The 57,671-nt window shown below is 71.7% G+C and carries 40 protein-coding genes (2 of these 40 only partly in view); 25 read left to right on the top strand and 15 right to left on the bottom strand.

The annotated features are described in order from the left end of the window. The 7 genes from ACIPTO_RS00455 to ACIPTO_RS00425 form a co-directional block, all read left to right on the top strand. Positions 1-5,142, top strand: partial view of an amino acid adenylation domain-containing protein gene (locus tag ACIPTO_RS00455; protein ID WP_401188096.1) — the 3' portion only. The gene continues 1,212 nt to the left of window position 1, outside the view; only the last 5,142 of its 6,354 coding nucleotides appear in the window; its start codon lies off the left edge, out of view; its stop codon occupies positions 5,140-5,142. Then, a complete protein-coding gene (locus ACIPTO_RS00450) occupies positions 5,139-11,579 on the top strand; it encodes an amino acid adenylation domain-containing protein (RefSeq protein ID WP_401188093.1) in 6,441 nt (2,146 codons plus the stop codon). Before ACIPTO_RS00455 ends, ACIPTO_RS00450 begins: the two co-directional genes overlap by 4 nt. Beyond that, positions 11,576-12,994 carry a condensation domain-containing protein gene (locus ACIPTO_RS00445; RefSeq protein ID WP_401188090.1) on the top strand — a complete coding sequence of 473 codons (1,419 nt, stop codon included), beginning with the start codon at positions 11,576-11,578 and terminating at the stop codon, positions 12,992-12,994. Before ACIPTO_RS00450 ends, ACIPTO_RS00445 begins: the two co-directional genes overlap by 4 nt. Positions 12,995-13,208: 214 nt before the next feature. Further along, positions 13,209-13,424, top strand: coding sequence for an MbtH family protein (locus tag ACIPTO_RS00440; protein ID WP_401188088.1), 216 nt, complete (start codon positions 13,209-13,211; stop codon positions 13,422-13,424). After that, positions 13,421-14,437 (top strand): guanitoxin biosynthesis L-enduracididine beta-hydroxylase GntD, encoded by a 1,017-nt coding sequence (gene gntD, locus ACIPTO_RS00435; protein WP_366324611.1) that lies wholly within the window; start codon positions 13,421-13,423, stop codon positions 14,435-14,437. Before ACIPTO_RS00440 ends, gntD begins: the two co-directional genes overlap by 4 nt. A gap of 98 nt (positions 14,438-14,535) precedes the next feature. Beyond that, on the top strand, positions 14,536-15,309 hold the full coding sequence (locus ACIPTO_RS00430; protein WP_366324613.1) for an SDR family oxidoreductase: 774 nt from the start codon (positions 14,536-14,538) through the stop codon (positions 15,307-15,309). 41 nt (positions 15,310-15,350) lie between these two features. Next, a complete protein-coding gene (locus ACIPTO_RS00425; protein WP_401188085.1) occupies positions 15,351-16,607 on the top strand; it encodes a cytochrome P450 in 1,257 nt (418 codons plus the stop codon). 69 nt (positions 16,608-16,676) lie between these two features. Here ACIPTO_RS00425 and ACIPTO_RS00420 read toward each other — a convergent pair whose 3' ends face one another. After that, positions 16,677-17,672: a LuxR C-terminal-related transcriptional regulator gene (locus tag ACIPTO_RS00420; RefSeq protein WP_401188083.1), complete on the bottom strand. Its 996-nt coding sequence runs from the start codon at positions 17,670-17,672 to the stop codon at positions 16,677-16,679. A 399-nt stretch (positions 17,673-18,071) separates the two neighbouring features. On the opposite strand from ACIPTO_RS00420, the gene ACIPTO_RS00415 reads away from it, so the two are divergent. The 4 genes from ACIPTO_RS00415 (at position 18,072) to ACIPTO_RS00400 (ending at position 21,124) form a co-directional block, all read left to right on the top strand. Next, positions 18,072-18,737, top strand: coding sequence for a 4'-phosphopantetheinyl transferase (locus tag ACIPTO_RS00415; RefSeq protein WP_401188080.1), 666 nt, complete (start codon positions 18,072-18,074; stop codon positions 18,735-18,737). Between the two features lie 221 nt (positions 18,738-18,958). Beyond that, positions 18,959-19,141 carry a hypothetical protein gene (locus ACIPTO_RS00410; RefSeq protein WP_366324621.1) on the top strand — a complete coding sequence of 61 codons (183 nt, stop codon included), beginning with the start codon at positions 18,959-18,961 and terminating at the stop codon, positions 19,139-19,141. A 108-nt stretch (positions 19,142-19,249) separates the two neighbouring features. After that, entirely contained in the window at positions 19,250-19,621 is a 372-nt protein-coding gene (gene panD / locus ACIPTO_RS00405; RefSeq protein WP_401188077.1) for an aspartate 1-decarboxylase, read from the top strand. 168 nt (positions 19,622-19,789) lie between these two features. Then, positions 19,790-21,124, top strand: coding sequence for a helix-turn-helix domain-containing protein (locus ACIPTO_RS00400; RefSeq protein ID WP_401188074.1), 1,335 nt, complete (start codon positions 19,790-19,792; stop codon positions 21,122-21,124). Positions 21,125-21,188: 64 nt separating this feature from the next. Here ACIPTO_RS00400 and ACIPTO_RS00395 read toward each other — a convergent pair whose 3' ends face one another. Beyond that, the gene (locus tag ACIPTO_RS00395) at positions 21,189-22,934 is read right to left on the bottom strand and encodes an acyl-CoA dehydrogenase family protein (RefSeq protein ID WP_401188072.1); all 1,746 of its coding nucleotides are present in this window, start codon (positions 22,932-22,934) and stop codon (positions 21,189-21,191) included. 179 nt (positions 22,935-23,113) lie between these two features. On the opposite strand from ACIPTO_RS00395, the gene ACIPTO_RS00390 reads away from it, so the two are divergent. The 3 genes from ACIPTO_RS00390 to ACIPTO_RS00380 all read left to right on the top strand — a co-directional run bounded on the left by ACIPTO_RS00390 (position 23,114) and on the right by ACIPTO_RS00380 (position 25,694). After that, positions 23,114-24,133, top strand: coding sequence for a ferritin-like domain-containing protein (locus ACIPTO_RS00390; protein ID WP_366324629.1), 1,020 nt, complete (start codon positions 23,114-23,116; stop codon positions 24,131-24,133). Positions 24,134-24,204: 71 nt separating this feature from the next. Next, positions 24,205-25,467, top strand: coding sequence for a beta-ketoacyl-[acyl-carrier-protein] synthase family protein (locus ACIPTO_RS00385; protein WP_401188069.1), 1,263 nt, complete (start codon positions 24,205-24,207; stop codon positions 25,465-25,467). Continuing rightward, on the top strand, positions 25,464-25,694 hold the full coding sequence (locus tag ACIPTO_RS00380; protein ID WP_401188066.1) for a hypothetical protein: 231 nt from the start codon (positions 25,464-25,466) through the stop codon (positions 25,692-25,694). Before ACIPTO_RS00385 ends, ACIPTO_RS00380 begins: the two co-directional genes overlap by 4 nt. A 7-nt stretch (positions 25,695-25,701) precedes the next feature. Here the strand turns inward: ACIPTO_RS00380 and ACIPTO_RS00375 are convergent, their stop codons facing one another. Together ACIPTO_RS00375 and ACIPTO_RS00370 are read right to left on the bottom strand one after the other, a co-directional pair. Further along, the gene (locus ACIPTO_RS00375) at positions 25,702-27,057 is read right to left on the bottom strand and encodes an aldehyde dehydrogenase family protein (RefSeq protein ID WP_401189643.1); all 1,356 of its coding nucleotides are present in this window, start codon (positions 27,055-27,057) and stop codon (positions 25,702-25,704) included. A gap of 106 nt (positions 27,058-27,163) precedes the next feature. Next, a complete protein-coding gene (locus ACIPTO_RS00370) occupies positions 27,164-27,724 on the bottom strand; it encodes a hypothetical protein (protein WP_401188063.1) in 561 nt (186 codons plus the stop codon). A 368-nt stretch (positions 27,725-28,092) separates the two neighbouring features. Between ACIPTO_RS00370 and ACIPTO_RS00365 the strand changes: the two genes are divergently transcribed. Continuing rightward, the gene (locus tag ACIPTO_RS00365) at positions 28,093-28,443 is read left to right on the top strand and encodes an acyl carrier protein (protein ID WP_366324637.1); all 351 of its coding nucleotides are present in this window, start codon (positions 28,093-28,095) and stop codon (positions 28,441-28,443) included. A 176-nt stretch (positions 28,444-28,619) separates the two neighbouring features. Here ACIPTO_RS00365 and ACIPTO_RS00360 read toward each other — a convergent pair whose 3' ends face one another. The 4 genes from ACIPTO_RS00360 to ACIPTO_RS00345 form a co-directional block, all read right to left on the bottom strand. Further along, positions 28,620-35,324, bottom strand: coding sequence for an amino acid adenylation domain-containing protein (locus tag ACIPTO_RS00360; protein WP_401188060.1), 6,705 nt, complete (start codon positions 35,322-35,324; stop codon positions 28,620-28,622). A gap of 72 nt (positions 35,325-35,396) precedes the next feature. After that, positions 35,397-36,329, bottom strand: a complete 933-nt coding sequence (locus ACIPTO_RS00355; RefSeq protein WP_401188057.1) for a TauD/TfdA family dioxygenase — start codon at positions 36,327-36,329, stop codon at positions 35,397-35,399. Positions 36,330-36,416: 87 nt separating this feature from the next. Beyond that, a complete protein-coding gene (locus ACIPTO_RS00350; protein ID WP_401188054.1) occupies positions 36,417-37,238 on the bottom strand; it encodes a thioesterase II family protein in 822 nt (273 codons plus the stop codon). Positions 37,239-37,434: 196 nt separating this feature from the next. Then, on the bottom strand, positions 37,435-38,235 hold the full coding sequence (locus tag ACIPTO_RS00345) for a thioesterase II family protein (protein WP_401188052.1): 801 nt from the start codon (positions 38,233-38,235) through the stop codon (positions 37,435-37,437). A 192-nt stretch (positions 38,236-38,427) separates the two neighbouring features. Here ACIPTO_RS00345 and ACIPTO_RS00340 point away from each other — a divergent pair, with 192 nt between their 5' ends. Next, positions 38,428-40,449: an MFS transporter gene (locus tag ACIPTO_RS00340; RefSeq protein WP_401188049.1), complete on the top strand. Its 2,022-nt coding sequence runs from the start codon at positions 38,428-38,430 to the stop codon at positions 40,447-40,449. Between the two features lie 71 nt (positions 40,450-40,520). Further along, complete coding sequence (locus ACIPTO_RS00335) at positions 40,521-41,846, top strand: amidase (protein WP_401188046.1); 1,326 nt, start codon at positions 40,521-40,523, stop codon at positions 41,844-41,846. Between the two features lie 1,006 nt (positions 41,847-42,852). Here ACIPTO_RS00335 and ACIPTO_RS00330 read toward each other — a convergent pair. Then, positions 42,853-43,074 carry a hypothetical protein gene (locus ACIPTO_RS00330; RefSeq protein WP_401188043.1) on the bottom strand — a complete coding sequence of 74 codons (222 nt, stop codon included), beginning with the start codon at positions 43,072-43,074 and terminating at the stop codon, positions 42,853-42,855. Between the two features lie 224 nt (positions 43,075-43,298). Further along, positions 43,299-44,066 (bottom strand): hypothetical protein, encoded by a 768-nt coding sequence (locus ACIPTO_RS00325; RefSeq protein WP_401188040.1) that lies wholly within the window; start codon positions 44,064-44,066, stop codon positions 43,299-43,301. A gap of 1,532 nt (positions 44,067-45,598) precedes the next feature. Between ACIPTO_RS00325 and ACIPTO_RS00320 the strand changes: the two genes are divergently transcribed. After that, positions 45,599-46,273, top strand: a complete 675-nt coding sequence (locus ACIPTO_RS00320; protein WP_401188037.1) for an NPCBM/NEW2 domain-containing protein — start codon at positions 45,599-45,601, stop codon at positions 46,271-46,273. 449 nt (positions 46,274-46,722) lie between these two features. Here ACIPTO_RS00320 and ACIPTO_RS00315 read toward each other — a convergent pair whose 3' ends face one another. Next, complete coding sequence (locus ACIPTO_RS00315) at positions 46,723-47,484, bottom strand: DeoR/GlpR family DNA-binding transcription regulator (RefSeq protein ID WP_401188035.1); 762 nt, start codon at positions 47,482-47,484, stop codon at positions 46,723-46,725. An 88-nt stretch (positions 47,485-47,572) separates the two neighbouring features. Between ACIPTO_RS00315 and ACIPTO_RS00310 the strand changes: the two genes are divergently transcribed. From ACIPTO_RS00310 to ACIPTO_RS00290, 5 genes are all read left to right on the top strand, one after another. Further along, a complete protein-coding gene (locus ACIPTO_RS00310; protein WP_401188032.1) occupies positions 47,573-48,835 on the top strand; it encodes an MFS transporter in 1,263 nt (420 codons plus the stop codon). A gap of 35 nt (positions 48,836-48,870) precedes the next feature. Next, a complete protein-coding gene (locus ACIPTO_RS00305; RefSeq protein ID WP_401188029.1) occupies positions 48,871-49,491 on the top strand; it encodes an HAD family hydrolase in 621 nt (206 codons plus the stop codon). A gap of 206 nt (positions 49,492-49,697) precedes the next feature. Then, positions 49,698-50,345, top strand: a complete 648-nt coding sequence (locus ACIPTO_RS00300; protein WP_401189641.1) for a hypothetical protein — start codon at positions 49,698-49,700, stop codon at positions 50,343-50,345. A 50-nt stretch (positions 50,346-50,395) separates the two neighbouring features. Continuing rightward, complete coding sequence (locus ACIPTO_RS00295; protein WP_401188027.1) at positions 50,396-50,833, top strand: DUF6153 family protein; 438 nt, start codon at positions 50,396-50,398, stop codon at positions 50,831-50,833. 69 nt (positions 50,834-50,902) lie between these two features. Then, entirely contained in the window at positions 50,903-51,508 is a 606-nt protein-coding gene (locus tag ACIPTO_RS00290; RefSeq protein ID WP_401188024.1) for a DUF305 domain-containing protein, read from the top strand. A gap of 42 nt (positions 51,509-51,550) precedes the next feature. Here the strand turns inward: ACIPTO_RS00290 and ACIPTO_RS00285 are convergent, their stop codons facing one another. Next, positions 51,551-52,678, bottom strand: coding sequence for a DUF5954 family protein (locus tag ACIPTO_RS00285; RefSeq protein ID WP_401188022.1), 1,128 nt, complete (start codon positions 52,676-52,678; stop codon positions 51,551-51,553). Between the two features lie 165 nt (positions 52,679-52,843). Here ACIPTO_RS00285 and ACIPTO_RS00280 point away from each other — a divergent pair, with 165 nt between their 5' ends. Both ACIPTO_RS00280 and ACIPTO_RS00275 read left to right on the top strand, forming a co-directional pair. Beyond that, positions 52,844-53,506, top strand: coding sequence for an NUDIX domain-containing protein (locus tag ACIPTO_RS00280; RefSeq protein WP_328827137.1), 663 nt, complete (start codon positions 52,844-52,846; stop codon positions 53,504-53,506). Between the two features lie 87 nt (positions 53,507-53,593). Continuing rightward, positions 53,594-54,592, top strand: coding sequence for an aldo/keto reductase (locus tag ACIPTO_RS00275; RefSeq protein ID WP_401188019.1), 999 nt, complete (start codon positions 53,594-53,596; stop codon positions 54,590-54,592). On the opposite strand, the gene ACIPTO_RS00270 is transcribed toward ACIPTO_RS00275, so the two are convergent. The 3 genes from ACIPTO_RS00270 to iolD form a co-directional block, all read right to left on the bottom strand. Then, positions 54,582-55,367, bottom strand: coding sequence for a GntR family transcriptional regulator (locus tag ACIPTO_RS00270; protein ID WP_366322608.1), 786 nt, complete (start codon positions 55,365-55,367; stop codon positions 54,582-54,584). The two genes, ACIPTO_RS00275 and ACIPTO_RS00270, sit on opposite strands and share 11 nt — an antisense overlap. A gap of 33 nt (positions 55,368-55,400) precedes the next feature. After that, positions 55,401-56,894: a CoA-acylating methylmalonate-semialdehyde dehydrogenase gene (locus ACIPTO_RS00265; RefSeq protein WP_401188015.1), complete on the bottom strand. Its 1,494-nt coding sequence runs from the start codon at positions 56,892-56,894 to the stop codon at positions 55,401-55,403. A gap of 74 nt (positions 56,895-56,968) precedes the next feature. Continuing rightward, positions 56,969-57,671, bottom strand: the 3' portion of a protein-coding gene (gene iolD, locus ACIPTO_RS00260) for a 3D-(3,5/4)-trihydroxycyclohexane-1,2-dione acylhydrolase (decyclizing) (RefSeq protein ID WP_401188013.1). It continues 1,184 nt past the right edge of the window; the window shows 703 of its 1,887 coding nt (coding positions 1,185-1,887); its start codon lies beyond the right edge, outside the window — the gene reads right to left on this strand; the stop codon is at positions 56,969-56,971.

Below are 57,671 nucleotides of genomic sequence, written 5' to 3'. Positions count from 1 at the left end.
CGCTTCGTCACCTATCTGCGGGCGCTCGCCGCGGCCGACGCCGACCAGCCGCTCGGCCGCGTCGCCCTGACGTCCGACGACGAGCGGGCGCGCCTGCTGCGCACCGACGGCGGCACCGGCCCGCAGCCGCGCACCGGCACGCTCTCCGCGCTCTTCGAGGAGCAGGTCCGCACCGCACCGGCCGCCCCCGCGGTCCACCGGGCAGGCGAACCGACGGCATCGGGCGCGGCATCCGGCACCACCCTCACCTACGCCGAGCTCAACGCGCGCGCCAACCGCCTCGCGCGGGTACTGGTCGCCCACGGCGCCGGGCCGGACCGCTTCGTCGCCGTGGCGATGCCGCGCTGCGTCGACGCCGTCGTCGCCTTCGTCGCCGTACTGAAGTCGGGTGCCGCCTATCTGCCGGTCGACATCACCTACCCGGCCGACCGGATCGCCCATGTACTGCGGGACGCGCGGCCCACGGTGGTGCTGACCGTCACCGGAACCGTGCTGCCGGACGGCGCCGGGGTGCAACCGCTCGCCGTGGACACCCCCGGACTGCTCGACGGAGCCGACGACGGCGACCTCACGGACGCCGAGCGCGTCCGGCCCTCGCGCCCCGAGGACGCCGCCTACGTCATCTACACCTCGGGCTCGACCGGGGTGCCCAAGGGCGTCGTCGTACCGCACCTCGGTGTGCCGAACCTGCTGGCGGCCCAGTCCGAACCGCTGGGCCTGCGCAAGCCCGAACGCGTCCTGCTCTTCGCCTCACCCGGCTTCGACGCCTCCGTGTGGGAGCTGTGCAGCGCGCTGCTGACCGGTTCCTGCGCCGTCGTGGCGGACCGGACGAGGCTGCTGCCCGGCCCCGCGCTGGCGGACCTGGTGGCCGAGACCGGCGTGAGTCTGCTGCTGCTCGCGCCGTCCGCGCTGGCGGTCATGCCCGAAGGCGGTCTGCCCCCGGGCGTCACCCTCGTGGTCGGGGCGGAGGCATGCGCCCCCGGTCTCGTCGAACGCTGGTCGGCGGGGCGCCGGATGGTCAACGCCTACGGGCCGACCGAGGCCACCGTGATCGCGACGATGAGCCGGCCGCTCACCGGCCGGACCGTGCCGCCGATGGGCCGCCCGGTCCTGGGCTCACGGATCCTGCTGCTCGACGACGCGCTGCGGCCGGTCCCGGAGGGCGTACCCGGTGAGCTGTACATCGCCGGACAGAGCCTGGCCCGGGGCTATGTGAACCGGCCGGACCTCACCGCGGAACGGTTCGTCGCCAACCCCTTCGGCCCCCCGGGAACGCGCATGTACCGGTCGGGGGATGTCGCCCGCTGGAGTGCCGAGGGCGAACTGGAGTACCTGGGACGCTCCGACCATCAGGTCAAACTGCGGGGATTCCGGATCGAGTTGGGCGAGGTCGAGGCGGCGCTCGCCGACCAGCCGTCCGTCGCGCAGGCCACGGTCCTGGTGCGCGAGGACCACCCCGGCGTCCGGCGGCTCGTCGGCTACGCGGTCGCCGCTCCGGGCCACGGCCTCGACCCGGCCGGACTGCGGCGGGCGCTCGCCGAGGTGCTGCCCGAGTACATGGTTCCCGCGGCCGTCGTCGAGCTGGCGGAACTGCCCCGGACCCCCAGCGGCAAGCTGGACCGGGCCGCGCTGCCCGCGCCGGTCGTCACCGGCGGCTCCGGCGGCCGGGCCCCGGCCACCGAGCGCGAGACGCTGCTGTGCGCCCTGGTCGCCGAGGTTCTCGGCGCCACCGAGGTCGGCCCCGACGACAACTTCTTCGACCTGGGCGGCGACTCGATCACCGCGATCCGCCTCGCCGCCCGGGCAGCCGAGGCGGGGCTCGTGCTCACCCCGCAGCAGATCTTCTCCGGCCGCACCGCCCAGGCCCTCGCCGAGGCCGCCCGGGAACCGGCACCGGCCGCACCCGCACCCGTGACGGCGGCGCTCGAACTCGGCCCCGACGAACGGGCACACCTCGAAACCCGCTGGCCCGCGAGCGACGTCGAGGCCGTCCTGCCGCTGACGCCCCTCCAGGAGGGCATGCTCTTCCACGCCCTGTTCGACAGGGACGGCGCGGACGCCTACACCGTCCAGAAGACCTTCGGCATCGCCGGCGAACTGGACCCGGCGCGCCTGCGCACCGCCTGCGAGGCGCTGCTGCGCCGGCACGGCGCCCTGCGCGCCGGATTCGACCAGACGATGTCGGGCCGGCCCGTGCAACTCGTGCTCGCGGACGTCGAAGTGCCGTTCACCGAAACCGACTTGAGCGGCTACGACGGGAAGGAGCGGCGGGCCAGGACGGCCCGGCTGCTCGCCGAGGACAAGCGGCGCCGGTTCGACATGGCCCGTCCGCCGCTGCTGCGCTTCACCCTGATCCGCACCGCGCCCGAGCAGCACGTCATGGTGCTGACGAGCCATCACATCCTGTTCGACGGCTGGTCGTTGCCGCTCGTGCTGCGGGACCTGTTCGCGCTGTACCGCTCCGCGGGGGACGACCTCGCGCTGCCCGAGGCGGTCCCGTTCGGGACCTATCTGGACTGGCTGGCCGGGCAGGACCGCGCCGCGGCCGAGGACGCCTGGCGCGAAGCGCTCGCCGACCTCGAACAGCCCACGCTGGTGGCGCCCGACGCACCGCCGCAGACCGGGACGACCCTCCCCGGCCTCGCCGTCGCCGAGCTGTCCGCGGAACTCACCGGGAAGCTGACGGAAGGGGCCCGCACCCACGGGCTCACCCTCAACACCGTGGTCCAGGGCGCCTGGGCGATGGTCCTCGGCGGACTCACCGGACGGCGCGACGTGCTGTTCGGGGCGACCGTCTCCGGCCGGCCCGCGCACCTGCCCGGTGTCTCGGACATCGTGGGCCTGCTGATGAACACCGTCCCCGTACGGGTTCGCACCCGGCCCGGCGAGCCGCTGGCGGCGCTGCTCGCCCGGCTCCAGGCACAGCAGGCCGAACTGGGCCCGCACCAGTACCTGGGCCTCGCCGACGTCCGGCGGATCGCGGGACACGGCGAACTCTTCGACACCACCACGGTGTTCGAGAACGCCCCCATCGACCGCGCGGGCATCCGGGACGCCGCGGGCGGCCTGCGGATCACCCAGACGGAGGCCGACCAGACCGGGGCGACGCACTATCCGCTGAGCCTCATCGTGGTGCCCGGCTCCCGGCTGCGCCTCGAACTCACCTACCGCACCGACGTGTTCGCCTCCGCCGACATCCGCTCGATCGTGGACCGGGTCAAGCGGGTCTTCGAGACGTTCGTGACGGCGCCGCAGACCGCCGTGGGACGCATCGAACTGCTCACCCCCGCCGAGCACCACGCGGCCGTCGAGCGGCCGAACGCCACCGCCCGCCCGTATCCCGCGACCACCCTGCCCCGGCTCTTCGCCGAGCAGGTGCGCAGAACCCCCGGCGCCCCGGCGGTCGTCCACGGCGAACGGACGCTCAGCTACGCCGAACTCGACCGCGCCGCGGGCACCTTGGCCGCCGTCCTCGCCACCAGGGGCGCCGGCCCCGGCCAGGTGGTCGCGGTCCGGCTGCCGCGCTCCGCCGAACTGCTGATCACCCTGCACGCGGTCCTCCGGGCCGGCGCGGCCTACCTGCCGGTCGACCCCGGCTACCCCGACGAGCGGGTCCGCAACATACTGGAGGACGCCGACCCCGTCCTCCTGATCGACGAGGACGCCTACCGCACCCTGACGGACACCGCGGCGGACACGGAGCCGCTCGCACCCGTGGACGGCCTCCACCCCCTGCACCCGGCCTACGTGATCCACACCTCCGGCTCCACCGGCCGGCCCAAGGGCATCGTGGTCGCGCACGAGGGCATCGCCAACTACCTGCGCTGGAAGCAGGACGCGTTCCCGCTCGGCCCCGGCGACCGGGTCCTCCAGCGCACGTCGATGAGCTTCGACCCGTCGGTGTGGGAGATCTTCTGGCCGCTCGCCGTCGGCGCCACCGTGGTGATCGCGGAGCCCGAGACCCAGCACGGGCCGGGCTACCTCGCCTCCGTCATCCGGCGGGAGCAGGTCACCGTCGCCCAGTTCGTGCCGTCCACACTGGAACTCTTCCTGCAGGAGCCCGGCGCACGCGACTGCCGGAGCCTGCGCAGGGTGTTCTGCGGCGGAGAGGCCCTCACGGCCGGACTCGCCGACCGCTTCCACGCCGCGCTCGACGCCGAACTGCACAACCTGTACGGCCCCACCGAGGTGTCCGTCTACACCACCAGCCGGCGGGCCCGCCCCGGCGGCACCGGCTCCGTCCCCGTCGGCCTGCCCGGCGCCAACCTGCGGGCGTACGTCCTCGACGACGGCCTGCTACCCGCGGCGGCCGGTGTGGAGGGCGAGCTGTACATCGCGGGCACCGGCGTCACCCGCGGCTACGTCAACCGCCCCGCGCTGACGGCCGAACGGTTCGTCCCCGATCCCTTCGGCCCGCCCGGCACCCGGATGTACCGCACCGGCGACCTGGCCGTGCGCCGGCCCGACGGCGAACTGGAGTACCGCGGACGCGTCGACCACCAGGTCAAGGTGGCGGGACACCGGATCGAGCCGGGGGAGATCGAGACGGTGCTCGGCAAGGACCCCGCCGTGCTCCGCGCCGCCGTGGTCGTCCGTGAGGACCGCCCCGGCACACCGACGCTCGTCGGCTACGTGGTCACCGCGCCCGGTGCGGTGTTCGACCCGGACGCGCTGCGGGGCCGACTGGCCGGAGCGCTGCCGGACTACATGGTCCCGGCCGCCCTCGTCGAGCTGGAGCGGATCCCCCTGTCGCCCAACGGGAAGCTGGACCGAAAGGCCCTGCCGGAGCCCGAGTTCACGGGCGCCGCGGACAGCCGGGAGCCGCGGGACGCGCGCGAGGAACTGCTGTGCGCGCTCTTCGCCGAGCTGCTCGGCCTCGACCGGGTCGGCATCGACGACAGCTTCTTCGACCTCGGCGGCGACTCGATCGCCTCCACCCGGCTGGCCGGCCGGGCCCGTACCGCCGGCCTGGCGCTGACACCGCGCGACGTGTTCACCCACCGCACGGTCGCGGCCCTCGTCGACGTGGCCCGGGACATCGCCCCGGGTCCCTCGCGACCGGTGGCGCCAAGAGGACCGCTGGTCCTCCTCGAACAGGACGAACTCGACGAGCTCGAAGCTCAATTGGGGGACGTGAAGTGAAGCAGCGATCACTGGAAGCCGTTCTGCCGCTGTCCCCGCTCCAGCAGGGCATGCTCTTCCACTCCCTCTACGACGGCGAGGGCGTCGACTTCTACAACATGCAGGCGCCCTTCGAACTCACCGGCGCCCTCGACACGGCGGCCCTGAAGGCGGCGTGCGCGGCCGTCCTGGAACGGCACCCCAGCCTGCGTGCCGGATTCCTGCAACGCCGCTCCGGTGAAGCCGTACAGGCCGTCGCGGCACGGGTGGAACTCGACTGGGCCGAGGCCGACCTCAGCGCCTTCGGCGCCACGGAACAGCGGGCCCGCCTCGGCCGGCTGCTCGCCGAGGACAGAGAGCGGCGCTTCGACATGCGGCGCCCCCCGCTGGTCCGGTTCACGCTGGTCCGACTCGGCGCCGAGCGGCACCTGCTGGTGCTGACGAACCATCACATCCTGCTGGACGGCTGGTCGTTGCCGATCGTGGTCCGCGACCTGTTCCGCGGGTACGCACAGGGCGGGGGCCTCTCGGGGCTGGAGCCGGTGGCCCCGTTCAGCGACTACCTGGGCTGGCTCCAGGCCCAGGACCGCGAGGAGGCGGAACGCGCCTGGCGGGACACCCTCGCGGGGCTCGCACAGCCCACGCTGGTCGCACCCGGTGCCGGTTCCGACAGCGGGGCCGGGCGCCAGCAGCGCGCGAGCGCGGACCTGGACGAGGCGGAGACCTCGGACGTCACCGACGCCGCGCGACGCCGGGGGCTCACCGTCAACACCCTGGTGCAGGGCGCGTGGGCGCTGCTCCTGGCCCTGCTGACCGGCAGCGACGACGTGGTCTTCGGGGCGACCGTGGCCGGCCGGCCACCGGAGGTCGAGGGCGTCGAGGGCATGGTCGGCCTGCTCATCAACACCGTGCCCGTACGGGTCCTCCTCGACCCGGCCACACCGGTCGGCACCATCCTGGAACGGGTGCAGGAGCAGCAGTCGGCACTGAGCGGCTACCAGTACCTCGGGCTCGCCGACATCCACCGCGCCACCGGCATGCCCCAACTCTTCGACACCACCGTCGCGTTCGAGAACTACCCCCTCGACCCGGCACTCGCTCGGGGCGGCCTGCCCGGCCTCGGGATCTCGCTGGCGCAGGAGAGCGTCGACGACACGCCCGAGGGCACCCACTATCCGCTGAGTCTCGCCGTCTACCCCGGCGAGCGCACACGCCTCGAACTCAACTACCGCCAGGACCTGTTCACCCGGACCGGGGCCGAGGAGGTCCTCGGCCGGTTCCGGCATCTGCTGCGCACGGTCGTCGCCGGGATGGACACCCCGGTGGGCCGGATCGGGCTGCTCACCCCGGCCGAGCGGGAGCGGATCCTGACGGAGTGGAACGACACCGCCCGCGGCCACCCGGTCACCACACTGCCCGCGCTCTTCGAGGAGCGGGCCCGCCGCGACCCCGCCGCGACCGCCGTCGTCTGCGGCACCACCCGGCTCACCTTCGCCGAGGTCAACGCGCGGGCCAACCGCATCGCCCGCCGGCTGGCCGCGCGCGGGGCGGGCCCCGACGACCTGGTGGCGCTGGCGCTGCCCCGTACCGCGGACAGCGTGGTGGCCATCCTCGGCATCCTCAAGTCCGGGGCGGCGTACGTCCCGGTCGACCTGGAGTATCCGGCCGACCGCATCAGCACCCTCTTCGAGGAGGCACGGCCCCGGCTCGTCCTGACCGACGCGGCCTCCGCGCGAAACCTGCCGGACGGCGGTCCCGCGCGGCTCCTCGTCGACGAGGAGGTCGGGGACGGCACCCGTGAGGCCGACCTGACCGACACCGAACGGGTGCGCCCGCTGCTGCCGTCGCATCTCGCCTACGTGATCTACACCTCCGGTTCGACCGGACGGCCCAAGGGCGTGGCCGTCGAGCACCGCGCGCTGGCCAACATGTTCCACAGCCATCACGCGAACTTCTTCACTCCGGAGACCGAGGCCGCCGGCGGCGGCCGGCTACGGGTGGCCCTCACCAACGCGCTGGTCTTCGACGCGTCCTGGAGCCAGCTGCTGTGGATGGTCGCCGGACACGAACTGCACCTCGTGGACGAGGACACCCGCAAGGACCCGCAGGACCTCGTCGCCTACGTGACGCGCCACCGCGTCGACGTCCTCGACACCACACCCGGGTTCTTCCTGCAGCTGCGCTCCGCCGGACTCCTGGACGGCCGGGGACACCGGCCGCGGACGCTCGCGCTCGGCGGCGAGGCCGTCGGCGACACCCTCTGGGCCGAACTGCGGGCCGCACCCGGCCTGTCCGTGTACAACCTCTACGGCCCGGCCGAGTGCACCGTCGACGCCATGCTGTGCCGGCTCGGCGACGCGACGGCGCCGGCCATCGGACGGCCCGCCGACAACATCCGCCTCTATCTGCTCGACGAGCGGATGCGGCCCGTCCCGGTCGGCGTCGAGGGCGAGCTGTACCTGGCCGGCGCCGGGCTCGCCCGCGGCTACCTCGGACGAGCAGGCCTGACGGCCGAACGGTTCGTCGCCGACCCCTTCGGCACCCCGGGCACCCGGATGTACCGCACCGGCGACCTCGGCCGCCGGCTGCCCGACGGGACGGTGGCGTTCGCCGGCCGCTCCGACGACCAGGTCAAGGTGCGCGGCTTCCGGATCGAACCCGGCGAGATCGAGTCCGTGCTGACCGCCGACGCCACCGTGGACCAGGCGTCCGTCATCGTCCGCGAGGACCGGCCCGGCGTACGGCGGCTGGTCGCCTACGTCGTACCGGTGGCCGGGGAGAGCGTGGACGCCGCGGCGCTGCGGGCGCTGACCGCGGCGGCCCTGCCGGACTACATGGTGCCGGCCGCGGTGGTCGCCCTGCCCGCGCTGCCGCTGACGCACAACGGCAAGCTGGACCGGGCGGCGCTGCCCGCGCCCGAGTTCGCCGCCGCCACCGCGAGCCGCCCGCCGCGCACCGAGCGCGAGCGCGCCCTGTGCGACCTGTACGCCCACGCGCTCGGCGCGGAGCACGTCGGCATCGACGACAGCTTCTTCGACCTCGGCGGCGACTCGATCACCTCCATGCAACTGGCCGCCGGAGCACGCCAGTCCGGACTCCTGATCACCCCGAAGGACGTGTTCACGCACCGGACCGTCGCCGCGCTCGCCGAGGCCGCCCGGGAGCTGCCGTCCGACGCCGCCGCCCCGGCCCCGTCCTACGACGGCCCGCTGTTCACCCCCGACCGGGACGAGCGCGCCGAACTCGACCGGCTCTACCCCGGTCTCGCCGACGTACTGCCGCTGACCCCGCTGCAGGAGGGCATGCACTTCCACGCGGTGCTCGCCGAGGGCGGCATCGACGTCTACACCACCCAGCGCCCCCTGGAACTCACCGGCGAGCTGGCCCCGGCCGTGCTGCGTGCCGCGTGCACGGCGCTGCTGGACCGCCACCCCAACCTCCGTGCCGGATTCGTCCGGCTCCGGTCAGGACGCATGGTGCAGGCCGTGTCCGAGAGCGTCACCCTGCCCTGGCAGGAGATCGACCTCAGCGACCTCCCCGCCGCCGAGCAGCGGGCGCGGGTCACCGCGCTGATGGCCGAGGACCGGGTACGCCCCTTCGACCCGACCCGTCCGCCCCTGGTGCGCGTGACGCTCGTACGACTGGCCGCGGACCGCCACCTGATGGTGCTGACGCACCATCACATCGTGCTGGACGGCTGGTCGTTGCCCCTCTTCTTCCGCGACCTGTTCGCGATGTACGCGCGCGGCGGCGACGGCTCGGCCCTGCCGCCGGCCGCTCCCTACCGCGACTACCTGGGCTGGCTCGGCGATCAGGACCGCGAGGCCACCGAGCGGGCCTGGCGGGAGGCCATGGCCGGGCTGGACGAGCCGACGCTCGTCGCCCCCGGCGCGGACGCCGCCGCCGCCCGCATCCCCGAACTGGTCTCCCACCGTCTCGACGAGGCGGCCGGCGCGGCCCTGACCGCCCGCGCCCGCTCGCTCGGTCTCACCCTCAACACCGTGATCCAGGGCGCCTGGGCCGTGGTCCTGGGCCGGCACACCTCACGCCACGACGTGGTGTTCGGCGCCACCGTCGCGGGCCGCCCGGCAGAACTCCCCGGGTCCGCGGACATCGTCGGCATGCTGATGAACACCAACGCGGTCCGGGTACGGCTGAACCCCGCGCGCCCGCTGGACGCCGAACTCCAGCACCTCCAGCGAAGCCGGTCGGCGCTCAGCGGCCATCAGCACGTCCCGCTCGCCGACGTCCAGCGCTGGTGCGGACTCGGCGAACTCTTCGACACCGTCGTCGGGTTCGAGAACACCCCGGTGGACCGCGACAGCGTCCGCGAACAGGTGCCCGGCCTGCGCATCACGCTCGACGAGGAGGCCGCGCCGGGGGCCACGCACTACCCGCTGAGCCTCGTGGTGGTGCCCGGCGAGCGGCCGAGCCTGGAACTCAACTACCGCGGCGACCTGTTCGACCGTGACACCGCCCAGGCGCTGCTCGACCGGCTGCGCCGCGTGCTGGACGTGTTCGTCACCGCCCCGTCGACCCCGGTCGGCAGGATCGACCTGCTCGGCCCCGGCGAACGCGCCCGCATCCTCACCGAATGGAACGACACCGGCCGCGAGCTGCCCGCGGCGACCCTTCCCGACCTGTTCGCGGAACAGGTCCGCCGCGCCCCCGGAGCCCTCGCGGTCGAGTCCGGCGAACGTACCCTGACCTACGCCCAACTCGACGACCACGCCAATCGGTTGGCGCGCGTCCTGGTCTCGCACGGCGTGGGGCCCGAGGCGCGCGTGGCGATCGCCGTGCCGCGCTCGGCCGAGTCGGTGGTGGCGACCCTCGCCGTCCTCAAGGCGGGTGCGGCCTATCTGCCGGTCGACACCTCCTACCCGCCCGACCGGGTGGCGTACATGCTGGACGACTCCCGGCCCGTCCTCGTGCTGGCGACCCGGGAGACCGCACCCGGTCTGCCCGTGGCACCGGACAGGCTGCTGCTGGTGGACACGCCGGACCTGTGGACCGCCGCTCCGGGCGGCGACCTCACCGACGCCGACCGGACCGGGCCGCTGCGTCCGGCCTCGGCCGCCTACGTCATCTACACCTCCGGCTCCACCGGCCGGCCCAAGGGCGTCGTCGTCACGCACGCCGGGGTGGCGAGCATGGTGGCGACCCAGGCGGACCGGATCGGCGCCGGCCCCGGCGGACGCGTGCTGCTGTTCGCGTCACCCAGCTTCGACGCCTCGGTGTGGGAACTGTGCACCGCCCTGCTTACCGGTTCCTGCGCGGTCACCGTGCCCGCCGACCGGCTGCTGCCCGGTCCGGAACTGGCCCGGACGGTCGCCGAGCACGAGGTCAGCTGTCTGCTGCTGCCGCCCTCGTCGCTGGCCGCCATGCCCGAGGACGGGCTGCCGCCGGGAGTGACGCTCGTCGTCGGCGGTGAGGCGTGCGCGCCGGACCTCGTCGCCCGCTGGTCCACGGGGCGCGTCATGGTCAACGCGTACGGCCCGACCGAGGCCACCGTCATGGCCACGATGAGCGACCCGCTCCACGGACACCGGTCGCCGCCGATGGGCGCCCCGGTCGTCAACTCCCGCGTGTACCTCCTGGACGACGGACTCCAGCCGGTTCCCGTCGGCGTCCCCGGTGAACTCTGCGTGGCGGGCGCCGGACTCGCCCGCGGCTACCTCGGCCGGCCCGCCCTGACGGCCGAGCGGTTCGTCGCCGACCCGTTCGGCGCCCCGGGCACCCGGATGTACCGCACGGGCGACGTGGCACGGTGGCGGGCCGACGGCTCGCTGGAGTACCTCGGGCGCGTCGACCACCAGGTCAAGGTGCGCGGATTCCGCATCGAACTGGGCGAGATCGAGTCCGTGCTCGCCGCCGACGACACGGTCGGCCAGGTCGTCGTGCACGTCCGCGAGGACGGGCACACCGTGAAGCGGATCGTGGCCTACCTCGTCGCGGCGACGGGCGCCGTGCCCGACCTCGCGCGGCTGCGCGAGCGCGCGGCGGCGGCCCTGCCCGACTACATGGTCCCCGCCGCCTTCGTCGTTCTCGACGCCCTGCCGGTCACCCCCGGCGGCAAGCTCGACCGGGCCGCGCTGCCCGAGCCGGAGTTCACCTCGCGCGCCGAGAGCCGGGCGCCGCGCAGCGCGCTGGAGAAGTCGCTGTGCGACCTGTTCGCCGAGGTGCTCCCGGTGGAGAGCGTCGGCATCGACGACAGCTTCTTCGACCTCGGCGGCGACTCGATCATCTCCGTCCAACTGGTCACCCGGGCACGGAAGATCGGCCTCGGCCTCAGCCCCCGGCATGTCTTCACGCACAAGACGGTCGCCGAACTGGCCGCGATCGTCACCGACCTGCCCGACGCTGAGCCACCCGCGGCCGTGACGTCCGAGGACCCGCTGCTCGTGCTGGACCAGGACGAACTGGACGAGTTCGCGGCCGACTGGGGGGACTCCGCATGACCACGACGAACCTGCCGGTCCCCCCGGTGGTCGACTGGCTGCGCGCGCACGGCGGTCCGGTCGGGACGCTCAGTCAGTCGCGGCTGCTGAAGGTCCCCGCGGGCCTCCGCGCCGACACCCTCACGGTCGCGCTCCAGGCACTGGTGGACCACCATGACGCACTGCGCCTGGTGGCGCGGCGGACGGACGGCCGATGGTCGCTCGTCGTACGGGATCCGGGTGCGGTGAAGGCGGCGGACCTCCTCGACGCTGCCGAGGCGCGCGGCCTGGACGGGCCGGCGCTGCGCGCCGCCGTCCGTGTCCGGTACGCCCAATCGGTGGCCGAACTCGACCCGGAAGCGGGGGTGTTGGCGCGAGCGGTGTGGTTCGACGCCGGTCCCGACCACCCTGGACGACTGCTGCTGACGATCCATCAACTGGCGGTGGACGACGCGTCCTGGCGGATTCTGCTGGCCGACCTGGCCGCCGCGTGGCGTGCCGCGGCCGACGGCGTCACCCCCGTACTCGCACCCGTGCCCACGCCGCTGGGGACCTGGCCCGGGCACGGGCGACCGCCGGTCGCCGAACCGGCACGGACGGCCGAACCGCCGTCGCCCGAGGGAAGGCCGACGGTCGATCCGCCGCTGAGCGACGCCCCCCTGCATCCGGCCCGGGACACCCGGGCCACCTCGGCCTCCCTCGTCCGGCGGTTGCCGGCCCGCCTCAGCGCGGACCTGGCGACCGCCGTCCCGGACACGTTCCGGGCGGACACGGAGGAGGTGCTGCTGACCGCGCTGGCGCTGGCCGTCACCCAGTGGCGGCGCGAGCAGCAACTCGGCGCGGACACCGCCGTACTGGTGGATGTGCCCGACCGCTGTCGACGGGACGGCGCGGGCGGCCCGGACGTCTCGCGCACGGTCGGCTGGCTCACCGCACCGCGGCCCGTCCGCATCGCCCCCGCTCCCGGCGACCGGAGCGGCCCACGACGGCCGGCCCGGCACACCGCCGTGGCACCGGACCGGTTCCCGCGGCCGCAGATCGGGTTCACCCATCTCGGCCGCGCATCCGTCCCGGGCGACGGGGAGTCCACGGCCGGGGACGACGGCCTGTGGCGGCCCGCCGTCGAGCAGGACGCCGTCACCGACGGCACCGGGGAGAGCACGCCGTTGTGGCACACCCTTGAGGTGACCACCGTCCTGGAGGACCACGCGGACGGACCCCGTCTGTCGGCGACCTGGACCTGGGCCGCGCAACTGATGTCCGAGGAGGACGTCCGGGACATCGTCGAGGCATGGGTGGCCGCGCTCTCCGCCCTGGCCGCACCCGTCGGCCGCTCCGGCGCGGACGACCCCCGCCCGGCGCCGCGCCCGCCGGACCCGCCCACGGCCGACCGCCGGATGCGCCCGGCGGCCGCGACCGCCTCCCTCACCACCTGACGCCGACGGCCGCGCGCCGAACCGGCGGCGGACGGACCAAGAACTCCGGGTCCGTGAGGTGCCCGTCACCCCACGGACCCGGAAGCGGCGGACCACACGGCCGAGACCCTGCTCGGCCGGCCCGCACGCGAGCAGTGACCGCGGCCCGACCCGGGCCGCACAGGACCAACCGCCCGACACGACCGGAACCGGTCACCACCATGAGGAGCAAGCAGTGGCAAACCCTTTCGACGATCCCGACGCGACGTACCTGGTAGTGGCCAACGACGAGGGCCAGCACTCGCTGTGGCCGTCGTTCGTCGAGGTGCCGGCGGGCTGGGACGTCGTTCACGCCGAGGCCTCGCGGCAGGAGTGCGTCGACCACATCGAGCGGAACTGGACGGACATGCGGCCCAAGAGCCTCATCGCCGCGACCGAGGCCGCCCGATGACCGTCACCGACACACCCGCCGAGTACACCCTCGGCTCCGGCGAGGTGGCAGCTCTGGAACAGCTGCTCCACTCGCTGCGGGACACCTCCGGCGACCCTTCGGAGCCGGCGTTCTACGAAGAGGCGTGGCGGGCCCCGGAGCAGTTGCCGCCGGGACTGCGCCGCTTCCTCCAGGAGTTCGCCCGGGACGAGCGGTCGGCCGCCTGTCTGGTGCACGGGTTCCCGGTCCAGGACATCGGACCGACCCCGGACCACTGGAACTCGGCGATCGGCGGGAAGAGCACGCGCGACCAGGAACTCTCCCTGGCCCTGTGCGGCATGGTGCTGGGCGAGCCGTTCGGCTGGGCGACGCTCCAGCGGGGCCGGCTGGTGCAGAACATCCTGCCGGTGGCGGGCGACGAGCAACGCCAGAGCGGGTACGGGAGTTCGGCCCTGCTGGAGTTCCACACCGAGGACGGTTTCCATCCGCAGCGCTGCGACTACCTGCTCCTGCTGGGGCTGCGCAACCAGGACCGGATACCGACCATCGTCGCCTCCGTACGCGATGTCCGGCTCGACGAGGCGGACCGGCGGATCCTGTCGGAGAAGCGCTTCCACATCTTCCCCGACGACGAGCACATCCTTCAGCTGGAGGCGCGTGACCCGCACCATCCGGCGCTCGCCAAGGCCCGTCGCATGGTGAGCCACCCGGAGCCGGTGGCGGTGCTCTTCGGCGACGCGGTCAGCCCGTATCTGCGCCTGGACCGTCCGTTCATGCGCTGCCTGGGGGACGACCCGGCGGCCGAGGCGGCCCTCGACCGGCTGATGGCGGAGCTGGAGGCGGCCCAGCAGGACGTCGTGGTGGATCCCGGCACCCTGCTGGTCGTCGACAACTACCGCGCGGTGCACGGCCGCAGGCCGTTCCGGGCCCGCTACGACGGGACCGACCGCTGGCTGAAGAAGCTCACGGTCAGCCGCGATCTGCGGCGCAGCCTGAGCGACTTCACCGAGGGCAGCCACCGCGTCCTCGTCTGATCCGCACACGGCCGGCGGCCCCGCCGTGCCGTGACACCACCCAGGGGGCGCCGGCCGGGGCCGGCGCCCCGCCCTCCTTCCGGAAAGGTTCTCCCGCGATGCGCGTGATTGTGGTCTCCGGTGCGTCCAGCGGCATCGGACAGGCGGTCGCCGAACGGTTCGCCGCCGACGGGGACCGGGTCGTCAACTTCGACGTCGCTCCGCCCGCCGGCCCGGACCCGGCGGCGCCCGACGCCGCCGTGATCCCCTGGGTGAAGGTGGACGTCGCCGACTGGCCGGCCGTACGGGCCGCGCTCGACGAGGTCCACCGCACCCACGGCGGCCTGGACGTGGTCGTCGCCAACGCCGGCATCAGCAACCGGCGCGGGGTCCTCGACCTCACCGAGGAGGACGTGCGCCGCACCGTCGACGTCAACTTCATGGGCGTCCTCGCGATGTGGCGCCACGCCGCCCCGCACATGGTCCGCCAGGGGCACGGCGTCCTGCTCGCGACGGCCTCCGTGAACGGACTGCGCGGCTATCCGCTGTACGCCGACTACAACGCCACCAAGGCGGCGGTCGCCTCGCTGTGCCGGACGTTCGCGCTGGAACTGAGCCCGGTGGTCCGCACCGCCTGCGTCACCCCCGGCGCCGTGCTCACACCCATGCAGCGCGCCGAGTACACCGACGCGATGCTCGCCGAGGTGAACGAGCGCATCCCGTCCCGGCGGCACGCCTCGCCCCGCGAGATCGCCGCCGCGTTCCACTATCTCGCCTCGCCCGAGGCGTCCTTCGTCACGGGGCAGGAACTCGTCGTCGACGGCGGCGAGACCGCCGGCCCCACCACGGCCTTCTTCCCCGGGCACGCCCTGACCAACGGGGTCCAGGGCTGAGGCACGGCGCCCCGGGCCCCCTCCAGTTAAGGAAGTCGACGATGTTCGATCGCCCCCGGCTCGCTCCGGGCGACCTGCCGCGCACGGACCTCGCGGATCCCCGCGTCCATGCCGAGTACGACCTGTCCGACGTCTGGCGGCACCTCAGGTCCGAGGAGCCGGTGTACTGGCAGCCGGAGACCGCGGGCCGTCCGGGCTTCTGGGTCGTGACCCGCTACGACGACGTCGCCGCGGTGTACAAGAACAAGGACGCGTTCACCTCCGAGCGGGGCAATGTGCTCGACACCCTGCTGGCGGGCGGCGACTCGGCCGCGGGCAAGATGCTCGCCGTCACCGACGGACCCGACCACTCGGCGCTGCGCACGGTCCTCAACAAGCCGTTCGGGCCGCGCGCGCTGGAGATCGTGGTCGAGAGCGTGCGCCGCTCCACCTGGCGCCTGCTGGCGGAGGCGGTGGAGCGCGGCACGTGCGACTTCGCGGGCGAGGTGGCCGCGCACATCCCGCTCGCGGCCATCTGCGACCTGCTCGGCGTCCCGGCCACGGACCGCGGACACATCATCGAACTCACCTCGTCGGCGCTGTCCTCGACGGACGGGGTGCCGACCACGGAGACCAGCTGGACCTCTCGCAACGGGCTCCTGCTGTACTTCGCCGAACTCGCGGAGTCACGCCGGAGCAAGCCGTACGACGACATCGTCAGCCTGCTGGTGTCCCAGGAGGTCGCCGGCCGGCCACTGAGCCACGAGGAGATCATCTTCAACTGCTACAGCATCATCATGGGCGGCCACGAGACGACCCGGCTGGCCATGATCGGCGGCCTGGAGGCGCTGATCGCCCACCCCCGCCAGTGGGAGCTGCTCAAGAGCGGGGCGGTGGGCACCGCCACGGCGGTGGACGAGGTGCTGCGGTGGACCACGCCGGCCCTGCACGGCGGGCGCACCGCCACCCAGGACAGCTTCCTCGGGGACGCCTTCATCGAGGAGGGGGACGTGGTCACCGTGTGGAACGTCTCCGCCAACCACGACGAGCGCGTCTTCGACCACCCCGAGCGCTTCGATCAGGCCAGGACGCCCAACAAGCACCTGGCCTTCGCGCACGGAGCGCACTTCTGCATCGGGGCCCACCTGGCCCGGCAGGAGATCTCGGCGGTCCTAGAGGCGCTGCGGGCCCTGGTCCGTACGCCGGTCGCGACGGCGCCCCCGCAGCGGGTCTTCTCCAGCTTCCTCAGCGGTCTGGCCACCCTGCCGGTAGCCCTGGAACCCGAGCGCCGGCCGGTCCCGGGACCGGCCGCGGGCTGAGCGACGACGGGCCGTCCGAGGGACGCGCAGCGGGACCGGACCGCCCGGGCCCGCTGCGCGTCGGCATGCTCAGATCCAGCCCTGGAGGGCGGAGTGCCGGCCCGCCTGGAAGCGGCTGCGCGCACCGAGCCGGCTCATGAGGTCGGAGGTGACCCGGCCCACCGTCCGCTGGGAGATGCCGAGCTTGTTCGCGACGACGGCGTCCGTGTGGCCCTCGGCGAGGAGGCTGAGTATCTCCCGCTCCTGCCGGGACAGTTCGTTCTCGTCGGAGGTGTCCAGCTCCGACGTGAGCGGCACGGCGGACGCCCAGGTGTTCTCGAAGAGGGCGACCAGTGCGGCGATGACTCCGGGGGCCGTGATCTGAATCGCGCCACGGCGGGTGTTCTCCGGGTCGACGGGCAGCAGTGCCGTCTCCCGGTCGATGACGATCATGCGCAGCGGAAGTGTGGGAGTGGTGCGCACTTGACCGCCCAATTCGGTCAACCAGTGTGCGTATCGGGCGGTCGGAGTATGAGTGCGTGCACTGTCCAAATACACTGTCCTCATCAGTACGCCTCTGCTGATAACTTCCTTGTCGAGCGGCATGCTGGCGGCGAGTGCGCTTTCGGATTGTGCACCGCCGGGATTGAACGTCATGCAATCGCGCGTTGCGGACCCGGCCAGATCGGTGAGGCGTTCACGAATGGCATCGACACCCACAAGGCTTTCGAGGTGCTTCTGTTCCACGCCGGGATAGAGATCGGTGAAGTCGTCGAGCAGTTTGGCCACCGCGGTGCGACTCGTCTCGAACTGCTCGTGTTTGAAGCGTAGTTCGGCCGCATTGCGGAGCAGTAGGGACCGCAGGGCGATCTGCGGGTCCTCCGGTACCACGGTGTCCTGGTGGCTGTCCGGCCGTTGGACAAGGTTCAGGGCGGCGAGCCGTTCTATGGTCCTGTGTACTCGGTCGACGGGAAGGGAGAGGTGGTCGGCGATTTCGTCGATGCGCCAGCGTCTTCTCCCGAGAATGGCCCGGTAGACGGTGTCTGCGGACTCGTCGAGTCCTAGATCGTGTAAGGAATATCCCATATGTAATTTCCCCCTGTGCGGTGCCTGTGCTCGTAGAGCGTCGCCCAGGCCCACTTCGATTCTCCCGTGCTCGGGTGCGGACCGAACCGGCGGTGACTGCACAGGTGGTCGCCCGGCGAAAGGCGGGCCACCCGCAGCGCAGCCGACTCAGGGCAGCCTACTCAAGAGGCCCCGGGATGGCTTGGGTATAGCCGTCCGCATTCCGTAATGCCCGGTGTTAAGTCTGCTTTACATCGCGCCATAGTGGATTAAATCGAACCGTGACGTTTCTTGCTACTGGCCGGTAATAAAATGCGGCGCCCGCCTCGGCGAGCCGGTTTCGCACGATCTTCGGACGGGTGTATGGCTGACATTCGGGGACGGTCGGACCGTGGACGGGCGGACTCGTCCCGGAATGTGATGGAGGGGCTGGTTCCGCACGGTGTGGCCGCCGTTGAGGACTTCGGCGACACCGGCCCGGCCGCACGGATCGTGCTCCACCCCGCGGAGGCCCGGCTCGTCGACGGTGTGGTGGCCGAGCGCCGCCGTGAGTTCACCACCGTGCGCGGCTGTGCCCGGCTGGCGATGGCCGAACTGGGACGCCCGCCCGCCCCCTTGCTGCCCGGCCGTCGGGGCGCTCCGCTCTGGCCCGCGGGCTGCGTCGGCAGCATGACGCACTGTCCGGGCTACCGTGCCGCCGCAGTGGGCCCCTCGTCCGGCTTCGCGGCGATCGGCATCGACGCCGAGGTCGACCTCCCGCTCCCGGTGGCCGTCGCCGCCCGCGCGCTCTCGGCCGACGAGCGCGCCCGGCTGGAAGAGCTGCCGGTCGGCCAGGGTGCGCCCGTCGCCTGGGACCGGCTCGTCTTCAGCGTCAAGGAGGCCGTCTACAAGGTCTGGTCACCGCTGACCGGCCGCTGGCTCGACTACGGTGACGCGGATGTGCGGCTGTCGCCCGACGGCACGTTCACGGTCCGGCTCTCGGTGCCGATCCCCCCGGCCGGCGGGGCCCGGCTGGACGAGATGACGGGCCGCTGGGCCGCGTCCCGCGGCCTGCTCCTGGCCGCCGTCTCCGTGCCCGCCGGATGATCGCGGTCATATCGCGATAGAGCGGACGCCGAGGACCGTGCTCCGCGGCGATTTTGCTTTTCCCTTACTCGGTGTCGCACTTCTGACAGCCGTGATTTCCTGCCACTTTAATCGCTTCCGATTCGAGTACCCATTCGAGCAGGATTCATGTGGGGGGATTGCTCGACAAGCCTCACGGCTTCCCCTCGCATATCACTGGTATTCAAACGGGGAGAAACGTCGTGTCCAGAAGCGTTCGAGTCATTGCCGCCACCGCTGGTGCCCTCTTCCTTTCGCTGGGTGTCCTGGGCGGCACCGCCCAGGCCGACTCGCCCGGCGGTGAGGTCCCCACCACCCAGAACTCCTCGGACTCCCTCGGGTGGGACCTCCTGCCCCACTTCCCGGTGGAAGACATCCTCGGCTGACCCGAACCTCTCGGCCGGAATCGCGGGGCGGGCCCGGGCCCGGACACCGCCCCGCTCTGCATCAGTTCCTGAACCTGGTAGCCCAACTCAAGAGGAGCCACGCGGATCATGCAGCGCACCATGCTCAAGTCGAAGATCCACAGAGCGACGGTCACCGAGGCCGACCTCCACTACGTCGGTTCGCTCACGCTCGACCCGGTCCTCATGGAGGAAGCCGACCTGCTGCCCGGCGAGCAGGTCCACATCGTGGATGTGAACAACGGCGCCCGCCTGGAGACGTACGTCATCGAGGGCCGGCGGAACACCGGTGTGGTCTGCATCAACGGTGCCGCCGCCCGGCTCGTGCAGCCCGGAGACACCGTCATCATCATCGCCTACGCCGCGGTGGACGACGCCGAAGCGGCCAAGTACGAGCCGCGGGTGGTCTTCGTGAACGGTGGCAACGAGATCGTGAAGGTGGGCAACGACCCCACCGCGTAACCCGTGACCGATCGCGTCGGACGGGGTGTCACGGGTACCGGCGCGGCCGAGGGGGACGGGAGAGGGCTCCCGTGCCCCTCGGCGCGGTCGGTCAGGGGAAGAGAAGTGTCGAACGGGTATGGGGGAGGCATTTCGATGCTGCACGCTGATGACTTGGGAACGGTCGGAATGATGGATGTCCGTCAGATCTGCGCGTTCCTCTTCGGCCGGCGCAGAGCCGTCGGCTGGACACAGGAAGAACTGGCCGAACGCTCCGGCGTGAGCGTACGCACCATCCGCAATCTGGAGACGGGCGCCAACACGAACCCGCGCAGGACCTCGATCGACCTGCTGCTGAAGGCGTTCGGCACCTCCCTGTCCGCACTGGCGGAGAGCGAGCCGAACGCCGGCGGCGGTGCCGTCCGGCTCTGGATCCCCGCGCAGCGTGGCCGGTCCGAGGAGCGGACGGGCTCGGTCGACCCCGCCCGCTGGCGGGGTGTCCGCGCGCCGCTCGACGAGTTCGTGGGCCGGGGGGCCGACCTCCGGTACGTGGTGGACACGGTCCGGCGCAGTCGGCTGCTGGTGCTGACGGGGCCCGGCGGGGTGGGCAAGACACGGCTGGCGCTCGCCGCCGCCACGGCCCTCCAGCCGCTCTTCGCCGACGGCGTCGCGGTCGTCGACCTGTCCCACTGCCCCGCGGAACGGCACGGCACCGCCCAGGCCGCGGAGGCGGTGCGGGCCGCCGTCCTGCGGGCCGTCGGGCCGGGAGTCCCGGGCGCCGGGGAGACGGAGGGCCGCCGGCTCGTCGTACTGGACACGGCGGAGCATGTCGTGACGACGGTGTCCCGGCTCACCCACGAGCTGATGGGGGCCTTCCCGGCGGCGCACTTCGTCGTCACGTCACGGCGCCCGCTGACGGTCCCGTCCGCCGACACCTGGGAGGTCGAGCCCCTGGCCGTGCACGCACTGGACGACGACGTGCCGGCCGCCGTGGAGTTGTTCCTGCGCCGGGTCGGATCGGGCGTGCCCACCCTGGACCTCAGCGGACAGCTGCCCCTGGTGGCGGCGCTGTGCGAACGGCTCGACGGACTGCCCCTGTCGATCGAACTCGCCGCCCGCCGGGTCCGGTCGGTCCCGGTCGAGATGCTGGTGAACACCGAGTCGTCCCTGGAGATGCTGGACGGCATCGACACGAGCGGGCTGTCCCCGCACCGGACACTGACCGACAGCGTGCGCTGGAGCGTCGAACTGCTCTCCGCGGAACAGCAGACGCTGCTCCGCCGACTGGCGCTGCGGCAGAAGGTCTACACCGCCGAGGACGTGCTGCTCGGAGACAGCGGCGGGGACGACACGGAGCGGGGCCGCATCGTCGGACTGCTCGGCGAACTCACCGACGCCTCCCTGGTACGCATCAGACGAGGCATCCGCTACGAGTACGAGTCCTACTCCGTCGTACGCGAATACCTCGGCGCGCCGGAGGGGCCGGCCTGTCTGCGGGCCGACGAACTGCTCTCCCCGGCCTGAGAGCCGGACGCGACGGTCACGGCGGCATGCGGACGAGCCGCCGCGCGTGACCGTCGGCGCGTCCTCAGCCCGCCTGCGGCGCCGCTTCCCTGAGGTGGCGCACGGAGAAGCGGTACGGGGTGGCCAGGCTGTCCTCCATCGCCCGTTCGATGCCGGGGACGTACGCGGTGCTGAGTTCCGTCGTCGGTTCCAGCCGCTGCAGCAGGCGCTGGAGCACCAGGACGAGCCAGCCGGTGGTGGCCGGCACACCGCGCTCGTCGCGGAAGGTGTGCAGCCAGGTGTACAGACAGGACGCGGCCGCGTGGTGCACGCAGTGCTCGGCGGCGGCGTCCTGGCCGGCCACGGACATCGCCTCGACGGGCTCGGCCGTCAGCCCCGCGTAGAAGGCCGCACGCCGCACGTCGAACGCGCGGAGGATCCCGGTCAGATCGGCCGCCTCCGCCGGGTCGAGGTGCTTCGCCGCGGTGGCCGAGGCCTCGGCCACCGCCTCGCCCCAGCCGCGCGTGATCTCGTCCTCGCAGGCGTTCGTCAGCTGCAGGACGTGCTCGGTGGGCCGCCAGGCCGGTGCCTCCTCGCTCCAGTCGAAGAGGTCCGCGAGGATCTCCGCACCCCCGGGCGACGAAGTCCCGGCCACCGGGGCCAGGTTGGGCAGTTGCGCCGCGATGTTGTGCAGGTTCACATGGGTGGTGCCCTCGAAGATGCTCGCGATGGCGTGATCGCGCTGGAGCTTCTGGAAGGCCCCGTCGGCGACTCCTTCGCGCAGATACCCGCGGGCGCCCAGCACCCGCCCGATGTCCTGGATCACGCCCTCGGCGACGACCGGTACCAGGTACTTCACGACGGACGACCACATGCTCAGCCGGGAGGGCGCGACGGACAGCGACCGGGCCACCGGGATGGCCGTGCACTCGGCGATCAGCAGATCGAGGTGCGCATGCAGCAGATGCCGGCGGATCACCGGGATCCGCCGGATCTCGGCGCCGTAGAGAGACCGCTCGTACGCGTACCGCAGGCCGATGCGCAGCACCGAGTCCATCGTTCCGATGGAGAGCGCGCCGATGGCCGTACGGGTGATCTGGAGCGCCTTGAGGACCTCGATCAGGCCCGCGCCGCCGCGGCCCAGCACCGCGTCGCTCGGGATCCGCGCGTCGTGGAAGGCGATGCCGCTCAGATCGTGACCGCGCAGCCCGACCGTCCGGACGAACGGATGGTTGCTCCAACTCCCGGGAGCCAGCTGCTCCTTGTCGACGAGCAGCAGCGACTGGCGGCGGTTCTCCGTGGTGGCGAACACGGTCACGAAGCGGCCGCGGGTCGCGTTGCCGACCGGCCACTTCTCGCCGTTGAGCACGAACTCGCCGCCCTCCGTCCGGGCCGTTGTCTCGTTGCCCTGGAGGTCGCTCCCGTGATCGGGCTCCGACACGGCGAAGCAGGCGAGGTCGCCGTCGAGCAGCCCTTCCGCCACCCGCCGGCGCTGCTCCTCGTTCCCCCAGACCCAGACGGGGTTGACCCCCAGCAGCGCGGACCCGAACATCACCGCGATCGTCAGGTTCCGGCGCGCGAGGGAGCGCGTCAGCATGAAGATCTCTTCGAGGTTGTTCAGCCGTCCGCCGCACTCACGCGGCACCAGGAACTGGGGGAATCCCCAGCTGCGGGCCAACTCGACCGCGCCGGGCGGAAGTTCGTTCCGCTCCTCGTGGGCGACGATCGCCGCGTAGCTGAACGGGCCGTCGCCCGCCTCGGGATCGCCGAGCGTGCGTTCCAGATCCGTGACGAGATCGAGGGTCGGCCGGCTGCGCGTGGTCTGCGCCATGGGGGCATCTCCAGTGAATTCCGGGACGAGTTCGCCGACATCCGTCATGGTGTGGCTCACCGGTCATGCTGGTCGGCGCGGCGACGGCGCATCCAGGTAGGGCACCGGCAATCGGGACTGCCGCTCAGTTGCCCGGTGTGTACCTGGCTGCGCGGCGGCCGTAATCCCAGAGTTGACCCATGGCTGACATACTCCGTAGTGAGTCCGACTCGACTCTCTTCACTCTTGACCAGGCCAGGTCGGGCCTCATGGAGGTGGACGCGTCGATCCGTGCCTGCCTCAACTGGGACTACGGCGAACGCGACAATCGCATCTGGCGCCTTTACCAGAAGAACAAGAACTCCCAGTGGAACTCGGACACCGATATCGACTGGGACTACGACGTCCGTTTCGGGGCGCCGCTCGCCGACGAGTTCAGTGCCGGCATGGCCACATTCGTCGTGGACCACGAGAGCCCCGTACCGAAAGAACGGCTGAACGAGTTCCGCTGGCAGTACCAGGCATGGATGGTGAGCCAGTTCCTCCACGGCGAACAGGGCGCGCTGGTCACCACCGCCCGGCTCGTCGAGACCGTCCCCGACATGGAGTCCAAGGTCTACGCCGCCTCGCAGGTGGCCGACGAGGCCCGGCACGTCGAGGCGTACGCGCGCTACATCGACGAGAAGCTGGGCGAGTCCTATCCCATCAACCCCGGCCTCAAGGCGCTGCTGCGGGATCTCCTCGCCGAGTCGGAATGGGACATCGTCTATCTCGGCATGCAGGTCGTCGTCGAAGGACTGGCACTGGCGGCGACCCGCCTCGCGGGCAGCGGATTCGGCGACCCCATCATCACCTCGATCACCAAGATGATCGCCCGGGACGAAGCCCGCCACGTCGGATTCGGCTCCGTCGCCCTCGCCGGCCTCTACGACGGAATGACATCCGCGGAACTCGACCAGCGCGAGAAGTTCCTGCTGGAGGCAATCCATCTGATGTCCCGGCGCTTTCTTCTGAAAGAAGTCTGGGAACGCATGGACCTCGACGTGGAGAAAGGCATCAGGTTCGCCCGCACGGACCCGATGATGTTCGGCTACCGGCAGCTTCTGTTCCAGCAGGTCATTCATCTGCTGCGGCAGCTGGGACTGCTCACTCCGAAACTCAGGGACCTGTTCCTGAGCGAGAACCTCGCGCGACCGGAGGCGTTCCGCAACGCAGCCTGACGCCGTCGGTGCTGCCGGAGTGCCGGATCACCGCGCCGGATCACCGCGCCGAATCACTGGGGAGACCTCAGATGTCCGTGCACGCAAGGGACCATGTCGTCATCACCGGAGTGGGTGTCACGACACCGCTCGGGGGAGACGTCAAGTCCACCTGGGCCACGCTGCTCGACGGCCGCCCGGCGTCGACCCGGCTCGGCGCCGGCTGGCCCGCCGACCTGCCCGTCCGCATCGCGGCGCCGGCCGCCGTGGACCCGGGCCTCGTACTGGACCGTGTGGAGGCGCGGAAGCTCGACCGGGCGACCCAGTTCGCGCTCATCGCCGTGCGCGAGGCGTGGGCCGACGCCGGTTTCCTGGGCCGGGCCGGTGAGCCCGGCCACCCGGAGCCGGAACGGGTCGGCGCGGTCCTCGGCAGCGGCATCGGCGGGCTGAGCACCCTCGTCGAGGGACACGAACAGGTCCGCACCCAGGGCGCACGACGGCTCTCACCGCACACGATGCCGAAGATGATGATCAACGGCTCGGCCGGACACATCGGACTGGAGATCAACGCCCAGGCGGGGGTGCACAGTCCGACCTCCGCGTGCGCCGCGGGCGCCGAGGCGATCGCGGCGGGTCTGGACATGATCAGGCTCGGCCGCGCCGACGTGGTGGCCGTCGGCGGCACGGAGGCGATCATCCAGCCGCTGGCCGTCGCGGCGTTCGCGAGCATGCGGGCGATGTCGCGCCGCAACGACGATCCCGAACACGCCTCCCGCCCCTACGACACCCAGCGCGACGGATTCGTCATGGGCGAGGGTGCCGCCGTCCTCGTCCTGGAGTCGGCACAGCACGCACGCGCCCGAGGGGCCCGCGTCCACGCCGAACTCGCGGGCGCCGGCATCAGTGCCGACGGCCACCACATCGTGGCGCCGGAGCCCGGCGGGCGCGGCGCGGCGGCGGCACTGCGCAAGGCCCTGGCCGACGCCGGCCTGAGCCCGCGTGACATCGCGCATGTCAACGCGCACGCCACGTCGACCCCGCAGGGCGACCTCGCCGAGAGCCTGGCGATCCGCAGGGTGCTGGGCGACGGCGGCTACGCGGTCTCCGCGATCAAGTCGACCAGCGGACATCTGATGGGTGCCTCGGGGGCGCTGGCCGCCGTCACCAGCGTGCTGGCGCTCCGGGAGCGGACGGCGCCGCCGACGATGAACATCGAGCTGCTGGACCCCAGGATCGGACTCGACGTCGTCCGGGACAGCCCGCGTGCCCTGCCCGCGGACATGGTCGCCTGCGTGAGCAACTCCGCGGGCTTCGGCGGGCACAACGTGACCCTCGCCTTCCGGACGCACGCATGACCCCGCAGGGCGGCACGGCCTCCGGTGGACCGGTCTCCGACCTGGACATCGGGGCCATCGCCTCGGGCTGGGAGCTGACCTCGGCCATCCTCCACCGGGCCGGACAGCGCCTGCGCTCCGCCCCGGTCCGGCGGTCGCCCGCCGGAGAGCCGGGACCGCCACAGGAGCCGGGGAGCGGGGCCGGCCCCCGCGCCGTGGACGCGGCCCGCTCCGACCCCCGGGACTGAACCTCCGTCACATCTGCAGGGACTTCGTCTGAAGGAACTCGGTCAGTCCGTGGACGCCGAGTTCACGGCCGATCCCGGACTGCTTGTGACCGCCAAAGGGCGCCAGCGGGTTGAAGCGCCCGCCGTTGATGTCGACCTGGCCCGTGTCGAGGCGCCGTGCGAACGCCAGCGCCTCGGGCACCTCGGCCGCCCACACGGCACCGGCCAGGCCGTACACCGTTCCGTTGGCGATGCGCACCGCGTCGTCCTCGTCCGTGTACCGCATGATCGACAGCACCGGACCGAAGATCTCGTCCTGGGCGAGGGACATGTCCTCGGTGACGTCGGCGAAGACGGTGGGGCGTACGTAGTACCCCTTAGGCAGGCCCTCCGGCGCCTCGGGGCTGCCCGTGACCAGCCGCGCCCCCTCCTCGACGCCCCGCACGACGCACGCGCGTACCCGGTCGCGCTGACCCGCGTCGACCAGCGGGCCCATCAGGGTCGCGGGATCCAGCGGATCACCGGGCGCGTAGCCGGCCGCGGCCTCGGCGGCCAGCGCGACGGCCTCCTCGTACCGGCTCTCGTGAACCAGCATCCGGCTCCAAGTGCTGCATGTCTGACCGGAGTTGGTGAAGACGTTGGAGACGCCCGCACGGACCGCCCGGTCCAGCCGCGCGCTCGGCAGGATCACGTTCGCGGACTTGCCGCCGAGTTCGAGGGCGACTCGCTTGACGGCGCCGGCCGCGACAGCGGCGACCTGCCGTCCGACCCGGGTGGAACCGGTGAACGACACCAGGTCGACCCCGGGGTGCGCGACCAGGGCGCGGCCCGCCGTCTCGCCGCCGGTGACCAGGTTGAAGACGCCGGCCGGCAGACCTGCCGCGGCCACGCACTCGGTCAGCAGCCGGGTGGTCAGCGGTGTCAGGTCGGACGGCTTGACCACGATCGTGCAGCCGGCCGCGAGGGCCGGGGCCACCTTGGAGATCACCTGGTGCAGCGGGTAGTTCCACGGCGTGATCGCGCCCACCACACCCACGGGCTCGTGCAGGACCAGGGAGTTGCCGATCCGCTCCTCGAAGGGGTGGCGGGCGGTCAGTTCCGCGTACGAGGCGAGCACGGTCAGCGGTGTCCGTACGTGGACCATCCGGCTGAGCGCCAGCGGGGCGCCCAGCTCCGCCGTGATCGTCGCGGCCAGCTCCCGTACCCGGGCACGCAGACCGCTCTCCAACGAGGCCAGGTGGGCGGCCCGTTCGGCGGGAGGCGTCGCGGCCCACCCGGGCAGCGCCGTCCGCGCGGCCGTGACCGCGGCGTCCACGTCCTGCTCGGTGGCCGCCGTCACCACGGCGATGACCTGTTCATCGGCCGGGTTCGTCACCCGGATCATCGGCGCGTCGTCCGTCACGGGCCGCCACACTCCGCCGACGTACACCCCCGGCTCCGCGGTCGACGGGCGCTCGGTCAGCGTCTGCGCGTTCAATCGGGGGCACCTTTCAGCGACTTGTTGCTTCTGCCTCGGTCTGCGGCGCCCTCAGCGGTGCCTCGTCCCTGCGGCGCATCATGATCACGTGCTGTACGGCCAGCGTCACGCCCATGCCGAGCCAGAGCGCGTTGGCGTTGAAGGCCTCGCCGAACGCGACCGCGCCGATCGTCCCGAACACCAGCCGGACGGCGACGGTCGCGAGCCACAGCAGGAGGATGCGGCGGTCGCCCTTGCGCAGCACCCGTCCGTCGCTCTCCTTCCACATGGGGAAGGCCGCGCCCCGCCAGTAGCCGAAGGCGACCGACGCGAGCAGCGAGAGGACGAGCAGGACGATGCTCCCCGGCTTCAACTCGGCCGGGCCCGGAGGGATGCAGCCGCGGACGATGAGCACACCCACCCAGAAGTACATGCGCTGGGTGACCGCCCGGACCGTGAACTGACGGACGATGACGACGGTCACGATGACGACGATCAGAATGGTGTTGAAGTAGAGGACGAAGTTGCTGCCGTCGCCCTTGTCCGCGGCCAGCAGGCTCGCCGTCGTCAGCCCCGTGTGCAGGGTGTCGGTCACTGTCCATCCTCCCCGTCGGGCACGTCGTGCCCGCAGTACGTCCCGCCCGGTGTCATGGGTCCGGCGCAGGTGGGGCGCGCCGGCCATGCCGTGCCAGTAAGCCAGGCCGTCCTTCGCGGACGCAACACGGCCTGGACACCTTGCGCCATCGGGATTCTGGGTCCAAGTCGGGTCCGTGCACAGGCATTTCAACCGGCAATTTCACGGCAGACCGGTCCGCGTCCGCGTGGCGCGAACGAAGCGGCGCTTGCCGGTCCGACTGCCTGGTGGGACGCCGTGGCGGCGCGACACGATGGCGCAGACCGAGCCGTGATGTGCACGCTCGCGTCCCGTCACAGCCCGCACATCCTCAAAAGGAGCGCTCGCACATGTCCGAAACCGATGTCATGGTGAGTCCGGCGGAGATCCCCGGTCTGGTCTGCACGCTGGTCCGTCTGGTCGCTCCGCAGAAGACCGGCGCGGTCGGTCCGCACCACCGGCTGGTGCAGGATCTCGGCTTCCACTCACTGGCGCTGGCCGAACTCGGCTTCACCATCGAGGACTTGTTCCGGCTGGAGGCACTGACCCCCGAGGTGGCGATGTCCCTGGAGCGGGTCTCGGACGTCATCCGGCTGATCGGCGGTCACGTGGACGACGGGTCCATCACGCTGCCCAGCCACTTCGAGGTGAACTCCATCTGCGCCCGCTACGGCACGACCTGGTCGCCCGAGAGCCAGTAACGTCCGGCCGTAGCACCGGACGAACAGCAGACGCCATGGGTGGCGGCCGGAGAACCGGCCGCCACCCGTGGCGTCTGTCCGTGCTGGCGTCTGCTGGTGTCGGGGGCGTCTGCTGGTGTCCGGTGGTGCCGGACCCGCCGCGGCGACGAGTGGCCCGTCGCCGCGGCTCCCCGGGCTCAGGGGGTGAGCGCGTGGCTGAGGGCCCGTGCCGTGCGGCAGCGGAAGACGGTCCCGACGTCGACCGCGCGGTCCAGCACCGCCTCGATACGGCCGGTCAGCCGCAGGGCCGTCAGCGAATCGCAGCCCAGGTCGAAGACGTCGTCGTCCGCGGCCACGTCGTCCTGGCCGAGCACCTCGGCGATCAGGCCGCACAGCCGGTGGGTGAGGCTGTGCGACGGCGCCAGGTCCGAGGTGAGGAAGCGCCCCACCGGCTCGGTCGTCGCGCCGGGCAACTCGACGAGCAGGTCCCGCAGGTGTGCGGCGACCTGCCCGGCGAGTCCGGCGTCGACCAGATCGGGCCGGTGGCTGATCTCCAGCCGAAGCTGCGGGCCCGGGTCGGCCATCAGCTTCAGCGGGTAGTGGTAGCCGTCGTACCCCGTCACCTTCGTCAGCCGCAGGCCGCTGTCGGGTTGGGCACGCCCGGCTTCGGCGAGCGGGAAGTTCTCGAAGACCACACAGCTGTCGAACAGCGTGCCCAGGCCCGCCGCCCGCTGGATGTCGGTCAGGGGCAGGTGGTGGTACGGCAGGAGCTCCGCGTGCTCCTCCTGCAACCGGGTCAGCAGCGCGGCCAGCGGTTCCGCCGGATCGAGCCGCACCCGCACCGGGACGGTGTTGATGAACAGCCCCACCATGGCCTCCACGTCCGGAAGTTCGGCCGGCCGGCCCGAGACGGTGGCGCCGAACACGAGGTCGCGTCGGCCGGTGCACCGGTGCAGGCACAGCGCCCACGCGGCGCGCACCAGGGTGTTGACGGTGACCCCCGTACGGCGGGCGGCCTCTCGGAGCGCATCCGTCTGCTCCCCGGACAGCGAGACCACCAGGCTCTCCGGCAGGGCCCGCACCCGTGCGGTGTCCCTGCCGTCGCCGACCAGCGTGGGCTCCTTGAGGTCGGCCAGCGCGTCGTGCCAGGCGCGCCTCGCCTCGGTCCTGTCCTGCACGGCCAGCCAGGCCAGATAGCCGCCGTAGTCGGCCGGTTCGGACAGGGCGTGGTGTTCGCCCCGGCCGTACAGCGCGAGCAGGTCCCGCAGCAGCAGTGCGGTGGTCCAGCCGTCCACCAGGAGATGGTGCATGGTCAGGACCACCTGCTGGTGGTCCGGGGCGAGCGCGATCCAGGTGCCGCGCATCAGCGGGGGAGCGGCCGGGTCGAAGCGCCGGCGGCGGTCGGCGTCGAGGAGGCCGGCGAGCCGCTCGTCCCGTTCCCGCTCGCCGAGGTCCGTGAGGTCGTACGACTCCCACGGCATCGGGACCTCCTCGGGCACCACCTGCACCGGTTCGCCCGACCGCAGGTGCAGGAAGCCCGCCCGCAGCATCGGATGGCGCCGCAGCAGCGCGGCACAGGCGTCCCGCAGCCGCTCCCGGTCGAGCCGCCCGTGGACGTCCAGCGCGATCTGGACGTTGTAGACGTCCAGGCCCCGGCTGTCGTAGCGGGCGTGGAAGAGCAGCCCTTCCTGCAGGGGTGTCATCGGCAGCACCCGGGCGACGGGCAGGCCCGTGCGCCGGCGGAGCAGCGCCAGTTCCGTGGCGTCCACCTCGCCTTCCGGTACCGGGGGCACCGCCAGGGTCGCCGCGTGGGTCACCAGGGCGCGCAGCGCGTCGAACCACAGCCTGCCCAGTTCCGCCGTGTCGGCGTCCGTGAGGTGCAGCCGGGCCCAGAGCCAGTGCGCCACCAGGCGCGGCCCGGCCGGGTCGTCGTCGACCGACGCGTTCACCTCGACGACGTGCGGCATCGGCATGCGAGGGTCCGCCCCGATCGGCAGCGCGTCCGACTCGGGCGCCACGCTCCAGTCGCCGTCACCCGCGGTGCTCTGCCGGCCCAGGTAGTTGAACCCGATCCGTGGCGGGGCGAAGGCCGAGAGCTCACCGCCCGTCACCTGGTTGAGATGGCGCAGGAGGCCGAATCCCAGTCCGTTGCCCGGGACTTCGGCGAGCTGGGCGGTGACGTCGCGCACGGCCCGTGCCAGCCGCGGGCCGGCCGGTCCGGCGTCCTCCGTCCAGTCGCCGGCGCCGGCATCGACGCGGACCGGGTAGAGCGAGGTGAGCCAGCCGACGGTGCCGGACAGATCGAGGTCGTCGTCGATCTCCTCGCGGCCGTGCCCTTCTACGCCGACCAGGACGCCGGTGGTGCCGTCCGCCTTCGCGGGCGGCCAGGCGGCCACCGCAAGCGCCAGCCCGGCGAGCAGCACGTCGCTGGTGCGGCAGCCGAACGCGGCCGGGACCGTGCTGAGGAGCGGGCCGGTCAGTTCCGTCGGAAGGGTGAGGGTCCGCTCGCCCGCCGTCGCGTAGATGTCGTGGACGGGGGAGAGCGGGGCGGCGCCGATCCGGATGCTGTCCTGGCTCAACACGCTTTTCCAGTAAGGGAGTTCGCGCAACACCGCGGCGCTGTGCGCGGCGCCGCGCAGCCGGTCGCTCCACTCGCGCAACGTCACCGGCACCGGTTCGGGCCGAGGCGCGGCACCCGCGCGCGCACTCTCCAGCGCGGCGTGCAGATCGGTCAGCAGGATGCGCCAGGACACCGCGTCGACGGCCAGGTGATGAATGGTGACCAGCAGCCTGCCCTGCCGGTCCGGTCCCGCGTCGAACCAGGTGACCCGCACCAGCTCTCCGGAGCCCGGCGCGAGCGCCCCGGCGTCCTGCCGGGCGCACGCGGTGATGGCGGCACGTCCGGCCTCCTCGGTCAGCTCCGAGACGTCCAGTCGGCGGACCGCCTCGTGCGGCGCGGTCGACGACATGGGCTCCGGCACCAGGCCGCCGTCGCCGTCCAGCCGGCCGCGCAGCGACTCATGACGTTCCATCACCGTGCCCACGGCCGTCACCAGGTGTTCGAGGCCGAGCGCGGGCGGGACGCGCAGCAGGGTCGACTGGTGGAACGCGTCGACGGTGCCGCCGCGTTCGTGCAGCCAGTGCATGATCGGCGTCAGGAGGGCGGCGGGAGCCGTCTCCTGGACCGTCGGAGCCGGGGGATCCGGCGTGGGTGCGGGGGTGTCGGTCTGGCGGAGGAAGGCGGCCAGGGCACTGGCGGTGCGGTGGGTGAAGATGTGTTTCGGGGTGAGGCGGAGGCCGGCTTTGCGGGCGCGGGCGACGAGTTGGATGGCGGTGATGGAGTCGCCGCCGAGGCTGAAGAAGTCGCCGTCGGCCGCGGCGCCGTCCAGGTTCAGCACCTGCCCGATCAGACCGGCCAGGGTGGCGGCGACTTCGGCGGCGTCCGCGAGATCCTGGACGGTCGAGTCCTTCGCCGGCTTCTGCGTGGCTGCGGGGGCGGGGGTGTCGGTCTGGCGGAGGAAGGCGGCCAGGGCGCTGGCGGTGCGGTGGGTGAAGATGTGTTTCGGGGTGAGGCGGAGGCCGGCTTTGCGGGCGCGGGCGACGAGTTGGATGGCGGTGATGGAGTCGCCGCCGAGGCTGAAGAAGTCGCCGTCGGCCCCGGCACCGTCCAGGTTCAGCACCTGAAGGAAGAGCTGGGACAGGGTGTCGGACAGGCTCTCCTCCGACTCCTCCGACTCCTCGGACTCCCGCGGTTCCTCCGGCTTCCGCGGTTCTTCCGGCCTCCCTGGCGTCTCGGTTCTCCCCGGTTCCTCCGGCTCCGGGACCGCCGCGTGCTCGGTGGACTCCGGGGCCGCCGCGCGCTCCTCCGGCTCGACGGCCGCCGTGCGGCCGGCGGCCTCCTGCTGAGGCACCGAGTCGCTTGAGGGGAGGGCGAGTTCGGGTGCGGGGAGCGCGGTCCGGTCCACCTTGCCGTTGCGGGTCACCGGCAGCTCGGACAGCGGGACGATCGACGACGGGACCATGTGGGCGGGCAGCCGCGCCCCGAGCCGTTCGGCGAGCGCGACAGGCTCCGCCCTCCGGCCCGTGGCAGCCACGACGTACGCCGCCAGCTGCGGCGCCCCGCGCCTGTCCTTCCGTACCGCCACGACCGCCTGTGCCACGGCGGGGTCGGCCAGCAGAGCGCTCTCGACCTCCCCCAGCTCGATCCGGAAACCGCGGACCTTGACCTGGTCGTCGGTCCGGCCGCCGTAGACGAGGACGCCGTCGGAGCGCCACCGGGCGATGTCGCCCGTGCGGTACATGCGCGTCCCGTCACCCGCGAAGGGATCGGCGACGAAGCGTGCCGCGGACAGGCCGGGCCGGTTGAGGTAACCGCGGGCGAGCACCTCGCCGCCGATGTACAGCTCGCCGGAGACGCCTGCCGGCACCGGTCGCAGGAAGCCGTCGAGGACGTAGATGCGCGCGTCGGGCACCGGCACACCGATCGGCACCGGGCCCGGCGGCAGCGGATCCCCGGGCTCCAGCCGGTACTCCATGCAGCCCACGGTCGCCTCGGTCGGACCGTACTCGTTCACGACCGTCGCCCCGGGGTTGCGCGCGCGCCATCCGGCGAGCGCCTCGCCGGTCAACTGCTCGCCGCCGAGCACCAGTTCACCGGAGGGCGACAGCCACTCCTCGGACGCCGTCAGGATCGGCAGATGGCTCGGGGTGGCCTTCACGAAGGCGGGCCGGCGTCCGACGCCCGCCGGGATCTCGTCGTCCCACGAGTCCTCCAGGTCGACGACGTGGACGACGCCTCCCATGGTGAGCGGGCCGAACAGGCCGGTGACGGTCAGGTCGAAGGACGGTGGCGAGTGCACCAGGGCCTGGTGGCCGAGACCGGGATAGGCGGAGCGGGCGAAGGCCAGATAGCCGTCGAGCGTGCGGTGTTCGACGGCGACACCCTTGGGCCGCCCGGTCGACCCCGAGGTGTAGATGACGTACGCGAGATCCTGGGGCCGTACCGGACCGCCTCGCTCGTCGTCGGTCAGCGGACGACCCGGCAGCAGTGCCAGTTCGTCCGTCACGGCGGGGGAGTCGAGCGGCAGCGTGGGGGCGTGTCCGCCGAGCGCCGGAGCGGCATCGCCGGTGCACACGACGAGCCGGGGATCCGAGTCGTCGATCTGGAAGGCGATGCGCTCCGCCGGGTAGGCGAGGTCGACCGGCACGTAACAGGCGCCCGCCTTCAGCACGGCGAGGATCGCGACGATCTGGTCCGTGCCGCGCGGCAGCGCCACGACCACCCGGTCACCCGGCCGGACCCCGCGGCGCGACATCAGCCGGGCGAGCCGGTTCGCGGCCTCGTCCAGCTCCCGGTAGCCGAGCGAGCCGCGCCTGTCGGCCACCGCCGTCGCCTCCGGACACCGTCGTACCTGGCCCTCGAACAGCTCGACGACCGTGGAGCCGGTGCGTTCCGTCGCCCGTTCTGCTCCGGGCCGGCGGCTCCACACATCGATCACCCGGTCCCGCTCCTCCTCGGTCAGCAGCGGGACCGCCGCGACGAAGGTGCCGGGAGCACGGGTGAAGGTGTCCAGCAGCAGACGCAGCCGGGAGGCGACCAGCTCGATGCGCTCGGGGTCGAACAGGTCGGCGCGGTAGTTGAGTTCGAGCCGCAGCTCCGGCCCCGGCACGGCGACGACGCTCAGCGGGTAGTGGGTGGAGCCGCTGATCTCCTGGCCGCCCGCGTCGGCCGTGTGCGCCAGCGGGCCCAGCCGCAGACCCGGGGCGATCTCCTGGACGGTCGACCAGTCGAAGGGCGCGTTGCCGATGCCCGTCGAGGTGTCGAACAACGCTCCGCCGAACCCGGCCAGGCGCTGCACCTCGTCGAGCCCCTGGTGCTGGTGCGGGGCGAGCGCCGACTGCTCGTCCTGCACGCGGGCGAACAACTCGGCCATCGACTCGCCCGGAGAGAGGGTCGCGCGCACCGGCACCGCGTTCATCAGCAGACCGACGATGGAGTCGGCGCCGGGCAGCTCGGCCGGCCGGCCGTGCACGGTCTGGCCGAAGACCACGTCGTCGCGTCCGGTCAGCAGCGACAGCAGCAGCGCCCACACGCCCTGCACCACCGTGTTGAGCGTCAGACCGTGCGCCCGCGCCGTGGCGGTGAGCGCCCGCGTCGCCTCCGTGCCGAGGGTGACGGGCAGCATTCCGGGCATCGCGTCGAGACCCGCCGAGGCCGCGCCGGGAGCCACCAGCGTGGGCTCCTCCAGCCCGTCGAGAGCCGTCTGCCACGCCTGCCGCGCGGCGGCCGGGTCCTGCCGCCCGAGCCAGCGCAGGAAGTCGGTGAAGTCCGCGGCCGAACCGGCACCCCCGGCACCGGAGGCCGCGCCGGCGGCACCGCCGTCGCCCGGCTCCGTACGCGCGTAGAGCTCGCACAGATCGCGCAGGACCAGCGGCAGGGACCAGCCGTCCAGCAGGATGTGGTGGTACGTCAGCACCAGCGCGTGCCGGGCCGGTCCCAGCCGCAGCAGCGCGAACCGCATCAGCGGAGGCGCCGCCATGTCGAAGCGGCGCAGCCGGTCCTCCTCCAGGAAGGCCAGCAGGCGCACCCGGCGCCCGGCCTCCGGTTCCCCCGAGAGGTCCAGCTCCGTCCAGGGCGTCGTCACCGTACGGCGCACCAACTGCACCGGGCTGCCGTTGGTGCGCAGCCGGAACCCGGCCCGCAGCACCGGATGGCGTGCCAGGACGGCCGCGCAGGCGGCGCGCAGCCGCCCGGCGTCCACCTCACCGCGCAGCTCGAACGCGGCCTGGATGGTGTACACGTCCACGGACTCGGTGTCGTAGAGCGCGTGGAAGAGCATCCCCTGCTGCAACGGGGTGAGGGGCAGCGCGGCCTCGATGGGTGACTCGGTCACTTCGTTCACTGGTAGGTCCTCCCCGTGGGCAGACAGGGCTCGGCCGCGCCGGAACGCGGGAGCGGCAGACGGCGGTCGATGTCAGGTGCGGGTGATCAGGTCCGTCATGGAGACCAGGACACGGCGTTCCCCGGTGAACGCCTCCCGACCGTGCGACCAGCGCATGTTGTCGATCACCAGCAGGTCGTGCAGGGCCCAGTCGAAGCGCTGCTGACGGCGCTCGAACGCCGACCGGACCGTGGCCACCAGTTCGTCCGGGATCGGCGAACCGTCCCCGAAGAGCACGTCGTTGGGCAGTCCCTCCTCGCCCAGGACGGCCACCAGGTCCTCGCGCACCCCGGACGGGAGCGACGACTGGTGGAACAGGACCAGGTGGTTGAACCACAGCCGCCGTCCGGTGCGCGGGTGCGTCGCGAGGGCCGGTGCCCGGCGGACGGTGCGCAGACAGTCGTCCTCCAGCCACTCCCGTTCCAGACCGCCCTGCGCGCAGAAGAGGTCCACCTCGTCCCGCCGCTCGGTCTGGAAGGCGTCGCGCCAGTCGAGGCCGACGCCGCTGCCGTAGTTGCGCACGTACCGCAGGTCCCGCCGCTCCACGGTCGCGATCACCTCGGCCGGGAGGTGGTCGAGGACGGCCGTCACGTCCGTGATCGGGGTCGCCCCGCCGCTCGCCGCCGGTACCGCGGAGAAGAACGCCAGCCGCGCGGGCCAGGCACTCGCGTACGAGGACTCGCAGTGCTGCGGGATCACCTCGCGCGGCGGGTACTCGGTCGACGTGAACACACCGTCGCCCACCTCGCTGCGCGGGGTGGACCTCTCCGTGTACGCCAGCGGCTCGAACCCGAGCCATTTCAGGGCCCGTTGGAAGTCCTCGGTGCCCTGGGCGCGGCCTCCCCTGATCAGGACCGCCCCGTTTCCGGCGACGGCTTCGCCGATCGCCCCGGCGTTCCGGCGCGTGAAGCCCTCCAGATCCTCGCCGTTCGCATCGAGCACGCTGATACCCGTCAGATCGTTCAACTCTCGCAACTCCCTCGGAACTTGTGGACTGGATCGGCGCCGCGCCCCGGCGGGCCGACGGCCGCTGCTCATCGCTCGCCGGCCAGGTCAGCGCAGCGTCGAGGCGAGCGCGCCGAGCATGGGTGCCGCCGCGCTGAACAGGTAGTCGTGCCCGCCCGGCAGCTGCCGCGAGGTGAACTCGCCGCCCGCGCAGTCCCGCCAGCGCGCCAACTGCTCCTCGCTCACCAGCGGATCCCCGGCGCCGCCGAACACGTGGAGAGGGAACCCGAGTCGTACCGCCTCGGTGGGCCGGTAGCCCTCGACGAGGGCCAGATCGCGGCGGACCGTGCGCAGCGCGTACCGGAGGTACCCGGGATAGCGCGACAGCTCCGGCGGAAAGGCGCCGAAGCTGTTCAGCCGCTCCAGCAGGTCCTGGTCCGGCAGCCGTGAGACGCGCGTCGGTACCGGCGCGTGCGGGGCCCGGGACGCGGAGACCAGCAGGGCGGCCGGCGGGTTCAGTCCGCGCCGGCCCGCGCGCACGGCGATCTCGTAGCCGAGCAGGGCCCCGAAACTGTGACCGAACAGCGCGTACGGCATGTCGAACTCCTCGGCGATGCCGTCGAGTACCGCGTCGGCCAACTCCTCCAAGGTGGGCGGCAGTTGCTGTCCGGCGCGCACACCCCGGCCCGGCAGTTCCACGGTGGCCAGCTCGAAGTCCGGTCGTACGGCGGCCAGTCGCCAGGGCGCGAACGAACCCGAACTGCCGCCCGCAGGAGGCAGACAGAACAACCGCAGCCGGGTGCGCGGCGCGGGGACCCGGCCCACGATCCACGGACGGCCCGACGCGCAGGAGCGTCCGCCCGTGCCGGATTCCGCGGCCTGCCGGACTCCACGCTCCGCGGCGACCTTGGCGGCGGCGTTCGTGCCCATGCGATTCCCCGTCTGTGATGGTCTGGGTCTGTGACGGCCTCGGCTGGCGCCCGTTCGGCACGGCCTTCCGTCATGTCGGCATAGTGGGCGGAGCGCGGAGGCCGGAACCAGGCATGCGGACCGGCAACCGGGTCTGCCGCCGGGCTGCCTGGCCGGTTGCCCGGCCCCTCGCCCGACCCCGTGCGCGAACGGCCGCCTAGGACGGGTTCCGGGGCGCCGTCACCGCGAACAGCTCGTCCATGACCGCCCGGACGGTGGCCTCGGCATGGCTCTGCGGGAAGTAGTGGCCGCCGGGCAGGACGCACAGCCGGTGCGCGGCACTCGTGTACGCGGCCCACGGCTCCACGTCCGCGACCGGCGAGACCGTGTCCTCGCGGCCGGCCAGGGCGACCACCGGACACGCCACCGGTACCGGGCCCGGGACCAGATACCGCTCCGCGAAGGCGATGTCACTGCGCACCGCCCGCAGCAGGTCCGTGAGGAAGCCGGGGAAGGCGAGGAGTTCCTCGGGCAGCCCGCCGGTCTCCCGCAGCCAGGACACCAGCCGCGCGTCGTCGCCGTCGGTGACCGGCTCCCGGTTCAGCGGCACGTGGGGTGCGCGTGACCCCGACACCAGCAGGGCGAGCGGGGCGAGCAGCGGCTCTCCCCGCTCGATCTCCCGCTCGACGCGCAGGGTCAGTTCGTAGCCGAGCAGCGCACCGAAGCTGTGCCCGTAGATCGCGTACGGCATGGTGAACTCCCCGCGCAGCGCCTCGAACAGGGAGTCCAGCAGCTCGTCGAAGGTGCCCGCGACCGGTTCGTCGATCCGCGCCCCCCGGCCCGGCAGATCGACCGGCGCCAGTTCGATGCCCGCCGGCACGTACGGCCGCCAGCCACCGAAGACACCGGCGCCCCCGCCGGCGTGCGGCAGGCAGACGATCCGGGTGTGCGGCGGCACGGGTGCGTAACGGGCACTGATCCAGGCGGAGTTCGCGGCGGTGGTGTGGGATGCGCTCATGGCGGCCAGCCTCGGCACCACCGCCCGCGGCGGCCAGGCATCGCCGCGGCAACTTGAGCCGGGTCCGGGCAAGCTGCCGGTGCGATGCCTGGCTCCGGTCCCGCCTCGTCGAGCAGCATGCGGTGAACGACAGCGGTACGGACTTCCGGCGCCCAGACGGGTCTTCGGGACGGGCACGGGGGTGAGGGGCGTATGGCCGAGGCGCAGTCTGCCGCCGTGGAGAGCAGGTCCGAGGCGGACAGCGCCCTCCGGTCGCTGTGGCGCAACCTCGACTACATGTACTGGTGGACCGGCAACGGCGTGTCCGCGCTGGGCACCAGCATTTCCACGCTCGCCTTCCCGCTGCTGGTCCTGCACGCCACCGGGTCGGCCGCCCAGGCGGGCAGCATCACGGCCTGCCACATGATCGGCACGCTCGTCACCCTGCCGCTCGGCGGGACCCTCGCCGACCGCGTCTCGCGCCGCGCCCTCATGGTCCTCGCCCCCCTCCTCCAGGCCCTCGCGATGGGCACCATCGCCCTCCTCGTCCACCGGGGCGATCCCGCGATCGCCGCACTCGACGCCCTGGCCCTGGCGGGCGGCCTGGCGGCGGGACTGCGCAGCGGGGTGTCGATGCCGGCGCTGCGCCGCATCGTGCCCAAGGAGCAGGTGTCCGCCGCGACGGCCCAGGGCATGGGGCGCGACATGGTCGCCCGCCTGGTCGGCGCGCCGCTCGGCGGACTGCTGTACTCGCTGGCCCGCTGGGTGCCGTTCCTCTTCGACGCGGTGTCGTTCCTGTTCGTCACCCTCGCCTCGGCGCTGATCCGCCGCCCGCTGGGTCCGGACGGGCCCGCGGGCCCGCGCCCCGGTGTGTTCGCCGACATGGCCGACGGGCTGCGGATGATCCGCCGCAGCGACTACCTGGTCTTCACCATCCTCTGGGGCGCCGCGCTGAACGCGGTGACGGAGGGATTCACCCTGCTCTTCGTGGTCCTCGTGCAGTTCCGCGGCGGCGGGCCCACCGAGGTCGGCACCGCGTCGTCCCTCGCGCTGGCCGGCGGTCTCCTCGGTTCCGTCGCCGGGCCGGCGCTGATGCGCGGGCTGGGCGCCCGGACCGTGCTGCGGCTGGCCGCCTGGATGTTCGTGGCCTGCTTCGGGGCTGTCGTGTGGGTGCCGCGGCCGTGGCAGATCGGCCTGGTGCTGCTGGTCGCGATGGCCAGCATCGTGCCGCTGAACGTGGTGACCGAGTCCTACCAGGTGCGGCTGGTGCCGGATGCCTATCTGGGGCGGGTGGCGTCGGCCCACCGCTTCAGCGTGCAGGTGGTGCAGTGGGCCGGCCCGCTCGGCGCCGGTCTCCTCGCCGACGCGCTCGGGGTGCGTGGCGCCATCGGGGTGCTCGCCGTCGTCATGGCGGTGCTGGCGCTCGCACTGCACGTCGCCCGGCACCACCTGCGTATTCTGGACCGTCCGCCGGCCGAGGTACGGGAGCTCGCTCCGATCTCCCCGGCCGCCGCCGTCCGCGAGCAGGACGCCACCGCTCGACCGGAGATCCTCGCGAGCACAGCCGTGGAGAAGGGCGATCGCATGACCGAACACCCGGGGTTCCCCGACCGGGCCAGGCCGGAGGCGGACGCCCCGTCGCCCGCCTCACCTCCCGCCGTGCCGTCCGCCGACGGCATCCTCGCCGCGGACCGGGACCGTGACCTCGTCGCCGAGCGGGTGCGTACGGCGGTGGCCGAAGGGCGCCTGGAACTGGCCGAGTTGGACGAGCGGCTCGCCGCGGTGTACGCGGCCAGGACACTCGGCGACCTGAAGGCGGCCGGCCTCGACCTGCCCGTGCCGGGCCCCAGGGACGCGCTCGTGGTGGACCGTACGCCCGCCTCGCCCCTGGCCGTCGGCGTGTTCGGCGGGTTCGCGCGGAGAGGGGAGTGGGTCGTCCCGCCCCGGTTCACCGCCCTGTCGGTCTGGGGCGGCGGACGGCTCGACCTCACCGAGGCCCGCTTCGCCGGCCAGGAGACCGAGATCCGTGCCGTCGCCCTGTGGGGTGCCACCGAGATCCTGCTTCCCGAGGACATCGAGGTCGAGGTCAAGGGCTTCGGACTGTTCGGTGTGTTCGGCAGGCGGGGCGCCCGCAGGACCGGACGGCCCGGCACCCCGCGCGTCGTCATCAAGGGCGTCGCCCTGTTCGGTTTCGTCAAGACGAGGACGGTCACGGGCCGGCCTCCCGGGTACTGACCGGCACCTGGCCCGAAAGCCCCGCCGACCCGGGGAACGCCCCGCCGACCGGCGGCCGACGGAGGAGCACCATGGACGGACTCGTACGGACCACCTCCCTCGCGGACGCGGTCCGCACGCTGCGGATCGGCGCCGTCGGGGTGCGGGAGCACACGGAGCGGGCCATCGAGCGCATTGCGGCCGTCGACCCGGTCGTCCAGGCGTTCGTGGCCGAGCCCGGCAGGGCGGACCGGCTGCGGGAGGCCGCCCGGGACCTGGCCACGCGCGCGTGGCCCGACCGGCTTCCGTCGCTGTACGGAGTTCCGGTGGGCGTGAAGGACATCGTGCACGTCGACGGGCTGCCCACCAGAGCCGGTTCGACCCTGCCCACCGAGGTCCTGACGGGCGGCCAGGCCGTGGTCGTCGACCGCCTGCTGCGGGCCGGCGCACTGATCGCGGGCAAGACGGTGACCGCCGAGTTCGCCGTCGCCGCACCCGGGCCGACGCGCAATCCGCACCGGCCGGAACACACGCCGGGCGGATCGAGCAGCGGTTCCGCGGCGGCCGTGGCCGCGGGCCTGGTTCCCCTGGCCATCGGCACCCAGACCATCGGCTCCGTCATCCGGCCCGCCGCCTACTGCGGTGTCGTCGGCTTCAAGCCGAGCCACGGGCGCGTCCCGCTCGACGGCGTGCTGCCCACCTCCCCGTCGTACGACACCGTGGGCACCTTCACCGCCACCGTCGCGGACGCCGTCCTCGCGGCCGAGTGCCTCTGCGACGACTGGCGGCAGGCTCCTGCCACGACCGGCCGTCCGGTGCTCGGCGTGCCCGAGGGCCCCTATCTCGGGTTCACCGAACCGGAGGCCCTGGCCGTGTTCGACCAGCAGGTGAACGCCCTGCGCGCCGCCGGATACGCCGTGGAACGGGTACCCGTCTTCGAGACCTTCGAGCAGGACGCGTTCGCCCTGTTCGTCGTCAACCTCCACGAACTGGCCCGGTCCCACGCCGACTGGTACGCCCGCTATCCCGACCTCTACGACCCCCGCACCGCCGACGCCATCCTCCAGGGCCGGCGGGTCGGGCCGGCGGACTACACCGGGGCGCTCCGGAAGCGGCAGGCGTTCCGCGACCGCCTCACCGAGGCGACGAGCCGGCACGGCGTCGACGTATGGATCGCCCCCGCGGCCACCGGCCCGGCTCCCAAGGGCCTCGACAACGCGGGCGACTCGGTGATGTCCCTCCCCTGGAGCGCCGCGGGGCTGCCCACGCTGACGGTGCCCGCGGGCCGCTCGACCACGGAACTGCCGCTGGGCCTGCAGTGCGTGGCCGGCTACGGCCAGGACGAGCGGTTGCTGCACTGGGCACTGGACCTGGAAGCCGCACTGAGCCCGGAGCGCCTGCCTTCCGCTGGAAGATGACGTACGGACCGGTGCGCGAAGGGATACCCGAGCACCCGGTCCACCTCCGGCATCCGGTCGAAGTCCATCCCGTGGATCGCGCCGACCGGCGTCGGCGCGAACACCGTATGGGTCGCCGACCTGGGCGGACCCGTGCGACCGATCACGCGTTCGCCCCGGGCCTGGTGGCGCGGTAGCTGGGCAAGCAGGCTGTCAGTGAGGGGGGCAATGCTTGGGGGCAGCTTCTACCGGATGAGATCGCTGGCCTTTCGGCTCAGTACGCGGCCGATGTCGCCTCGGTGTGGTCCGGCTCCGAGAACCTGAAAGATGCTCATGACCAGGGCTGACACCGCAGCGCGGGCTCTGTTGCAGGAGTTCGAGATCAATACCGCTCCGATCGACCCGTTTGTGCTGGCGGGGAGCCTTGATGTTCAGGTTGTGCTGCGGGACTTGGATGACGATGTCTCAGGCATGCTGCTGCGGCGGGACGGCCGGTGTGTGATCGGTGTGAACCGTACCCATTCGCTCATGAGGCAGCGCTTCAGCGCGACCGTGAGGAAGATCCAGCATGTGGGCGTACGTTCCCAGCAAGTCGCCCACTTGATCGATGACCGCCCTCGGGCGCTAGTGTCAGGCGCCGCGACGGAGCCTGATCCAGGATCTTGGACATGGGCGGGCGAGGACGGCGGATGGGACAAGGGAGAACAGCGACCAACGCATCCAGGAGTTCCAGCAGGCCACCTGTCCTTGCCAGGCCATCCAGTGCGCATCCTCTGGTGGGCCTTCCATCTGTGGCCCGTTCCATCCGTGACCGTGTATGTGTGGGGCACGCTGACCGCGTAGCGGAGCCCGAACTCCCTTATGTTCGTGCGGAGTTCGCGGCCTGAATGCACATCGTCTCCGGCGAACCAGCGTGCCCGGACACCCAGCGGGACGCCGACTGCTTCGCGGCGTTCCTTGTCCGCAGACCGTGTCACAGGAATGCAGTTTCACTTCAAATGATCAATAACCGCTTGGGTCTGACCATCTAAATGGCGAAGACCGCATAGCAGATGGCCAGGACCGGAATGACGTAGGTGTACGTACTGACCCAGTAGGACCGTGTGGTCAGCCCGATGTACCCGCCGTACGCAACGGCTGCGAGCGCGATGAGCGTCAGTTTGACGTCCCAGCCCTTTGAGGCTTCGAGGAACAGGATTACGACACCGCTGATCGCGTAGCAAGCGGCATTGATGTAGCGACCGATCATTGTTTTCCTCATGTTTCTTGTTCTGAGTTGCCGACTCGGGCTTCCGGGCAGGCTTCGGTCAGTTCTTCGGTTGGGTAGGCGTAGGGATACTGAATGCATCCCGGCGCCGGATCCGGGCGCAGGAACCATCAAGCGCAGCGGCTGTTGGGGCTGGGGCGTCGACCGGACCGGACCAGCACATTCGGGTGGCTCAGGGTGTGCTGCACCCGGCCCTCTCCGTGCGGTTAGAACTGCCCCTTGTACTGTTCGATCACGGTGCCGAGGGCCTCGGTCGGGTGAGAGCTGCACTCGTACCGGATGGCCGGCAGCGCCAGCGGACTGCCGAACCCGCCGAGCCCCTTGTCCGTCGCGATGTTCACCATCGCCTGCTGCTCGGTCGCTTCGTCGGCGGTCAGGAATTCCTTGCAGGTGGAGGATGCGGAAAGGCCGCCACCCGCCCCTCCTCCGATGAAGTCCGGGACCACCTTGAAGGCGAAGAACATCAGCCCCAGAACGAGCAGAGCAACCATCGCGTACCGACCCACCGGACGGCCTTCGTGGGTCTCGTAGACGTCGCCATCGTGATTGTGGGTGACGTCGCCCTCGTGGTAGGAGCCGCTGCCGGTGACCGCCCGGCTGTTGTTCCCGAAGGTGTCCCGGCGGTCTCCGATCTGCGCATCGCCATTTCCGCCGATACTGATCGACCGAACCTGCGTGCCGTTGACCACCTCGGACTTGGCTGCCCGTACGGCGTCTCCGAGGGCGAGCCGGAAGTCGGCGTTCCGATCGGCCTCCTGCCGCAGCAGGTACTCGATGAGGGAATTGTTCGCCGGATCGCTGGTGAAGGCCCCCCACTCCTGGGTGTGGCCGGTCTCGCGAAGACGCTCTTCGACCAGATTCGACAACAAACTGGTTGCCGCCCCCTGAACCAGCTGAGCTCCCCCGGCCCCCGTCGAAGCGAGCTGTGACACCAGAACGCGGACGGCCTCGGCCGCCAGCTCTCCTACCTGCATTTCGTTCCCCCGGTGATCTCCCCGCGTGGCATGGTGCAGACAGGAAGTGCAGACGTTTTCCTGCCGGGCATGCCATGGATGAAGAATCAAAGCCCCTATTCACAATCCATGATGCGACAAGGCGGCTTTCTTTACCCTAACGTGACCATGCGTTGATTGATTCGCTTAATTGTTCGGTATATTTCAATGCCAGCCCGAGGGGTGTGCCACGGCTCCGCTCCCGTCAGCGGCGCTCATGATGTCTGGTGAGGAACCTTCCAGGCGTTGCCCGGAAGCGGGAAACCCGGCCGAAGACATGGAGGAGCGACTCGTCGTATCCGCCGCCGAGCAGCACATTGGTGACCCATAAAGGTGAGAGGACCAAGACCGTTATCCCGGCGGCCGGACCCAGCCAGAGCCAGAACGCGATGACCGACGTCACGGCCAGCGCGGTCGTGACAGCCGCGGGAACGGGTTGCAGCCGGTCGGGCCCTGGTCCCCTGGACCGTCGAGGTTGAGGTGCGGGAGACCGATCACCCGAGCGCTCGTAACCGAGCGTCTCGAACAGATCGGGGCCGGGGCGCTGCCTGGTGCGGCTTGCGCAGACGCTGCACAACCGTCCACGTTCCCGGCGACGGAAACGGTGGCATCCTTCGTTCAGGCACGTGAGCTGGCCGGGTCCGGCTTCATCGGCATCGCGGAACGGCTCTTGCACGACCACCCCCAAGGGTCGATTCAGAATTTCTTTGCAGAATAGGGATGGATCGACATGGGCGTAGGCTCTTCGCCATTTTCTGTGCGTCGTGATGTGATCGGTGCGTTGTGTCGGCGGAGTGAGCGGGCCTGATCGGCACTGTGTTCAACCGCAACGCCCAGTTGGTGAGCCACGGCCTGCCGATGGCCTGGTTCCGCGGATTCGACCTTGTCCCCGGCTGGGGTCACCACGACTTGGTGTCATTCCTCGGAAGGCCGGAGCCGCCAATGATTCAGTCCTGCGATGACCGGTGCCGGAAGCGGCGATCGTGGCAACGGTGATGGAGCCTCGGCGACTGCTCGTTGCATTTTCTCCGCCCGGCGGGGAGTTTTTTGAATCCCGTCGAACCTGCGCTCGTGCGCCCTCGCGCTGCTGCAGGGCGGGGGCGACCCGCATCAACTGCCTTGTTTGGCCGTCCAGGTGGCAGCTTGACATATCTGTCACTGCCGTTGGTTCCAGTTCCTGAAAAGATCTTCCAGTTCGACGGAGTGGCCGGTCTGTAGAGGTCGATTGCTGTGGCGCTGGCGATCAAGAACGGGCCCCGCCTCAAGGCGGTCGATCGCACAAATGCTCGGTCTGTTCGGTCTGTCGCTCTTTCGGGTTGCGATGACGACTTTAAGGTAACGGCACAGTAACGGCGTTCTTGAGCTTGAAGTGCCGCGCCCCGAGGTCGCGTACCGTCGCGACCAATCTGAAGGAGTCTAAAATCCACCCGAGTGGCAAGGTGAGCGACGTGACAAATTCTCCGCCTGATTCTCCTGAGTCCACCCTCAATGCTGATCCGTGGTGGAAGCAGCACATGGCTGCCATCATCGCGGGATGTTTCGCCGTCATTGTTGCCGTTATTGGTTTCCTTGGAGTAATTGCTCCTCGTTTCCTGGAAGACTCCAAGCCCTCGTCCGCGACCTCGCCTTCGCGCCCGCCGAGCACCCCCGCTTCTCTGGCCGAACCCCCTCCGCGGTCCCCGACCTCCAGCGAGACCCTGGAGGGCGTGCCGACAGAGGACAATGCGAACGGCAATGATTCGCCCACGCCGACCGTCTCCCCGGATCAAGCGAAGCAGTACCTGTCCGACATGGATGCGGCTAGGAATTCGAATGGTTCTCTCCCTGAGGGGAGCGTCAATCTCGCCGGCACCGATTATACGAACAGCATCTACACGCGGATTGGTGGGTGCAGTAAGGAAAGGAACATCACCTATGCGTTGAAAGGTGAGTGGCGTGAATTCAACGCCACCTTGGGGCTGACTTCGGACACGGATTCGGAGGCTGTTGTCTACTTCCGTATCTATGTCGATGGCAAGCAAGTCGGTGGACAGTACCGTGCGACCAAGTTCAAGGTCGCGGTCCCCAAGCCGGTCAATGTCTCGGGAGCCATCGAACTGAAGCTCAACATGATCTTCGCCGAGGGGGATATGGGACTGTGCAGCAATGCTGGTTATGCTGCATGGGGAAACGCTGAGTTGAGCCAGTAGAAGCGGTGGCAGTCACGGCAGCTGTAGTTGTGGTCATGGCTGGTCCTGAAGAGGGTGTCGGCGCTGGTGGCAGGCTCGTGCGAGGGCTTGATGGTGGCGGCGCCAGGTCATCCGGTGCGCATCCTCTGGCGGTGCGGCAGCACCTTGTTGATCATCTGGTGGGCCTTCCATCTGTGGCCCGTTCCATCCGTGACCGTGTATGTGTGGGGCACACCGACCGCATAGCGGAGCCCGAACTCCCGCATGTTCCGGCGGAGTTCACGGCCTGAATACACATTGTCGCCGGCGAACCAGCCTGTCGGGACACTCAGCTTGAGCGCGTTTTCGACCTCAAGAGGTCGCAGGTTCACATCCTGTCGTCCTGACTGGAGACATCCGAAACCGGTCCCGATTGTCTGCGCGTCGGGATTCGGGCTCGGACCCCGTCCCCGGATCCAACTGCTGCCCCGTCAGACCGTCTTCACGACCGTGCCCATGTCCTCCAGGGCGCTGATCTCGTCGGCGGGGGCCGCGCTGTCCGTCACCACGGTGTGCAGGAGGGTGGGCGGGGCGACGTGGGCGTACGCGGTGTGGCCGAGCTTGGTGCTGTCGGTGGCGACGACGATCCGGCGGGCGACGGCGATGGCCGCCTTCTTCACGGCCGCGTCGTCCAGGTCGTAGGCCGTCAGTCCCTGGGCCGCGCTGAGGCCGCAGCAGCCGATGACGGCGGTGTCGAAGCGCAGGGCGGCGAGGGACGCGAGGGTGAGCGGGCCCGTGAGGGCGCCCTCGGCGGCGCGGGGCCGGCCGCCGGGGACCATCAGCGTGGCCGGGCCCGGGCTCTCGCCGAACACGTGGACGGCCTGCAGCGAGAGGGGCATCACGGTGACCGGCCGCCGACGCAGCAGGTGGGCGATCTCCAGGCATGTGGTGCCGCTGTCGAGGAGGACGGTCTCGCCGTCGGCGATCAGCGCGGACACCTCGGCCGCGATACGGCGCTTCGCCTCCACGCCCTCGCGCGCCCGCAGGGCGAACGGCGGTTCCTCGCCCCGGAGCAGCAGGGTGCGTGCCCCGCCCCTGACCCGTTCGAGGACGCCCTGCGCGGCCAGCGCGTCGAGGTCGCGCCGGATGGTCATCTCGGAGGCGCCGGTCAGGTCGGCGAGTTCCTGGACGCTGATCCTGCCCGCCTCCCCGACGGCCTGCGCGATCGTCCCGTGCCGGTCTGCGTTGCTCATGCCGTGATTGAACACCACCCCAAACGAACATTCAATGTGTGCGAAACGCCAGTATTCAATCAGGTCATACGTTCATTACGGTGGGTCCATGAACGATTCGCTGCGTGCCGCCCGGGTGGCCACCTTTGTCTACTTCAGCCTGTGCGGCACCCTGATGGGCACCTGGGTCGTGAACATCCCCGCGATCGAGGAGCGCGTGGACATCAGCCACGCGACGCTCGGCGGGCTCCTGGTGCTGCTGGGGCTGGGCGCGTTCCTCGGCATGCAGGTCGCCGGACCCCTGACCGATCGGCTCGGTGCGCGCCTCGTCGTCCCCGCCACCGGCGTCCTGTGCAGCGTTGCCCTGGTGCTGCCCGGCCTGCCCCGCGATCCCTGGTCCCTGGCCGGCGCCCTGCTGGTCTTCGGCTTCTGCAACGGCTGCCTGGACGTGGCCATGAACGCCCACGCCGTCCACGTGGAGAAGGCCTACGGCAGGCCCGTCATGTCGGCCTTCCACGCCACGTTCTCCGTCGGCGGCGTCCTCGCCGCACTCGTCGGCGCGGCCACCGCGAGCGCCGGCCTCGGCCCGGCCGCGGGCATGACCGCCATGGCGATCCTGGGGGTCGTGACCGCCCTGGCGTCGGCCCGCGCCCTGCTGCCGTCCGCACCCGCCACCGCCGACACCTCACCCGCCACCGCCGACTCCGCAACCGCGACCACCGGCAGCGCACCCGCGACCACCGGCACCGACTCCGCACCGGACACCGAACACACCCCGGCCCCCGCGCGCCGCGGCACCAGTGGCCGCATCTGGATCCTCGCCGTCCTCGCCCTGCTGGTCATGCTGTGCGAGGGCGCCGCCAACGACTGGAGCGCCCTCCACCTCAAAGACATCCTCGGCGCCCCCGCGAGCACCGCCGCCTTCGCCTACGGCACCTTCGCGGCGACGATGACCATCGGCCGGCTGCTCGCCGACCGCCTCGTCGCCCGGTTCGGGTCCATGGCGATCCTGCGCCACGGCGCGGCCACGGCCGGCGTCGGCATCACGATCGTCACCGTCTCCCCGTGGATCTGGGCCGCGTTCGCGGGATGGGCGCTGTTCGGTCTTGGCCTGTCCGGCTGTGTCCCGCAGCTGTTCAGCGCGGCCGGACACGCCGATCCCGCCGCCGCGGGAGCCAATGTCTCCCGGGTCGCCGGACTCGGCTACGTCGGCATGCTCGCGGGCCCCGCCGTCATCGGCTGGCTGACCCACCTCGTCGCCCTCAACCACGCCTTCGTCCTGCTGATCCTGCTGTGCGCGGTGACCGCCGTGGCCGCCGGGATCCTGCGCACCGTCCCCGACCGGACGACCGAGCCGGCGCCGAGCCACTGAACGTCCCCGGGACCGGAAGGAGAGAGACCCCCACCATGCCCACCGATCGCCGCATCGTCCTCTTCGACCTCTTCGGGGTCATCGCCCGCCACCAACTCCCGGGCGCCCTCGGCACGATGGCCGCCCGCTGCGCCACCCCGACCGACGCCTTCACCGCCGCGTACTGGGAGTGCCGCCCGCCCTACGACGCCGGCCGGCAGTCCGCGCCGGAGTACTGGTCCGCCGTACTGCGCCGGCTCTCCCGGCCGGTCGACGCCCGCACCGTCGAGGAACTGCGCCTCACCGACATCGACAGCTGGTCGCGCGTCGACGAGGAGATGGTCGCCTACGCCGGGTCCCTGCGCGCCGTCGCGGAGGTCGCCCTGCTGTCCAACATCCCCGCGGACCACGCGGACGCGTTCCTCGCCGCGCAGCCCTGGCTGCACGACCTGGACCACCTCGCCTTCTCCGGCCGGATCGGGGCGGCGAAGCCGGACCCGGCGGCCTTCCACCACTGCGTCACCGCCCTGCGGGCCGCCCCGGCCGACTTCCTCTTCGTGGACGACCGCGAGGAGAACGTACGCGCCGCGCGGGCCGTCGGCATGGACGGTCATGTCTTCGGCGGCCAGGGGGAGTTGGCGACCGCGGTCGACGCGTGGCTGGCGACCCGGGACTGACGCCTCGCCCCCGTCCGGGGCGTGGGCCCGTGCCTTCGGGATGTTCCCCGCCGCTCCGCCGCACCCTCCCGTTCCCCTGACGACCCGCCCCGGGGTGTCGTCAGGGACACCCCCGATCCGGTCCTCAGGCCCAGGGACGGCGAGGGCCGTCGTCGGCAGGATTCATGGCGTACCCGATCCACCGCATCGACACCCCGGGGGACCCCATGAACGAAATGACCGCCAGGCGTCTGACGGGCGGCGCGGGCATCGCCGCCGCCGTCGCCCTCATCGTCGAAGTGCCCCTGTACTTCGTCTACTCGGGCCCGCCGCCGGACGCCAACGTGCTCGCCAGGCTGCTGGTCGGGATCGTCGCGCTGGCGTTCCTGCTGGTGTTCGTGACCGCCTTCCGCGACCTGGTCAAGCGCGTGCACCCCGAATACGAGTGGGCCGGTTCGCTGGCCTTCACGGCGGGCCTGGTCTACGCGACGATCACGCTCGTCTCCAGCGGTCTGGAGGCCGGCGCGGTCATCGCCGCCGACCACCCCATCGACCCGACGATCGACGTCAACGGCACCTACATCCTCTACGGCTCGATCTCCCGGCTCATGCTGGCGTTCTTCCTGACCGCGTTCGGCCTCGCCGTCACCCGCACGGGACTGCTGCCCCGCTGGACCGGCAGGTCCGCCTACGTCCTGGCCGCGGTCAACCTGGCCTTCGTGCCGTCCCTGTTCTTCGGCAACACCCCCGCGCACTTCTACGCGGCGAACGGCTGGGGCACCACCGCCCTGATGGGCGCGATCCTCAGCTACTGGCTGCTGGCCCTGGGCATCTCCACCTACCGCAGCGCGAAAGGACCCGTGCGGGCCCACTGACCGAGGTGCCCGGCGCCCGAACCGATACCCAGGGTGGGTATGGTGAGGCCATGGCCCGCAGCGAGCAGACCGGAGGACCGCACCGACCGGTGCGGTCCTCCGGTCTGCTCGTGGCCGCCGTGCTGCTGGGCCTGCTCGGCATGCACGGACTCGGACCCGTCCCCCTGGCCGACCCCGCACCCGGGCACCGCATGGCGGCCACGCCCGTGGCCACGGGGCACAAGGCGTCGACAGCCATGGGGGAGGAGGCGTCGACGCGCGGCGCCTGTGATCACGGGTCGGACGACTGCGGCGGCCACATGACGCACGCCGACGCGACCTGCGCGTCCGCGTCCGTGGGCGGGACCCCGGCCGTCGTGCCGGTGCTGCGACCCGACGTGGCCGCCCGCGCCGAGGCGCCCGACGGACGTACGTCCGGGGCGGGCGGCGGTCCCGACGGGGGCCGGGCCCCGCCCTCGCTCGCCGAACTCCAACTCCTGCGGATCTAGAGCGCCCCGCGCGCCACCGTGCGCGCAGCGGCATGCCCTTGCACGGATCCACACACCAGGAGTTCCACCATGACCGCACAGCGCAGGTCCGTCCGCCGTACCGTTCTCGCCGTCACCGTCGCGGTGGCCGCCCTCACGCTCACCGCGTGCGGCGGCGACGCCGGCAACACCAGGGCGGGCGCCGGGAGTTCGGCCGGGAGCGGCGGGCACAACGCCGCGGACGTCTCGTTCTCGAAGGAGATGATCCAGCACCACCGCCAGGCCGTGGAGATGGCCGGACTGGCCGCCGACCACGCCTCCTCGGCACAGGTCAAGAGCCTCGCGTCGAAGATCGAGGGCGCGCAGCAGCCGGAGATCAGGACCATGTCCGGCTGGCTCACCTCGTGGGGCGAGGAGGTCCCCCAGGACATGTCCGGGATGGGCCACGACATGTCGTCCTCGACGCCCGGCATGATGAGCGACGCCGACATGGGCAGGCTGGAGAAGGCCTCCGGCGCCGCCTTCGACACCCTGTTCCTCGCCATGATGGTCGACCACCACAAGGGCGCCGTCGCCATGGCCAGGAGCGAGAAGGCGAACGGCGCGTACGACCCCGCCGTCGGGCTCGCGGCCGACGTGATCACCACGCAGAGCGCCGAGATCAAGCGGATGGACACCATGCTCGGCAAGGACTGACCCCACCGGAGGGCGGGGCGGGGCCCGGCGGCCCCGCCCCGCTCAGGCGCCCTCCGCCTCGTCCCGGCGCCGGCGCTGCTCCTCGAAGAGCCGCAGGAACTCCTTCGACTGCTCGTCCGCGAGGCGGCGCTGCTCGGTCTCCTCCTCGTTCAGCACCCGGTACTCGTCGAAAACGCCCTCCTCGCGCAGCCGCTTCTCCTGTACGGCGGTGGGCAGTTCGGGGTCGGGGTCGGAGGGGCGCGGGCCCTCGGGACCGTCCGGGCCGACCCGCACCAGCCGTTCCACGCGCACGATCCGCGTCCGGCACCCGTCGATCACGAGCTCGTCGCAGCGCTCGGCGTCCATCCGGTCCGCCAGCCGCCCGTACTCCGCGCGCGTCTCCTCGTCGAGCTCCTCCATGACTGGCGCCATCACGCGCAGATAGGTGGTGAGCGTGTCCCGCGAACCCTGCGGGCTCGCGTTCGTCAGCTGCGTCGGCGCCCAGTGGCCGTCCGACAGCTCGGCCGCGGTGAACTCGGCGGGCAGCAGCACACCCCCGGGATGCGTCTCCAGCGCGTGCAACGCGTCCCTCCGCACGCCGTCCGGAGCCGAGCCCGGCGCGTGCACCAGCGACAGCAGCTCCATCCGCAGGATGCCCTCGGACATCCCGGTCGGCGTGAACGGATCGATCACGAAGCCCTTCGTACGGCCGCGGTACTCGTGGCCGTGTCCCGCCTTCGCCGGGTCCGGGTCGGACGGCCGGGGCGGCTCCGGTCCCGTCGGCCCCATCCGGATGAACTGGTCGCCCCGCACGATCCTGAACCGGCGCCCCAGCACCGTGAGTTCGTCCAGCGCCTCCCAGTCCAGCCGCTCCGCGTTCCGCAGCCACTCCCGCTGTGTCTCCCGGTCGCCGGCGTCCTCGGCGGACCGCGCCCGTTCGCGGAACGTCATGGCCATGCTGTCGCGCGCGCCCTGCGGGTACGAGCCGGAGAACAGGGAGACGATCCGCCACCCGCCGGCCTCCAGCTCCTCGGCCACCCCGAACACCGGGCCACCGCCGCCGAGCACGTCCGGATGGGTCGTGCGGGCCTGCCACGCCTCCACGTCCGCGAGGGCCGCCGCCGGAGCGTCCTGCAGCGCCGCCATCCTGATCATCCGGTATCCGGGAACCTGATCACCCTGCTCAGACATGCGTCGAGCATGCCCGGACGGGCGGACCGGAGGGGACGAATCAACTCAACCGGCACGGCAGTTGGACTCCCCGGGCGCCGGTTTCGGCCATGCGTCCCGCGCTCCGGGGTGATAGACGTCGGACATGAACAACTCGATCATCCCCTCGCGTCCGGCCGGTGTCCGATGACCGCCGGCGCCGACACCCCCGACCGCCGGGGCCGCACCGGCCTGGACCGCACCGGCCTCGACCTGACCGGGAACCCCCGCGTCAGGGTCCGCGACGTGACCCTGCTGTCCAGCCACTGGTACGTCGAGCGCACGACGACCTTCGACTTCCGGCACGCCGACGGCACCTGGACCACCCAGGAACGCGAGACCCACGACCGCGGCAACGGCGCCACCCTCCTCCTCTACGACGCCGACCGCGAAACCGTCCTGCTCACCCGGCAGTTCCGCTTCCCCGTCTACGTCAACGGCCACCCCGACGGCATGCTCGTCGAGACACCGGGCGGCCTCCTCGACGACGAGGACGAACACCCCGAGGAGGCCGTACGCCGCGAGGTGGTCGAGGAGACCGGCCACACCGTCGGGGAGGTCGAGCACGTCTTCGACGTCTACATGAGCCCCGGCTCGGTCACCGAACGCATCGGCTTCTACGCCGCCTCCTACGGCCCCTCGACCCGCACCCACGAGGGCGGCGGCCTCCAGGAGGAGGGCGAGGACATCGAGATCCTCGAACTCCCCTTCCGCCGCGCCCTGGAGATGATCCGCACCGGCGAGATCGCCGACGCCAAGACGATCATGCTGCTCCAATGGGCGGCGCTGGACGGGCCGTTCGCCAAGTAGGCGCGCGGGGGCTTGACTTGAAGTGCGCTTCAAGCGGAAGACTCCCGTTCGCGCCCGGAGAACCGGGCGCGAACGGGAGGGACCACCATGAAGTACCGCACCATCGGCACCGATCCGGCCCACCGCCGCGAGGTGAGCGTGCTCGCCCTCGGCGCGATGCTGTTCGGCTCCCGCACCGACGAGAGGACGTCCTTCGCCGTACTCGACTGCTACGTCGAGGCGGGCGGGACGTTCATCGACACGTCCGACAACTACGCCTTCTGGGAGGACGGCGGCCAGGGCGGCCACAGCGAGAAGCTGCTCGGACGGTGGCGGCGCAGCCGCGGCATCGGCGACGAGATCGTGATCGCCACCAAGCTCGGCGCCCGCCCGCTGGCTCCCGGCTCGGGCTTCGTCGACAACCCGGAGGGCCTGTCCGCGAAGGTCATCCGTGAGTCGGCCGAGCGCAGCCGCGAACGCCTCGGCGTGGACAAGCTCGACGTGCTGTACGCGCACATCGAGGACCAGAGCGTTCCGCTGCGGGAGACCGTCGAGGGATTCGCCGAGCTGGTCGCCGAGGGCACCGTCGGACTCCTGGGCGTCAGCAACCACGCGACCTGGCGGGTGGAGAGGGCCCGCGCGCTCGCCGCCGAAGCCGGTCTGCCCGGCTACGAGCTCCTCCAGTACCAGCACAGCTACCTGCGCCCCCGGACGGACGTGCCCTCGGGCCTGTTCCCCGACGGCAGCCTGGGCACCGTCGGCCCGGACCTGCTCGGCTACCTGCGCGCCGAGCCCGCCCTCACCCTGGTCGCCTACTCACCGCTGCTGGCCGGTGCCTACACCCGCGAGGACAAACCCCTGCCCGCCGACTACGACCACCCGGGCACCCCGCCCCGCCTGGCCGCCCTGCGCGAGGTGGCGAAGGAGACCGGGGCGAGCGTCAACCAGGTCGTACTGGCGTGGCAGTTGGGCGGGCCGCTGCCGATCGTGCCGCTCGCGGGGGCGTCGTCGGTGGCCCAGCTGGAGGAGAACCTCGCCGCCGTGGACCTGGAGTTGACGCCGGAGCAGCGCCGACTCCTCGACTCCGCCGTGCAGTTCAGGGCCTGACCAGCAGCTGGAAGTCGAACGCGTACCGGGACGCCCGGTAGATGTGCGTCCCGAACTCGACCGCCCGCCCCGTGTCGTCGTACGCCGTGCGCTGCATCGTGAGCAGGGCCGCGCCCTCCTTCTCGTCGAGGCGGCCGGCCTCCTCCGGGGTGGCCGAGCGGGCGCCTATCGTCTGCCGGGCGCTGTGCAGGGTGATGCCGGCGGTGCGCAGCATCCGGTACAGGCCCGTCGACTCCAGCCTGGCGGTGTCGAGCGTGAGGAGGCTCGCCGGGAGGTAGTTGCAGAGGAACGCCACCGGCTGGCCGTGCGTGGAGCGCAGCCGCTCCAGGAGCGTGACCTCGCTGCCCTCCGCGACCCCGAGGGCGGCCGCGACATCCGCGGTCGCGGGCACGCCCTCGTTGCGGACGACCCGCGTGGTCGGGCTCTGTCCGGCCGACTCCAGGTCGTCGTAGAGGCTGCTGAGTTCCAGTGGTCTCTTGACCTGGCTGTGCACCACCTGGGTGCCGACCCCGCGCCGCCGGACCAACAGCCCCTTGTCCACGAGGGACTGAATGGCCTGGCGGACGGTGGGGCGGGACAGGCCGAGGCGGACGGACAGGTCGATCTCGTTGCCCAGGAGGTTGCCCGGGGCGAGGGTCCCGTGCTCGATCGCCGCCTCCAGCTGCTGCGCGAGCTGGTAGTACAGCGGCACCGGACTGTTGCGGTCCAGCGCGAAGTGCAGGGCATCGAGCGGGGACCCGGTCACGGCGCGGGAATAGCCACCGGTCTTCGCCACGGAGGGCACCTCCTCAACGGTGGTGACGGATGGTCAGGAGTTGCTGGGGAAACCGAGGTTGATGCCGCCGTCGGCCGGGTCCGGCCAGCGGGTGGTGATGACCTTGCCCTGCGTGTAGAAGGCGATGCCGTCGTTGCCGTAGATGTGCAGGTCCCCGAAGAGGGAGTCCTTCCAGCCGCCGAAGGAGTGGTAGCCGACGGGCACCGGGATCGGCACGTTGACGCCGACCATGCCCGCCTTGACCTCCATCTGGAAGCGGCGGGCGGCGCCGCCGTCCCGGGTGAAGATCGCGGTGCCGTTGCCCCAACGGGAGCTGTTGATCAGGGTGATGGCCTCGTCGTACGACTCCGCGCGGACGACGACCAGGACCGGGCCGAAGATCTCGTCCTTGTAGGCGTCCGCCGTCAGCGGCACCTTGTCGAGCAGGGAGACACCGAGGAAGAAGCCGTCCTCGTGGCCCTCGACGGAGAAGCCGGTGCCGTCCACGACGACCTCGGCGCCCTGCGCGGCGGCGGAGGCGACGTACGAGGCGACCTTGTCGCGGTGCTCGCGGGTGATGAGCGGGCCCATCTCGGACGCCGGGTCGTTGCCGGGGCCGATGCGCAGGCTGCCGGCGCGTTCGGCGATCTTGGCGACCAGTTCGTCGCCGGTGTCGCCGACGGCGACCACGACGGAGACGGCCATGCAGCGCTCGCCCGCCGAGCCGTAGGCCGCGTTGATCGCCTGGTCGGCCGCGAAGTCCAGGTCCGCGTCCGGCAGGACCAGCATGTGGTTCTTGGCGCCGCCGAGGGCCTGCACGCGCTTGCCGTGCTCGACCGCCTTGAGCTGGATGTACTTCGCGATCGGCGTGGAGCCGACGAAGGAGACGGCCTCGACGTCCGGGTGCTCCAGGATGCGGTCGACGGCGACCTTGTCCCCCTGTACGACGTTCAGCACACCCTGCGGCAGGCCCGCCTCGGAGGCGAGTTCGGCCAGCCGGTAGGACGCCGACGGGTCCTTCTCGGACGGCTTCAGGACGAAGGTGTTGCCGGTCGCGATGGCCAGCGGGAACATCCACATCGGCACCATGGCCGGGAAGTTGAACGGTGTGATGCCCGCGACCACGCCCAGCGGCTGGCGGATCGAGGCCACGTCGACCCGGGTGGAGACCTGGGTCGACAGCTCGCCCTTGAGCTGCACGCTGATGCCGCAGGCGAGTTCGACGATCTCCATGCCGCGCGCGACCTCGCCGAGCGCGTCCGAGTGCACCTTGCCGTGCTCGGCGGTGATCAGCTCGGCGATCTCGTCGCGGTGCGCGTCCAGCAGCTCGCGGTACTTGAACAGGATCGCGGTGCGCTTGGCGAGCGAGGAGGTGCCCCAGCTCTCGAACGCGGCCTTCGCGGAGGCGACGGCGGCGTCCACCTCGTCGACGGTCGCGAAACCGACCTGCTTCTCCTGGGTGCCGGTCGCCGGGTCGTACACGGGTCCGAAACGGCCGGACGCGCTCTCGACGGGCTTGCCGTCGATCCAGTGGGTGATCGTCTTCATGGTGCAAGGGCCTTTCGGGCTGCGGGAGTTCAGCGAGTTCAGTGAGTTCGGCGAGTTCGGCGAGTTCGGCGGGTTCAGAGGTGGCGGCGGCGGTCGGCGACCTGGCGGTCGTACTCCTCGCGGGCCTGGACGGCCGAGGTGCGCGAGGCGGTCTCGGCGACCGGTACGTCCCACCAGGCCTCGGCCGGGGGAGCGGTCGGGGCGGCGGTGTCGGTCTCGACGTAGACGCACGTCGGCCGGTCGGAGGCGCGGGCCGTGGCGAGCGCCTCGCGCAGTTCGCGGACCGTCTTGGCGCGCAGGACGTCCATGCCGAGGCTCGCCGCGTTGGCGGCGAGGTCGACCGGGAGCGGGGCGCCGGAGAAGGTGCCGTCGGCCGCGCGGTAGCGGTAGGCGGTACCGAAGCGCTCGCTGCCGACGGACTCGGAGAGACCGCCGATGGAGGCGTAGCCGTGGTTCTGGATCAGGACCAGGTTGACCGGGAGGCCCTCCTGGACCGCCGTGACGATCTCGGTCGGCATCATCAGGTACGTGCCGTCGCCGACCAGGGACCACACGGGGGTGCCGGGGGCGGCCTGCTGGACGCCGATGCCGGCCGGGATCTCGTAACCCATGCACGAGTAGCCGTACTCGAGGTGGTACTGGCGCGGGCTCCGCGCCCGCCACAGCTTGTGCAGGTCGCCGGGGAGCGAGCCGGCCGCGTTGATCACCACGTCGTCGTCGCCGACGACCGCGTCGAGGGCGCCGAGAAGCTGGGTCTGGGTCGGTACGGCGTTCTCG

This window comes from Streptomyces sp. NPDC090083 (genome assembly GCF_044747445.1).
Taxonomy (GTDB): Bacteria; Actinomycetota; Actinomycetes; order Streptomycetales; family Streptomycetaceae; genus Streptomyces.
The sequence above is the reverse complement of the archived record's forward strand: the minus strand, read 5'-3'. Positions and strand labels throughout refer to the sequence as shown.

Excerpts from the sequence above, each read along its gene's own strand:
- ACIPTO_RS00445 (WP_401188090.1), top strand. The coding sequence starts at position 11,576 with ATGACCACGACGAACCTGCCGGTCCCCCCGGTGGTCGACTGGCTGCGC.
- ACIPTO_RS00345 (WP_401188052.1), bottom strand. The coding sequence starts at position 38,235 with ATGAGCGCATCCCACACCACCGCCGCGAACTCCGCCTGGATCAGTGCC.
- ACIPTO_RS00265 (WP_401188015.1), bottom strand. The coding sequence starts at position 56,894 with ATGAAGACGATCACCCACTGGATCGACGGCAAGCCCGTCGAGAGCGCG.
- ACIPTO_RS00350 (WP_401188054.1), bottom strand. The coding sequence starts at position 37,238 with ATGGGCACGAACGCCGCCGCCAAGGTCGCCGCGGAGCGTGGAGTCCGG.
- ACIPTO_RS00315 (WP_401188035.1), bottom strand. The coding sequence starts at position 47,484 with ATGAGCAACGCAGACCGGCACGGGACGATCGCGCAGGCCGTCGGGGAG.
- ACIPTO_RS00425 (WP_401188085.1), top strand. The coding sequence starts at position 15,351 with ATGTTCGATCGCCCCCGGCTCGCTCCGGGCGACCTGCCGCGCACGGAC.
- ACIPTO_RS00295 (WP_401188027.1), top strand. The coding sequence starts at position 50,396 with ATGGCCCGCAGCGAGCAGACCGGAGGACCGCACCGACCGGTGCGGTCC.
- ACIPTO_RS00390 (WP_366324629.1), top strand. The coding sequence starts at position 23,114 with ATGGCTGACATACTCCGTAGTGAGTCCGACTCGACTCTCTTCACTCTT.
- ACIPTO_RS00430 (WP_366324613.1), top strand. The coding sequence starts at position 14,536 with ATGCGCGTGATTGTGGTCTCCGGTGCGTCCAGCGGCATCGGACAGGCG.
- ACIPTO_RS00310 (WP_401188032.1), top strand. The coding sequence starts at position 47,573 with ATGAACGATTCGCTGCGTGCCGCCCGGGTGGCCACCTTTGTCTACTTC.
- ACIPTO_RS00400 (WP_401188074.1), top strand. The coding sequence starts at position 19,790 with ATGATGGATGTCCGTCAGATCTGCGCGTTCCTCTTCGGCCGGCGCAGA.
- ACIPTO_RS00375 (WP_401189643.1), bottom strand. The coding sequence starts at position 27,057 with ATGATCCGGGTGACGAACCCGGCCGATGAACAGGTCATCGCCGTGGTG.
- ACIPTO_RS00365 (WP_366324637.1), top strand. The coding sequence starts at position 28,093 with ATGTCCGAAACCGATGTCATGGTGAGTCCGGCGGAGATCCCCGGTCTG.
- ACIPTO_RS00340 (WP_401188049.1), top strand. The coding sequence starts at position 38,428 with ATGGCCGAGGCGCAGTCTGCCGCCGTGGAGAGCAGGTCCGAGGCGGAC.
- ACIPTO_RS00280 (WP_328827137.1), top strand. The coding sequence starts at position 52,844 with ATGACCGCCGGCGCCGACACCCCCGACCGCCGGGGCCGCACCGGCCTG.
- panD (WP_401188077.1), top strand. The coding sequence starts at position 19,250 with ATGCAGCGCACCATGCTCAAGTCGAAGATCCACAGAGCGACGGTCACC.
- ACIPTO_RS00330 (WP_401188043.1), bottom strand. The coding sequence starts at position 43,074 with ATGATCGGTCGCTACATCAATGCCGCTTGCTACGCGATCAGCGGTGTC.
- ACIPTO_RS00290 (WP_401188024.1), top strand. The coding sequence starts at position 50,903 with ATGACCGCACAGCGCAGGTCCGTCCGCCGTACCGTTCTCGCCGTCACC.
- ACIPTO_RS00415 (WP_401188080.1), top strand. The coding sequence starts at position 18,072 with ATGGAGGGGCTGGTTCCGCACGGTGTGGCCGCCGTTGAGGACTTCGGC.
- gntD (WP_366324611.1), top strand. The coding sequence starts at position 13,421 with ATGACCGTCACCGACACACCCGCCGAGTACACCCTCGGCTCCGGCGAG.
- ACIPTO_RS00320 (WP_401188037.1), top strand. The coding sequence starts at position 45,599 with ATGGCTGCCATCATCGCGGGATGTTTCGCCGTCATTGTTGCCGTTATT.
- ACIPTO_RS00385 (WP_401188069.1), top strand. The coding sequence starts at position 24,205 with ATGTCCGTGCACGCAAGGGACCATGTCGTCATCACCGGAGTGGGTGTC.
- ACIPTO_RS00420 (WP_401188083.1), bottom strand. The coding sequence starts at position 17,672 with ATGGGATATTCCTTACACGATCTAGGACTCGACGAGTCCGCAGACACC.
- ACIPTO_RS00275 (WP_401188019.1), top strand. The coding sequence starts at position 53,594 with ATGAAGTACCGCACCATCGGCACCGATCCGGCCCACCGCCGCGAGGTG.
- ACIPTO_RS00380 (WP_401188066.1), top strand. The coding sequence starts at position 25,464 with ATGACCCCGCAGGGCGGCACGGCCTCCGGTGGACCGGTCTCCGACCTG.
- ACIPTO_RS00300 (WP_401189641.1), top strand. The coding sequence starts at position 49,698 with ATGAACGAAATGACCGCCAGGCGTCTGACGGGCGGCGCGGGCATCGCC.
- ACIPTO_RS00305 (WP_401188029.1), top strand. The coding sequence starts at position 48,871 with ATGCCCACCGATCGCCGCATCGTCCTCTTCGACCTCTTCGGGGTCATC.
- ACIPTO_RS00335 (WP_401188046.1), top strand. The coding sequence starts at position 40,521 with ATGGACGGACTCGTACGGACCACCTCCCTCGCGGACGCGGTCCGCACG.
- ACIPTO_RS00325 (WP_401188040.1), bottom strand. The coding sequence starts at position 44,066 with ATGCAGGTAGGAGAGCTGGCGGCCGAGGCCGTCCGCGTTCTGGTGTCA.
- ACIPTO_RS00285 (WP_401188022.1), bottom strand. The coding sequence starts at position 52,678 with ATGTCTGAGCAGGGTGATCAGGTTCCCGGATACCGGATGATCAGGATG.
- ACIPTO_RS00395 (WP_401188072.1), bottom strand. The coding sequence starts at position 22,934 with ATGGCGCAGACCACGCGCAGCCGGCCGACCCTCGATCTCGTCACGGAT.